At 46.5% G+C, this 52958-nt stretch carries 54 protein-coding genes, 2 tRNA genes, 1 rRNA gene and 2 riboswitches; of the genes, 51 read left to right on the top strand and 6 right to left on the bottom strand.

The features are described 5' to 3' along the window. Position 1 precedes the first annotated feature (1 nt). From rrf to ASG85_RS37175, 11 genes are all read left to right on the top strand, one after another. Positions 2-118, top strand: a 5S ribosomal RNA gene (rrf, locus tag ASG85_RS23860). A gap of 103 nt (positions 119-221) precedes the next feature. Then, on the top strand, positions 222-1424 hold the full coding sequence (locus tag ASG85_RS23855) for a putative glycoside hydrolase (protein WP_235550209.1): 1203 nt from the start codon (positions 222-224) through the stop codon (positions 1422-1424). A gap of 163 nt (positions 1425-1587) precedes the next feature. Then, positions 1588-3045 (top strand): IMP dehydrogenase, encoded by a 1458-nt coding sequence (guaB, locus tag ASG85_RS23850; protein WP_057303704.1) that lies wholly within the window; start codon positions 1588-1590, stop codon positions 3043-3045. 116 nt (positions 3046-3161) lie between these two features. Continuing rightward, complete coding sequence (locus tag ASG85_RS23845) at positions 3162-4499, top strand: D-alanyl-D-alanine carboxypeptidase family protein (RefSeq protein ID WP_060647926.1); 1338 nt, start codon at positions 3162-3164, stop codon at positions 4497-4499. Between the two features lie 121 nt (positions 4500-4620). Next, positions 4621-5502 carry a pyridoxal 5'-phosphate synthase lyase subunit PdxS gene (gene pdxS, locus ASG85_RS23840; protein ID WP_029195693.1) on the top strand — a complete coding sequence of 294 codons (882 nt, stop codon included), beginning with the start codon at positions 4621-4623 and terminating at the stop codon, positions 5500-5502. Continuing rightward, positions 5502-6080: a pyridoxal 5'-phosphate synthase glutaminase subunit PdxT gene (gene pdxT / locus ASG85_RS23835; RefSeq protein WP_060647925.1), complete on the top strand. Its 579-nt coding sequence runs from the start codon at positions 5502-5504 to the stop codon at positions 6078-6080. The genes pdxS and pdxT overlap by 1 nt, the downstream gene beginning before the upstream one ends. A 94-nt stretch (positions 6081-6174) precedes the next feature. After that, positions 6175-7455: a serine--tRNA ligase gene (gene serS, locus ASG85_RS23830; RefSeq protein WP_060647924.1), complete on the top strand. Its 1281-nt coding sequence runs from the start codon at positions 6175-6177 to the stop codon at positions 7453-7455. Positions 7456-7538: 83 nt separating this feature from the next. Continuing rightward, positions 7539-7625, top strand: a tRNA-Ser gene (locus tag ASG85_RS23825). A 128-nt stretch (positions 7626-7753) separates the two neighbouring features. After that, a complete protein-coding gene (locus ASG85_RS23820) occupies positions 7754-8101 on the top strand; it encodes a hypothetical protein (protein WP_057303708.1) in 348 nt (115 codons plus the stop codon). A gap of 20 nt (positions 8102-8121) precedes the next feature. Next, positions 8122-8283 carry a hypothetical protein gene (locus ASG85_RS38770; protein ID WP_164484184.1) on the top strand — a complete coding sequence of 54 codons (162 nt, stop codon included), beginning with the start codon at positions 8122-8124 and terminating at the stop codon, positions 8281-8283. Beyond that, on the top strand, positions 8284-8451 hold the full coding sequence (locus tag ASG85_RS37175; RefSeq protein ID WP_082562210.1) for a small acid-soluble spore protein P: 168 nt from the start codon (positions 8284-8286) through the stop codon (positions 8449-8451). Positions 8452-8714: 263 nt separating this feature from the next. Here the strand turns inward: ASG85_RS37175 and ASG85_RS23815 are convergent, their stop codons facing one another. From ASG85_RS23815 to ASG85_RS23795, 5 genes are all read right to left on the bottom strand, one after another. Then, positions 8715-9926: a hypothetical protein gene (locus ASG85_RS23815; protein ID WP_063860359.1), complete on the bottom strand. Its 1212-nt coding sequence runs from the start codon at positions 9924-9926 to the stop codon at positions 8715-8717. Positions 9927-9948: 22 nt separating this feature from the next. After that, positions 9949-10395, bottom strand: a complete 447-nt coding sequence (locus tag ASG85_RS23810) for a hypothetical protein (protein WP_060647923.1) — start codon at positions 10393-10395, stop codon at positions 9949-9951. Beyond that, the gene (locus ASG85_RS23805; protein WP_235550208.1) at positions 10392-10994 is read right to left on the bottom strand and encodes an RNA polymerase sigma factor; all 603 of its coding nucleotides are present in this window, start codon (positions 10992-10994) and stop codon (positions 10392-10394) included. Before ASG85_RS23805 ends, ASG85_RS23810 begins: the two co-directional genes overlap by 4 nt. 60 nt (positions 10995-11054) lie before the next feature. After that, positions 11055-12263: an MFS transporter gene (locus ASG85_RS23800; RefSeq protein ID WP_057303711.1), complete on the bottom strand. Its 1209-nt coding sequence runs from the start codon at positions 12261-12263 to the stop codon at positions 11055-11057. A 253-nt stretch (positions 12264-12516) separates the two neighbouring features. After that, positions 12517-12590: transfer RNA gene (locus ASG85_RS23795), tRNA-Arg, on the bottom strand. Between the two features lie 32 nt (positions 12591-12622). Between ASG85_RS23795 and ASG85_RS23790 the strand changes: the two genes are divergently transcribed. Together ASG85_RS23790 and ASG85_RS23785 are read left to right on the top strand one after the other, a co-directional pair. Then, the gene (locus ASG85_RS23790; RefSeq protein WP_060647922.1) at positions 12623-13054 is read left to right on the top strand and encodes a DUF1648 domain-containing protein; all 432 of its coding nucleotides are present in this window, start codon (positions 12623-12625) and stop codon (positions 13052-13054) included. A 33-nt stretch (positions 13055-13087) separates the two neighbouring features. Then, a complete protein-coding gene (locus ASG85_RS23785; protein WP_057303713.1) occupies positions 13088-13630 on the top strand; it encodes a DUF1697 domain-containing protein in 543 nt (180 codons plus the stop codon). A 12-nt stretch (positions 13631-13642) separates the two neighbouring features. Here ASG85_RS23785 and tadA read toward each other — a convergent pair whose 3' ends face one another. Then, entirely contained in the window at positions 13643-14080 is a 438-nt protein-coding gene (gene tadA / locus ASG85_RS23780) for a tRNA adenosine(34) deaminase TadA (RefSeq protein ID WP_414858786.1), read from the bottom strand. A 279-nt stretch (positions 14081-14359) separates the two neighbouring features. Then, positions 14360-14447, top strand: a riboswitch (cyclic di-GMP riboswitch). Positions 14448-14549: 102 nt separating this feature from the next. Here tadA and ASG85_RS23775 point away from each other — a divergent pair. The 38 genes from ASG85_RS23775 to murA all read left to right on the top strand — a co-directional run bounded on the left by ASG85_RS23775 (position 14550) and on the right by murA (position 52564). Beyond that, positions 14550-15284 (top strand): PilZ domain-containing protein, encoded by a 735-nt coding sequence (locus tag ASG85_RS23775; RefSeq protein ID WP_057303715.1) that lies wholly within the window; start codon positions 14550-14552, stop codon positions 15282-15284. Positions 15285-15362: 78 nt separating this feature from the next. Continuing rightward, on the top strand, positions 15363-16463 hold the full coding sequence (gene ychF / locus ASG85_RS23770) for a redox-regulated ATPase YchF (RefSeq protein ID WP_057303716.1): 1101 nt from the start codon (positions 15363-15365) through the stop codon (positions 16461-16463). Between the two features lie 34 nt (positions 16464-16497). Further along, positions 16498-17574 (top strand): peptide chain release factor 1, encoded by a 1077-nt coding sequence (gene prfA, locus ASG85_RS23765; protein ID WP_057303717.1) that lies wholly within the window; start codon positions 16498-16500, stop codon positions 17572-17574. Then, the gene (gene prmC / locus ASG85_RS23760) at positions 17574-18458 is read left to right on the top strand and encodes a peptide chain release factor N(5)-glutamine methyltransferase (RefSeq protein WP_057303718.1); all 885 of its coding nucleotides are present in this window, start codon (positions 17574-17576) and stop codon (positions 18456-18458) included. Before prfA ends, prmC begins: the two co-directional genes overlap by 1 nt. Before the next feature lie 1110 nt (positions 18459-19568). Next, positions 19569-20327, top strand: coding sequence for a stage II sporulation protein R (spoIIR, locus tag ASG85_RS23755; protein ID WP_060647921.1), 759 nt, complete (start codon positions 19569-19571; stop codon positions 20325-20327). 62 nt (positions 20328-20389) lie between these two features. Beyond that, complete coding sequence (locus ASG85_RS23750) at positions 20390-21463, top strand: L-threonylcarbamoyladenylate synthase (protein WP_060647920.1); 1074 nt, start codon at positions 20390-20392, stop codon at positions 21461-21463. 64 nt (positions 21464-21527) lie between these two features. Then, positions 21528-22088: a manganese efflux pump MntP family protein gene (locus tag ASG85_RS23745; RefSeq protein WP_057303721.1), complete on the top strand. Its 561-nt coding sequence runs from the start codon at positions 21528-21530 to the stop codon at positions 22086-22088. 56 nt (positions 22089-22144) lie between these two features. Beyond that, positions 22145-22738, top strand: coding sequence for a low molecular weight protein arginine phosphatase (locus ASG85_RS23740; protein WP_057303722.1), 594 nt, complete (start codon positions 22145-22147; stop codon positions 22736-22738). Between the two features lie 76 nt (positions 22739-22814). Beyond that, positions 22815-22895: riboswitch (ZMP/ZTP riboswitch) on the top strand. A 103-nt stretch (positions 22896-22998) separates the two neighbouring features. Beyond that, positions 22999-23457 carry a ribose 5-phosphate isomerase B gene (gene rpiB, locus ASG85_RS23735; RefSeq protein ID WP_057303723.1) on the top strand — a complete coding sequence of 153 codons (459 nt, stop codon included), beginning with the start codon at positions 22999-23001 and terminating at the stop codon, positions 23455-23457. A gap of 15 nt (positions 23458-23472) precedes the next feature. Next, positions 23473-24078 carry a TIGR01440 family protein gene (locus ASG85_RS23730; protein WP_060647919.1) on the top strand — a complete coding sequence of 202 codons (606 nt, stop codon included), beginning with the start codon at positions 23473-23475 and terminating at the stop codon, positions 24076-24078. A gap of 59 nt (positions 24079-24137) precedes the next feature. Continuing rightward, a complete protein-coding gene (gene glyA, locus ASG85_RS23725; protein ID WP_057303725.1) occupies positions 24138-25388 on the top strand; it encodes a serine hydroxymethyltransferase in 1251 nt (416 codons plus the stop codon). Positions 25389-25527: 139 nt separating this feature from the next. Next, positions 25528-27351 carry an ABC transporter substrate-binding protein gene (locus ASG85_RS23720; RefSeq protein WP_060647918.1) on the top strand — a complete coding sequence of 608 codons (1824 nt, stop codon included), beginning with the start codon at positions 25528-25530 and terminating at the stop codon, positions 27349-27351. A 194-nt stretch (positions 27352-27545) separates the two neighbouring features. After that, positions 27546-28175, top strand: coding sequence for a uracil phosphoribosyltransferase (upp, locus tag ASG85_RS23715; RefSeq protein ID WP_029195667.1), 630 nt, complete (start codon positions 27546-27548; stop codon positions 28173-28175). Between the two features lie 53 nt (positions 28176-28228). After that, complete coding sequence (gene wecB, locus ASG85_RS23710) at positions 28229-29365, top strand: non-hydrolyzing UDP-N-acetylglucosamine 2-epimerase (RefSeq protein WP_057303728.1); 1137 nt, start codon at positions 28229-28231, stop codon at positions 29363-29365. 223 nt (positions 29366-29588) lie between these two features. Further along, a complete protein-coding gene (locus ASG85_RS23705; RefSeq protein ID WP_057303729.1) occupies positions 29589-29810 on the top strand; it encodes an AtpZ/AtpI family protein in 222 nt (73 codons plus the stop codon). Then, positions 29807-30190, top strand: a complete 384-nt coding sequence (locus ASG85_RS23700; RefSeq protein WP_235549246.1) for an ATP synthase subunit I — start codon at positions 29807-29809, stop codon at positions 30188-30190. The genes ASG85_RS23705 and ASG85_RS23700 overlap by 4 nt, the downstream gene beginning before the upstream one ends. A 24-nt stretch (positions 30191-30214) precedes the next feature. Continuing rightward, positions 30215-30922: a F0F1 ATP synthase subunit A gene (gene atpB, locus ASG85_RS23695; protein ID WP_235549247.1), complete on the top strand. Its 708-nt coding sequence runs from the start codon at positions 30215-30217 to the stop codon at positions 30920-30922. Positions 30923-31000: 78 nt separating this feature from the next. Continuing rightward, the gene (gene atpE / locus ASG85_RS23690; RefSeq protein ID WP_028556930.1) at positions 31001-31225 is read left to right on the top strand and encodes a F0F1 ATP synthase subunit C; all 225 of its coding nucleotides are present in this window, start codon (positions 31001-31003) and stop codon (positions 31223-31225) included. Positions 31226-31303: 78 nt separating this feature from the next. Then, positions 31304-31789: a F0F1 ATP synthase subunit B gene (gene atpF, locus ASG85_RS23685; protein WP_057303731.1), complete on the top strand. Its 486-nt coding sequence runs from the start codon at positions 31304-31306 to the stop codon at positions 31787-31789. Continuing rightward, positions 31786-32319: a F0F1 ATP synthase subunit delta gene (locus ASG85_RS23680; protein ID WP_057303732.1), complete on the top strand. Its 534-nt coding sequence runs from the start codon at positions 31786-31788 to the stop codon at positions 32317-32319. The genes atpF and ASG85_RS23680 overlap by 4 nt, the downstream gene beginning before the upstream one ends. A gap of 32 nt (positions 32320-32351) precedes the next feature. Further along, positions 32352-33866: a F0F1 ATP synthase subunit alpha gene (gene atpA / locus ASG85_RS23675; RefSeq protein ID WP_057303733.1), complete on the top strand. Its 1515-nt coding sequence runs from the start codon at positions 32352-32354 to the stop codon at positions 33864-33866. A gap of 127 nt (positions 33867-33993) precedes the next feature. After that, positions 33994-34851 (top strand): ATP synthase F1 subunit gamma, encoded by an 858-nt coding sequence (atpG, locus tag ASG85_RS23670; protein ID WP_057303734.1) that lies wholly within the window; start codon positions 33994-33996, stop codon positions 34849-34851. A gap of 48 nt (positions 34852-34899) precedes the next feature. Beyond that, positions 34900-36297: a F0F1 ATP synthase subunit beta gene (atpD, locus tag ASG85_RS23665; RefSeq protein ID WP_060647917.1), complete on the top strand. Its 1398-nt coding sequence runs from the start codon at positions 34900-34902 to the stop codon at positions 36295-36297. A 40-nt stretch (positions 36298-36337) separates the two neighbouring features. Beyond that, positions 36338-36742: a F0F1 ATP synthase subunit epsilon gene (locus ASG85_RS23660; RefSeq protein WP_057303736.1), complete on the top strand. Its 405-nt coding sequence runs from the start codon at positions 36338-36340 to the stop codon at positions 36740-36742. 232 nt (positions 36743-36974) lie between these two features. Beyond that, positions 36975-37340 carry an NADH-quinone oxidoreductase subunit A gene (locus tag ASG85_RS23655; protein ID WP_056832327.1) on the top strand — a complete coding sequence of 122 codons (366 nt, stop codon included), beginning with the start codon at positions 36975-36977 and terminating at the stop codon, positions 37338-37340. Further along, the gene (locus ASG85_RS23650) at positions 37325-37843 is read left to right on the top strand and encodes a NuoB/complex I 20 kDa subunit family protein (RefSeq protein ID WP_029195655.1); all 519 of its coding nucleotides are present in this window, start codon (positions 37325-37327) and stop codon (positions 37841-37843) included. The genes ASG85_RS23655 and ASG85_RS23650 overlap by 16 nt, the downstream gene beginning before the upstream one ends. A 434-nt stretch (positions 37844-38277) precedes the next feature. Next, a complete protein-coding gene (locus tag ASG85_RS39360; RefSeq protein ID WP_235550207.1) occupies positions 38278-38886 on the top strand; it encodes an NADH-quinone oxidoreductase subunit C in 609 nt (202 codons plus the stop codon). Positions 38887-38889: 3 nt separating this feature from the next. Continuing rightward, positions 38890-39990 carry an NADH-quinone oxidoreductase subunit D gene (locus ASG85_RS23640; RefSeq protein ID WP_060647915.1) on the top strand — a complete coding sequence of 367 codons (1101 nt, stop codon included), beginning with the start codon at positions 38890-38892 and terminating at the stop codon, positions 39988-39990. Then, positions 39990-40994 carry an NADH-quinone oxidoreductase subunit NuoH gene (nuoH, locus tag ASG85_RS23635; RefSeq protein ID WP_057303737.1) on the top strand — a complete coding sequence of 335 codons (1005 nt, stop codon included), beginning with the start codon at positions 39990-39992 and terminating at the stop codon, positions 40992-40994. The genes ASG85_RS23640 and nuoH overlap by 1 nt, the downstream gene beginning before the upstream one ends. 435 nt (positions 40995-41429) lie before the next feature. Then, on the top strand, positions 41430-41882 hold the full coding sequence (gene nuoI, locus ASG85_RS23630; protein ID WP_029195651.1) for an NADH-quinone oxidoreductase subunit NuoI: 453 nt from the start codon (positions 41430-41432) through the stop codon (positions 41880-41882). After that, on the top strand, positions 41875-42405 hold the full coding sequence (locus ASG85_RS23625; protein WP_057303738.1) for an NADH-quinone oxidoreductase subunit J: 531 nt from the start codon (positions 41875-41877) through the stop codon (positions 42403-42405). Before nuoI ends, ASG85_RS23625 begins: the two co-directional genes overlap by 8 nt. A 2-nt stretch (positions 42406-42407) precedes the next feature. Beyond that, complete coding sequence (nuoK, locus tag ASG85_RS23620; protein WP_029195649.1) at positions 42408-42719, top strand: NADH-quinone oxidoreductase subunit NuoK; 312 nt, start codon at positions 42408-42410, stop codon at positions 42717-42719. A 15-nt stretch (positions 42720-42734) separates the two neighbouring features. Next, positions 42735-44666, top strand: a complete 1932-nt coding sequence (nuoL, locus tag ASG85_RS23615) for an NADH-quinone oxidoreductase subunit L (RefSeq protein ID WP_060647914.1) — start codon at positions 42735-42737, stop codon at positions 44664-44666. Beyond that, positions 44656-46278 (top strand): complex I subunit 4 family protein, encoded by a 1623-nt coding sequence (locus ASG85_RS23610; RefSeq protein ID WP_057303740.1) that lies wholly within the window; start codon positions 44656-44658, stop codon positions 46276-46278. The genes nuoL and ASG85_RS23610 overlap by 11 nt, the downstream gene beginning before the upstream one ends. 4 nt (positions 46279-46282) lie before the next feature. Next, positions 46283-47794: an NADH-quinone oxidoreductase subunit N gene (locus ASG85_RS23605; protein ID WP_060647913.1), complete on the top strand. Its 1512-nt coding sequence runs from the start codon at positions 46283-46285 to the stop codon at positions 47792-47794. A gap of 443 nt (positions 47795-48237) precedes the next feature. After that, positions 48238-50766, top strand: coding sequence for a S8 family peptidase (locus tag ASG85_RS23600; protein ID WP_060647912.1), 2529 nt, complete (start codon positions 48238-48240; stop codon positions 50764-50766). A 19-nt stretch (positions 50767-50785) separates the two neighbouring features. After that, complete coding sequence (locus tag ASG85_RS23595) at positions 50786-51046, top strand: DUF1146 family protein (protein WP_235549248.1); 261 nt, start codon at positions 50786-50788, stop codon at positions 51044-51046. Positions 51047-51244: 198 nt separating this feature from the next. Then, a complete protein-coding gene (gene murA, locus ASG85_RS23590; RefSeq protein WP_060647911.1) occupies positions 51245-52564 on the top strand; it encodes a UDP-N-acetylglucosamine 1-carboxyvinyltransferase in 1320 nt (439 codons plus the stop codon). Positions 52565-52958 lie beyond the last annotated feature (394 nt).

The following is a 52958-nucleotide window of genomic DNA, read 5'->3' as shown; positions in this document are numbered from 1 at the left end:
GTTTGGTGATGATGGCGGAGGGGACCCACGCGTTCCCATCTCGAACACGACCGTTAAGCCCTCCAGCGTCGATGGTACTTGAACCGCAGGGTTCTGGGAGAGTAGAACGTTGCCAAGCACTTATAAAGAGTCTTTTTGGAAGAAATTCCAGAAAGACTCTTTTTTTACATCAGTACAATGCGACATATTAAACCATACTAGCCCTATGAGGAGGGATTGGTATGGGTGCATCGATCCACAGGAGAAGTTTGCGTGTTTTGATTATTGGTTTCTTTGTAATACAGATGGCAAGTGGTTGCTCAGCGAAGATGGACTCGATCAAGGATGCTACTGATCCGCTAGGCGCTTTAAACAATTTAGGGAAGACATTGCCTATCTCAATTAAAGAAGCGAATCATTTGTCATCAGATGAGGTCAAAAACACGCCTCAAAAGCCCGCTAAGCAGATTGTAAAAGGGATTTATGTATCTGCCTGGTCAGCGGTAGGTAATAAATTTGAGCAGCTGATTGACCTTGTGGATCAAACCGATCTGAATGCGATGGTTATCGATGTTAAGAGCGATTCGGGACAAGTTACATATCCGTCGGCGGTTCCTTTGGTGAATGAGATAGGGGCTAATAGCCATGTTATTATTCGTGATCTGAAAGCCATGCTTTTAAGGTTAAAGGAGAAGCACATATATACGATTGCGCGAGTCGTTGTTTTTAAAGATCCTTATTTAAGCATAAAAAAAAGCAATTATGCGATGGTGACTCAAGCTGGTAACGTGTGGAAGGATAATAAAGGAACAGCTTGGGTAGACCCCTATAAGGAAAAAGTGTGGGATTATAACATTCAAATTGCTAAAGAGGCAGCTTTATTAGGTTTTGATGAAATCCAATTTGATTATGTGAGATTTCCTGAGAATGGTAAGAAAGTGGATCAGGAGGTCAAATTTGATAATCCTAATAAATGGACAAAAGCGCAGGTAATCGAGAATTTCCTCAAGAAAGCCAAAGAACAAATTGGTGGACAAGCTTATTTATCTGCGGATGTCTTTGGATTAACAACTTCGTCTGATAATGATATGGGCATTGGACAGGATTGGGCGATGATTAGTAAGCAGGTTCATTATATTTCACCTATGTTGTATCCCTCTCATTACACTAGCGGTGTATATGGGATTAAGAATCCTGATTTACAACCCTATGCGGTTATTCGTAAAGCGATTAGCGATGCTAATGGGAAGAATCAGCTATTAGTGAAATCAGATAGCCATATTGCGGAAATTAGACCGTGGTATCAGGATTTTACAGCCACTTGGGTGAAGCCCCATAAGAAATATGGGACTATAGATGTTAAGGAGCAAATTAAAGCGGCTAAGGAGCAAGGTGTGGAACAATTTTTGTTGTGGAACTCGAGCAGCACGTATTCGTATCGTTAACGGAATTGACTTATTCGGACAGAAGGTTATCGGGTAGACTTGTCCTTTTCCTTGACACGAAAAATAGGCTTTTGTTAAGATTGCAATCATAAACAAAACGAATGAGAAGATTCATTCGAACAAAGCTTTCTTTCATAGAGAGCTCTAAGGAGGAATACGTGTTGTGAGGGAAGACAAGTTTGGTAAGGAAGGCTTAACGTTTGATGATGTATTGTTGGTGCCGAGAAAGTCAGAAGTGTTCGGTAAGGAGATCGACGTTTCAACTGTACTTGCGCCTCATGTGAAATTAAATATCCCGTTCATTAGTTCAGCTATGGATACTGTTACGGAATCTGCGCTTGCAATTGCCATGGCACGAGAAGGCGGTATCGGGATTATCCATAAGAATATGACCATCGAACTACAAGCTGAGCATGTTGACCGTGTTAAGAGATCAGAGAGTGGCGTTATCACGAATCCTTTCTCACTAACACCGGAACATCATGTTTATGACGCGGAAGAGTTGATGGCGAAATACCGCATATCTGGTGTACCGATTGTGAATGAAGCGAACAAGCTGGTGGGGATTTTAACGAATCGGGACTTGCGCTTTGTACATGATTATTCCATCAAAATCAAAGAAGTAATGACTCAAGAAGATCTGGTTACAGCTCCTGTGGGAACTACGCTTCAGCAAGCGGAAGGCATTCTTCAAAAGCATAAAATTGAGAAACTGCCTTTGGTTGATGAAAATTTTGAGCTTAAAGGTTTAATTACGATTAAGGATATTGAGAAGGCCATTCAGTTCCCTAACTCCGCTAAGGATGCACAGGGTCGCTTACTCGTAGGCGCAGCTGTAGGTGTTGCTAAGGACGTTCTGGAGAGAGCTGCAGCTCTCGTTAAAGCAGGCATCGACGTGATTGTCGTAGATTCTGCGCATGGTCATCACATTAATATTGCAGAAACTGTGAAAAAGCTTAGAGCACAGTATCCAGAGCTGCCTATCATCGCAGGAAATGTAGCCACAGGTGACGGTACACGTGACCTCATAAAGGCTGGAGCATCCATGGTGAAGGTAGGAATTGGTCCTGGATCTATTTGTACAACAAGGGTAATTGCAGGGATTGGTGTTCCTCAAATTACAGCTATCTATGATTGTGCGCAAGCTGCAGCAGAGTTTGGAGTCCCTATTATCGCAGATGGCGGTATCAAATACTCTGGTGATGTTGTCAAAGCGATCGCGGCCGGCGCCAGTGCGGTTATGATCGGTAGTCTTTTTGCTGGGACGGATGAGAGTCCTGGTGAGTCTGAAATTTTCCAAGGGCGTAAATTCAAGGTGTACCGGGGTATGGGCTCTTTAGGAGCGATGAAGGAAGGCAGCAAGGACCGTTATTTCCAAGAGAACGAGAGCAAGCTTGTTCCTGAGGGTATTGAGGGTCGTGTAGCCTACAAAGGGCCAATGGCGGATACGGTGTACCAACTCGTGGGTGGTCTTCGCTCAGGTATGGGCTACTGTGGTGCCCGCAATATTCAAGAACTTATTAATGATACCCAGTTTATTCGAATTACGGGTGCAGGTTTAAAAGAAAGTCATCCGCATGATATTCAAATTACCAAAGAAGCACCTAATTACTCGTTATAATTGTCACTATATGGATGAAATTGGAGGCGCAGGAAATGAACCTACGTCTTCTTTTTTTTGTCTAATGGGGTGTGGTACAATATAACGTATTATTACATCATTAGGAGAGTGAAATTGTGAGATTTTTAAGTTTTACAAAGAAAAAGGTTGCTTTGGTGTTAGGTGTTAGTTTAATTGCTCAATCCTTACTTTTACATATACAACCAACATATGCCGCGGATACCAAAGCACCAGCAGCCTCAACAGCCCCAACGACGCCAGCGCCAGCACTCAATGAACCTAAACCAGCAGCTAAATCTGCGATTATTATGGAAGCAAGCACAGGTGCTGTGCTCTATGAACTAAATGCGGATGAAGCTTTCCCGCCAGCCAGTATGGCCAAAATGATGACCGAGTATCTGGCAATGGAGAGTATTAAAGAAGGCAAATTCAAATGGGATTCGCCAGTGACTGCAACTAAAAATGCTGCGGACGTTATTGGGTCTGGACAACTGATCGCTGAAAATGAAACACTGACTTTCAAAGATATGTTTAATGCGATGTCGATCTATTCCGCGAATGATGCTTCCGTGGCTTTTGCTGAATTACTTGGAGGTACGGAAGAGAATTTTGCGAAAATGATGAATGAAAAAGCCAAACAACTTGGTATGTCGGACAAAGCTCATTTCATTAGCGCAACTGGACTATCACGTGCCGATCTCAAAAATCCGCCGGCATCTATTGAAGGTGAGACCAAAATGACTGCGCGAGATGCCGGCATTCTGGCCTATAATATCCTTAAAGATCATAAAGAAATTCTTGAATTCACGAAAATCCCTTCTTTAAAATTAAGAGCTACGGATAAAACGCCAATGATCAATTGGAACTGGATGTTAGAAGGAAATCAGAGCAACACCAATTTGAAAAAGTATGCTTATCCAGGACTGGATGGTTTGAAAACAGGCTCTACCGATGATGCAGGGTACTGTTTTACAGGGACTGCTGAACGAAACGGAATGCGTATTATAACCGTTGTCATGGGTACCAAAACAGAACCGGAGCGTTTCAATGAAACGAGAAAGCTGCTCGACTACGGATTTAATAATTTCGAAATTAAACCTTACCTTAATGCAAAGCAAGAAATAGATTCTTTGAAAATCGTAAACATTAAGAAAGGTGTTCAAACGCAAGTGCCTCTCGTAACAAAAACGGGTCTGACGTTCGTGACTCGAAAAGGTGCGAAAGATACAGACTTTAAAATCACGGCAGAGCCGCTTGAAGAGAGCAAGCTTGTAGCGCCTATTACGAAGGGCGATACGCTCGGCAAAGTGAAGGTAAGCTACAATGGGCAAGAAAAAACGGTTGATCTAATTGCCAATGATGATGTACAAAAAGGCAGCTGGATTCGTCTCTTGTTCCGCTCCTTCAAAAACTTCTTCAGCGATATGTTTAAAGGGATTAAAGGCGGTTCCTAGACCAGAAAATGGGTTGTATATTAACCCTCCTTCATGTAAAATAATTGTTTAGAAGATTTACTATCGAATCGTGTAGGAAACTGCATGAAATTGGCATACAAGCTATAGGAGGAAATAAAGAATGGAAACAGGAACTTCCCGCGTTAAAACTGGTATGGCCGAAATGCAAAAAGGCGGCGTCATCATGGACGTTATGAACGCCGAGCAAGCTAAAATCGCAGAAGCAGCTGGCGCATCCGCAATTATGGCACTTGAGCGCGTACCCGCTGACATTCGTGCAGCTGGCGGCGTATCCCGTATGGCTGATCCTTCAATTGTTGAAGATGTGATGAGAGTAGTATCCATTCCAGTTATGGCGAAAGCAAGAATCGGACACTTCGTTGAAGCGAAAATTCTTGAATCCCTAGGCGTTGACTATATCGATGAGAGTGAAGTACTTACACCTGCAGATGAAGTATTCCACATCAACAAACGCGATTTCACGGTTCCATTCGTATGTGGTTGCCGCGATCTTGGTGAAGCTTTGCGTCGTATCGGTGAAGGTGCTTCCATGCTTCGTACCAAAGGTGAGCCAGGAACTGGTAATATCGTAGAAGCTGTTCGTCATATGCGTACAATTCAAGGTCAAATTCGCAAAATCCAAGGGATGTCCAAGGATGAATTGATGTTTGAAGCGAAAACACTTGGCGCTCCTTATGAGTTGCTTCTACAAGTTCACGAAACAGGTAAATTGCCGGTTGTTAACTTCGCAGCTGGCGGTGTTTCCACACCTGCAGACGCAGCGCTTATGATGCACCTTGGTTCTGACGGTGTATTTGTTGGATCTGGTATTTTCAAATCCGACAACCCAGAAAAATTCGCGAAAGCGATTGTTGAAGCCGTAACTCACTACACTGACTATAAATTGATTGCAGAAATCTCCAAAAACCTGGGTGCCCCTATGAAGGGAATCGAAATTTCCAAGCTGCAAGCATCCGAGCGTATGCAGGAGCGCGGCTGGTAATGACGAAGATCGGAGTTCTCGCGCTGCAAGGCGCGGTAGCAGAACATATTCGTGGGATCGAGAAGGCTGGCGCCGAAGGCGTCGTTGTCAAACGAACTGAGCAGCTAGCTGATCTTGATGGGATTATTCTACCCGGTGGAGAGAGTACGACAATTGGCAAGTTAATGCGCACCTATGGTTTCATTGATGCGCTGAAGGATTTTTCCGCCGCGGGCAAGCCGATATTCGGCACCTGCGCGGGGTTGATTGTCATCGCGAAAGAGATTACCGGACAGCCGGAAGCTCACCTTGAGCTGATGGATATCATGGTGGCTCGCAACGCGTTCGGTCGTCAGCGCGAAAGCTTTGAGACGGACTTGCCGATCAAAGGCATCGACGAGAACGTTCGCGCTGTCTTTATTCGGGCCCCACTGATCGAGAAGGTGGGACCGGGGGTAGAGGTACTGGCTACGTATGACGGCCAGATCGTTGCAGCGCAGCAAGGGCATCTCCTTGCAGCGTCATTCCACCCAGAGCTGACAGACGACTTCCGTCTGCACAGCTATTTCTTAGACATGGTAAAGCAAAGACAAGCATAATTGATGGTACAAGCACCTTGATATCACCGGATTATAGCCGGTAAAGGTGCTTGCTTCCATATTCTAACCATTTTGCGCTAACGGAGGAATCTCCTTGTTTGATGTAAAGTTACTTCGAAGTGATTTGGCAGCTGTACAAGCTGCAATGCAAAACCGCGGTAAACAAATAGAAGAGTTGAACGGCTTCACGGAATTAGATTTGAAGCGCAGAGAGCTCTTACAAGAAACCGAGCAGCTCAAAAACCATCGAAATACGGTATCCCAAGAGGTAGCTGGACGTAAAAGATCCGGCGAGAATGCGGATGAACTGATCCAAGAAATGAAAGTCGTCGGAGACCGCATTAAAGAGCTCGATGACGAGATTCGCTTACTGGATGAGTCCTTACAGCACATCTTGCTTTCCATCCCGAATATGCCCCATTCAAGCGTGCCTGTGGGCCGCACAGAAGAAGAGAATGTGGAACTGCGCCGGGTAGGCGAGATCCCACAGTTCGATTATGACGTGAAGCCGCACTGGGAAGTAGCGCAAGAGCTGGGCATATTGGATTTCGAAGCTGCGGCGAAGGTGACGGGCTCGCGTTTCGTTTTCTATAAAGGGCTTGGCGCAAGGCTGGAGCGTGCATTGATTAACTTCATGATGGACCTGCACAGCGATGAGCATGGTTATGAAGAAATGCTTCCTCCTTATATCGTTAACCGTGAGAGTTTGACGGGAACAGGGCAGCTTCCAAAGTTTGAGGAAGATGTTTTTAAACTGGAGAATTCGGATTATTTCCTTATTCCGACAGCAGAAGTACCGGTAACGAATTATCACCGGGAAGATATTCTCACGAATGAGCAGCTTCCTGTTAATTTCGTTGCTTTCAGTGCATGCTTCCGTTCAGAAGCTGGATCTGCAGGTAGAGATACACGCGGCTTAATCAGACAGCACCAATTCAACAAAATTGAGCTTGTTAAGCTAGTTAAGCCCGAAGACTCCTACGATGAGCTGGAGAAGCTTACAGGGCATGCTGAGCGCGTTCTACAGCTGCTGAAGCTGCCTTACCGTGTGTTGTCACTCTGCACAGGGGATATCGGCTTTACTTCGGCTAAGACGTACGATCTGGAAGTATGGCTGCCTAACAGCGGCGCCTACCGTGAAATCTCTAGCTGTAGTAACTTCGAAGACTTCCAAGCTCGCAGAGCGAACATTCGCTTCCGCAGAGATGCGAAGGCGAAGCCGGAATTTGTACATACGTTGAATGGATCAGGTCTTGCGCTTGGTCGTACAGTGGCTGCGATTCTCGAAAATTACCAACAAGCTGATGGTTCGATTCAGGTTCCTGAGGTTCTCATTCCTTACATGAACAATGTTAAAGTGATTACAAAAAAATAGCACTTGATTCTCCTATAAGATCTGTGCTACAATGCTTTTTGTCACTGCACAAGGTTGTCTCCTTAACTGGAGACACCTATCGTGGAGAGGTGGTCGAGTGGTTTAAGGCAGCGGTCTTGAAAACCGCCGAGGTCGCAAGGTCTCCGTGGGTTCGAATCCCACCCTCTCCGTAACCATGGTAATACCCCAACCAAGAAGTCATGCGATTCTTTACGAATCGTGTGGCTTTTTTTGTTGTTTTTTTACATGGATAAAAGACGGGTAGCCTCCGCATTTTATACATGTGGAGGTGTTACCTATGAGCAAAGCTGACAAGCTAACGATTGATCAAGCTGAATTGGTAAATGAGTGGATGACGGTACTCCCGACAACGCTGCATCAAACCGATCAGGCGCGTGTATGGGCCGATGAGGCCGATCCTCAGGCATTGTGGGTTCATATTATGGCGGCCGGGCATACGGGCTATACAATCGATTTTAAAGTCACCTACGTGGACGACAGAGAGGTTAAGGTTGAACTGACTGATGTGCAGCAGGGCACTACACACATTGATGAGACCAGCGAAATTGTGCAGAATCTGGTGGATGATTACATTCGCCATATCCATGAATGCGCACAAGCCTTGCAGAAAGTAACACACGCCTAAGGGCGGAGGGGGATATCATAATGACTAAGCAAAGAGCAGTTGATAAAAATTTGCAGAATGTAGCTAAAGATTTTGAAGCTAGTCCTGTTAATAGCCATCAGGCTCAGCAAGTTCAGCAGCAAGTCAATGATCATAGACATCAAGATGCATTAAACCATGACAAGAATAGGGGAGACCACTAAATGTCTAAACCGAAATCTTATTCTGCAGGGGATAATCTGGTAGCAAACGGTTCAGTAAAGAATAGTGATCGCAATAATAGTCCAGATCCATTATCAGGCTCCAAGAAAGTGAAGAATCAGAATCACTCTAGAGCTTCCCATGGAGAAGGCCGCGGTCATGAAAACTAAATAACGCGAAAAATAATCTTTACAAAATGTTTAAAAACCGAGGAGCCGGACATACTATATCTTGTCGGTGAGCAGAGAGGTGTGGTTCCGTTGGAGCGTTTAGCGAAAGGGAAACAACCGTTGCATAGAGGACTTTTCTACCTGTTATAATCAGGCTGGAGGGGATGTGCCAAAGACACGTACCGTGTTTTATAAGCAGATTTTCCTAAGGTTTACGAGTAACACGTTTTAAAGAAATCATCAACACCGACAAAAAAGAACCCTTAGGGGTTCTTTTTTTCGTCAATTTCTAGATAGTGTTGCGGCATTGGATTCGATTGTTGCGACGCCGAATGAGTATCATCAGTAAACGTCGAAAACGTTGAAACGTGTTGTTTACGGGTCATTAACAAACGTATGCCGCCGCCGATTAGCAATAGTGCTACTATGAGGGTTTGGCTGAAATTCGTAATTAAATACATGTAATTACTTGCGCTAGGTAGAATTTGATACATAAATTGGACAACAACATCTTTTAAGACATAGTAGCTGCCAAGTAAGATCAAAACCATGCCAATGGGCCGTTGATAAGCCGTCCAGTTCTCGATGATGGGTTTATCAATTAGGGTTCCATTTTCGTACTTCGTAATGTTCTGCAAAGCATCAAAAAAGCTAAAAAACCAGAGAATCGGGATCAAAAATAAAAACAGAGACAATCGGAGTACATCCAATATATAAATGGAGAAAAGGAAGATCGCCATGAGCTGGACGCCGCGTTTCGTCATAGAGAGGTACAAGTGAGCCGCACCTGGAAAAATGGCGATAATCGTTGCCAATGTCCGGTTTTTGCGTCCATAGTCATCCCCAAAGTGGAAGTCTTCGAAAATACTGCGATCTATAAGCTCTAACCCCGCTTGTTTATTCCCATGTTGTTTAAGTGCGTCAAACATCGTATAGAACCACAGAACTGGCAAGGCCAACAGAAAGGCAACAAAGCCTTCGTTATGCGTCATGATGGTGACGAAGAATACTAATATCGCGACTCCAAAGAAGGAGACCATTGCCGTAAGACCTCTATGCATCAACCCAAGCTGATAATGTCCGAGTCCAGGGATGAAGGAGAGCAGCATAATTTTTGTTTTTTCTTGTTGACCAGCCATTCGAGTGGAATAGGGGTTGGTGTCCCAGGAAGCCTGCTCATGCTGGCCATGCTGCTCAGACCCGTAAGAGCTAGGCAAGCGATAGGGCTGTGAGTGCAGCAGGAAGATAATCATATCCAACATATTCACAACCCATGTCAAGGCCGCCAGCAAGGCAATAAAAATCAGGAAGTCATCCGGGGCATGCAAAAAAGCGACTCCCACGAAGATAAGGAATAACGATCCAAAGAACCCACCACCGTATAGGAGCCCGCGTAATAAGCGGTTCATATATAGATGGCCTACTCCAGGTAGAAAGGACAGCAGGAAAGCGACTAGGCTGCTTTTATTAAGCATTAAGGGTGTAACCTCCTTGTGTTTATTTATTTTGTAACGTGTCTAGCCACGTCAGTGTTTTATTTAACAATTGGTCCGAGATCGGTTTATCTGTTTGCAGGGAAGAAGAGGTGTTTATAGAGTTAGTAGGTTTAAATGTACCTACAGAGTCCAACTCCTGCGAAATTCCGTGAAAGAAGCCGGTAGCCACCAGGATAAGTGTAGCCGCTGCCGCAATACCGTAATGCAGCATGGTTGAGTGGTACCAAGAGCGCTTAGTTCCTGTCGTACGGGCAATGATGGCATCTACATACCCTTGCGTATCTTTTTCCATGATCGGAAGTATAGCTTCCATTTGTTCCAAACATGTCATATACATCGTCAAGCATTCATCACACTGATACAGATGAAGCTCCATCTCACTTAAAGTATCGGGTGATAGACGCTCTTCCACATATTGCTTCCACGCTTGTTCATTATAATGGGTCACAAGAATTCCTCCTCCTTCCAATTGTTACGAAGCCACTGCTTGGCTCTATATAGCTTGGATTCTACCGTTTTGACAGTTACCCCATGAGCATTGGCAATATCCTGATACGACTGATGATGAATATAGTAGGCCGTTAATACTTCATGATAGTTGGCAGGGATTTGATGAAGCTTCTTACGCACGAGCTCAGTCGTCTCATTTAACATCACTTCATGTTCCACGCCATGCTCAGAATAAGGATGAGTGCCAGTGGATTGGATGGGTTCCTCCATCTCAGCCGTCATTTCTTCCCTACGCCTGCTGGCTGATCGTTTGAAATCGATAGCCCGGTTCACCGCGATGCGAGTCATCCAGGTTTTCAGACCCTTCATTTGATACTGAGGGAGGGAGAAATAGATTCGGGTCCAAACATCCTGTGATAAATCTTCTGCATCCTTAGCATGGCGTACAATGGCAAAGATCGTTTGGAACAAATAGTGACGATATGTTGTTACAAGCTCACGGAATGCTGCCTCATCGCCATTCAATATGCGCTTTACGAGTGCTTGTTCCTGAATATGCTTCTCCTCCTCTCCGCATGAATAGACGAAGGTCGCCACCGGTACCCCTGCACGTTTTCAAAAAGAAAAAGAACGGATCTTCAAGATCCGTTCCCCCTTTTAAAGAGCTGCAGTAGAACTGCTAGGTTTGGCTTGATGCTTAGAAGGCGTACTTTGTACGAACCTTTGAGATAGAAGTGCGCTCAAAACGCCAAGTACACCCAGCACAATAAATCCCTGGTTTAGAGAGAACCAATCGCCGATTATACCCATTAGAACGGGTCCAACGAACATGCCCAGTCCATAAATAGCTTGGAAAAACCCCATTGCCGTCGCCCGTTTATCCGCAGGCATATGCTTAATACTCATCCCCATCAGTAAGGTAAAAGAAAGACCGCGACCAAAGCCGGCAAAAGCCTGAGTAACCATCAGCACCCAAAGGTGATGCGTAAAAGGAATCGTAAATGTAAATATCCCCATAAGAATAAAGCCCCACACAACCATGCGCTTCTCCCCGTACCGGACAGCCCATCGCCGCCCGCCAAATAAGGAAGCTAGCGCTACCGGTACGTTGGCAAATAATGAAAGCATCGATAAGGAGAATTTATCAGCTCCAAGCTGAGTTGCATAAACAGGCGTAAATCCGAAAACAGTTGCGAATATGAGGACTTGCGACAAGATAGCGAGCAAGGAAACGAATAGCAGCGTACGGTCCGTCGCAACGTCACCGATACCGCGCATCGTAATTTTAGGCGCATCGAGCTCAACTTTTTCTACTAGGAAAAGCGATCCAATCATCCCCAGCAAGCCAAGCACAGCTCCCAAAATGAAAACGGCCTCCCAGCCGAAGGAATCTGCCGCCCATCCTGCACCGAGAATACCGAAAACCTGCCCAAGTGAATTGAAGAAGGAGATCGTTCCGATCGCTTTAGTTGACTCTTCATGCTTATAGTAACTCGTAAATAATACGGTAAAATCAACCCAGGTTGCCGCGGCTGCTCCTGCCAGTGCTCGGAGAATAAGGATCCATGTGAAGTCATGAGTGATCCATAGGCCTAAACCTGTTATAGCCGTGAATAGCAGGCCAAAGGTAATAAATAGCCTTCTCTTATGGAACCTGTCTGACATGATACCTACGGGAATTCGCAGCAGCATTTGGGAGATCCCGTACATGCCGACAATCCATCCGGCTAACTGGTGGTTCCCGCCAAGGAACTCTACGTAAGGCGCCATAATGGGAACGCTCGTATACATCGACATCCAGAACAGCAGTGTGACGATACAGAAGAGCGGAATGCGATAGGAGGATGAAGCTTTGATGCTTGTCATCGAAGTGGGAGCTCCTTTCGGAATAGGTTCTTGGACTGGAATGAAGACTAATAAATCTATCGTTTATTATAGAACATCGATTGCAGCAAGGCTATGACTGGATGTTTGCAAAATAAGACAAAGAGCGGAGATCGGCAATCATTGCCCAGAACAATAGAGCCAATTTATAGGCAGTGTAATTCTGAAATAATAAACGCCAGGTCAGCGGCTAATAACCGTTACCTGGCGTTTTCTTTGATTTTTTGAAAGTATACGCGCCCGAGATGATTCGAACATCCGGCCTACAGTTTAGGAAACTGTTGCTCTATCCTGCTGAGCTACGGGCGCATGGCAAGAATTATGATAGCACGAAGGCTTTCGTGGCGCAACCTTTGTGTATCTTCGCATATTTAGCCTATGTCTGGATCCTGATACCAGAAAAAATACCGATACATTTTAACGGTCAAGGGAAAGAGGACGGTTGGGGAAACAAATTCAGTCTTATTCTGCTGCCAGTGATAACCGTGACCCTATATATAGGTTTAACTGTCTTAAGCAAATATCCCCATACGTTTAATTATCCCTGCAAAATTACGAATGAAAATGCTACCTGGCAATATGGTAATGCACGCTTATTCATGAACTGTTTAAAGATGCTGATCGTTGTGTTTTTTGGGTATGTCGAATGGACCCTTATCCAAATTGCAAGGGGAAATAGTGTTGCTTTAAATATGTGGATATTTAGCCTTGTATTGCTTCTAATTCTGGGTACGGTTATTTTCTTTTTCATCCGATCCATTAAACTGAAGTAATGCATAATTTGATCAAAGGAAGAGGTTGCCGAAGTGAAGGTTTATATTGGTTTTCTGCGTGGTATTAACGTAGGAGGAAAGAACAAAATCAAAATGGCGGATTTGAAAAAGACACTTGAAGCGGCGGGACTTGCTAAGGTGCAAACGTATTTGCAGACCGGAAATGTCTTGTTCATGTCCGAGGAGGCGGTAGAACCGCTGCGCCAGCGTATAGAGCAGGAGATTAGCAAAGCCGTAGGCGTTTCACCTACCGTCATTTTGCGTACAATAGAGGAGCTGGCGCAGATTCTTGCGACTTGTCCATATGAGGTGGATGCTTTATTAGAAGGCGAAACGATACAAATTTCTGTGCTATCGGAAGATCCTCCGCAGCAAACCTCCGACCTCTTGTCCAAAGGAATAAGTGATGCGGACGAATTCCAGATCAAGGGGCGTGAAATTTATTTTCTATTTCGTCAAAGTGTTCTGGATTCGAAACTTGCGGGCAATATCCAGAAGCTTGGGGACACTGCAACAACACGAAATTGGAATACGATGAATAAACTAGCTGAGTTGGCAGCGGCTATGAAGAATTAGATGCAGGAACTTCTAAGCTTTACCGCGTAATTTACGGAAAAATTGGGTCAGCATCGTTGAACACTCTTCTTGCAAGACGCCGCTAACGACATCGACACGGTGATTGAACCGGTCCTCCTGCAGCAAATTCATGAGCGTTCCGGCGCAGCCAGCCTTCGGATCAATGGTGCCGTAGATGACCTGCGGAATCCGCGATTGCACAATCGCACCCGCACACATCGGGCAAGGCTCAAGGGTGACATAGAGCTGGCAATCCAAAAGCCGCCAGGCTTGCAGATGCTCGCTCGCTTGTTTGATGGCGATCATTTCGGCATGAGCGAGAGGATCTAGGGTTGTTTCACGCAAATTGTAGCCGCGGCCAATGATTTGACCTTGATGGACAACGACCGCTCCAATCGGTACTTCACGGATGGCTTCGGCTTTAAGAGCCTCTTGAATGGCTTCTTTCATCCAGGGGATATGTTCATCCACAGGGGGACACCTCGCTAATATATTTTTATCCACATGTGCATAACAATCGAACATTCATTCCGTTGTTAACAACCTGTGGATAGGTTTGTGGATAACTTGAAAAGCTGTGGATATTTAATCTTTCTAACATTACATACAACAAAATGATCAGCTATGCAAGGAATTTTGTTGATAATAGCAACTGTGCTAGGTATAATGATAGATATTAGTAGGTCTTTTAGACCATATAGTACGTGATAGCTAAAAATGAATAGCAAGGTTCGACAAAGGCAAACTTGTTGAAAAGCAAGGACGCAAAGCTGAGGGTCTACGGTTCCATTGGAACTATGGCAGCCTGGTTACCGAAAATCGATGCTTTTTTTGATTGAGGTAATAGGCTGCTCCTACATGAGGGGCGGTCTATTTTTATATAGGGAATAACTTGAGTAAGGAAGAGGTGCTGATTATAATGGCCAACGGGTATAACGTCATGAAATATTACGGAAGTAAGGAGGGGTATGACGCTGATGTGCTAATCGATAGCAAGGCTGTGTTGGGAAAGGACGATTTCGTAGCCACTGGCGTACTAACCTATGCTCTCGGAGACATCATTGAGGTGGAATTGCCGGAATACGATGTCTTTCAACTTGGTGATAAAGCGAAAATGACGGTTTATACCAAATCCGGCTTGTTTGTGATGAATACAACCGTTGTTGCCAAAGAATTCGGCTCCGTCATTGTCATTAATCCACCTGATAATCGGAAGAAATTCGCAGAAAAACGGGAATTTCCACGTGTGGATGTGAAACATACAGGTCTCTTATTCGGACTTCAGGATATGAATAAAAGAAATAAACATCAATTTGAAAACCCGCTTGGTATCTCAATCAAAAATATATCCATCAACGGCTTAGGATTTACCATTAATGATAATTCTATGATTGATAAGATCGTTCAAAAGCATTCCCAACTTGAAGTCGAGCTGGATTTGGGCTTTACGATGCCTTGTTCGATGGAAATTGTAAGAAAAGAAAAGGTTGAAAATGGTTTTTATTACGGGGCTAGTTATATCGACATTCCGCAGGAAAAAACCAATGCTTTAAGGGGTTTTATCCTTACGAATCAGATCGAAACTTACTTCGTACAGAAGCGGGAAGCGCAATTTAAAAAAGCGACGGAAAAAAAGTCTGCGGCGAATCGATAGCCTTCAGGCTTTTTTTTGCGTTCCAAGTGCTATATAATAAGAAGGATGATTTTCGAAAATTAAGGAGTTGTAACTACAATGGCTTTGAAAGCAGGTATCGTCGGTCTACCGAACGTAGGAAAATCGACATTGTTTAATGCAATTACACAGGCGGGGGCAGAATCTGCGAATTATCCGTTTTGTACGATCGATCCGAATGTTGGGGTAGTTGAAGTACCAGACGAGAGATTGCAGAAGCTGGTAGAGATTGTTGTGCCTAAGAGCATTGTCCCGACAGCCTTTGAATTCGTTGATATTGCGGGTTTGGTAAAAGGTGCGAGCAAAGGCGAAGGGCTTGGAAATAAATTTTTGGCACACATTCGTGAAGTGGATGCCATTGTGCATGTTGTTCGTTGTTTTGAAGATGATAATATTACCCACGTTTCCGGTAAAGTGGATCCAATCGGCGATATCGAAACGATTAATCTTGAATTAATTTTGGCCGATATTGAGTCGGTTGAGAAGAAGATCGAGCGTTCGCGCAAAAACCTCAAAGGCGGCGACAAGAAAGTTGTTGCTGAAGTGGAGTGTTTAGAGCGTATTAAAGAAGCGCTTTATGCAGATAAACCGGCACGCAGTCTGGATCTTAGCGAAGATGAGAAGCTTCTCGTGCGCGACCTTCATTTATTGACCATGAAACCCGTGCTTTATGCGGCAAACGTGAGTGAAGATGAAGTAGCAACAGCAGATGAAAATCCTTTTGTGAAAATTGTAAAAGAATTTGCTGAGAGCGAAAACAACGAAGTGGTGTCGATCAGTGCGAAGGTTGAATCCGAAATCGCCGAGCTGGAAGACGAAGAAAAAGCGATGTTCCTCGAAGAGTTGGGACTTCAAGAGTCCGGCTTGAATAGATTGATTAAAGCAGCTTATAGAAAACTTGGCTTGTACACGTATTTCACAGCTGGGGTTCAAGAAGTAAGAGCATGGACAATCCGCAAGGGAACAAAAGCTCCTCAAGCGGCTGGTGTTATTCATACCGATTTCGAACGTGGTTTTATTCGTGCTGAAGTCGTTTCTTATAATGATTTGGCAGCTGCAGGGTCGATGAATGGTGCGAAAGAAAAAGGCCAAGTGCGTCTCGAAGGTAAAGAGTACGTGGTGAATGACGGGGACGTCATGCATTTCAGATTTAATGTGTAATTAATAAAAAAAGTAAAGAAAGGAGTGATCCGATATGTTGGATCGACTTCAGTCCATTGTGGACCGCTATGATAAATTAAGCGAACTGCTGTGTGACCCGGATGTTACGAGTGATACAAAGAAACTTAGAGAGTATTCTAAAGAGCAATCTGATCTTCAAGAAGCTTATGATGCTTATAACGAATATAAAAGTGTGAGCGAACAGCTGGCCGATGCCAAAGTGATGCAGAACGAAAAGCTGGACGATGAAATGCGTGAAATGGTCAAAATGGAGATCGATGAGCTTAGCGAGCAAGCTGCCAAGTTGGAAGAACAACTTAGAATGCTCATGATGCCTAAAGACCCTAATGATGATAAGAACGTAATCGTCGAAATTCGCGGTGCGGCAGGCGGCGACGAAGCTGCTTTGTTCGCAGGCGATTTGTATCGCATGTATACGCGCTATGCGGACGCACAAGGATGGAGAACGGAGATTCTCGATGCTTCTGTGAACGATTTGGGCGGTTTTAAAGAGATTATTTTCATGATCACCGGTAAAGGCGCTTATAGCAAGTTGAAGTATGAGAGTGGGGCGCACCGCGTACAACGTATTCCTGTAACGGAATCAGGTGGGCGTATCCATACCTCAACGTCGACGGTAGTGGTTATGCCGGAAGCGGAAGATGTAGAGATTGTCATCCATGATGCGGATATTCGCGTTGATACGTTCTGTTCCAGTGGGGCGGGCGGTCAGTCGGTTAATACGACGAAATCCGCTGTGCGTGTGACGCATGTACCTACGGGTATCGTAGCGACTTGTCAGGATGGGAAATCGCAAAACTCGAATAAAGAGTCAGCACTGCGCGTTCTTCGTACACGTATTTCCGATAAAATGCGTGAGGAAGAGGAAGCGAAATATGCGGGCGAGCGTAAAAGCAAGGTTGGTACGGGTGACCGTTCCGAGCGGATTCGTACGTATAACTTCCCGCAAAGCCGAATTACCGATCATCGTATTGGTTTGACTTTGCATCGCTTAGAAACAGTGTTGAATGGTGATATGGCAGAGATCGTTTCGGCGCTCACGATTGCAGCGCAGTCCGATGCTTTGGATAACGGGGAGCAGGCAATGTGATGTCGACTGCTGCTAAGAGTTTAAGAGAAGCCTTTGTTGAGGCTTCTTCTTTTTTAGGGAAGCTCGGTGTGGCCGAGGCGGCTTCCTGTGTGGAATTGCTGCTGCAGCACCTGCTGGGCTGCAGTCGGACGGAGCTGCTGTTCCGTTTTCCGGAACAGTTTCCTGCGGAGCTGGCGGAAACGTGGCGCCAGCTAGTGGAGCGGAAGGCCGCGGGTGAGCCGGTGCAGTATATTATCGGCGAGCAGGATTTCTTCGGCCTTCCTTTTGCGGTTAGCCCGGACGTGCTGATTCCGCGGCCGGAGACGGAGCTGCTCGTGGAAGCTTTGCTCCACGAAGGCTCGCGTCTGTTCCCGCAAGGCACTCCGCTGCTTGCGGATGTGGGCACCGGGAGCGGAGCGATCCCGGTAACGGTGGCACACGCGCGCCCTACGTGGCGCGTGGCGGCCAGCGACATCTCCGCGGCTGCGCTGGAGATGGCTCGCGTGAATGCGCAGCGCCACGGCGTGGCTGCGCGGGTGGAGTGGCTCGAGGGGGACCTTCTCGAGCCCTTTATTGCGCGCCGGATCGCGCCGGATATACTGGTGTCTAACCCACCGTATATCCCTGATGGCGACCTGCCGGCGCTTCAGCCGGAGGTGCGGCTGTTTGAGCCGCACACGGCTTTGTTCGGCGGTGTCGAGGGACTCGACCTTTACCGCCGGATGATCTCGCAGCTGCCGCAGCTGCCGCGAATCCCGACTGTGGTCGGGTTCGAGGTGGGCATACGGCAGGCGGAGGCTGTGGCGGCGATGCTGCGCGCCGCCGCTGACTGGGACGAGATCCGATTCGTGCCGGATCTGCAGGGCATTGATCGCCATGTGATCGCGATCCGTTCGCGAGACTAGAGGGAGTTCGTAGCGTTGTGAAAGAACGCGATAGTTTTGTATGGCACAGAGAAATTGGTGTCTGTTAAGAGTGTTTTTCATCGCTACAGCAACTTGTATGAATTGAAGACTCACTATAGCGATGTTTTTCACTCTTACAGACAAGTTATCAGGTTGTTTCGGAGAAATTGGTGTCTGCTAAGAGTGTTTTTCATCGCTACAGCTACTTGTATGAGTTGAAGAGTCACTTTAGCGATGTTTTTCACTCTTACACACAAGCTATCAGGTTGTTTTGGAGGAATTGATGTCTACTAAGAGTGTTATTCATCGCTACAGTTACTTGTATGAGTTGAAGAGTCACTTTAGCGATGTTTTTCACTCTTACAGACAAGCTATCAGGTCAGGTTGTTTTGGAGGGATTGGTGTCTACTAAGAGTGCTTTTCATCGCTACAGCTACTTGTATGAGTTGAAGAGTCACAATAACGATGTTTTTCACTCTTACACACAAGCTATCAGGTTGTTTTGGAGGGATTGGTGTCTGCTAAGAGTGTTTTTCATAACTACAGCTACTTGTATGAGTTGAAGAGTCACAATAGCGATGTTTTTCACTCTTACAGACAAGCTATCAGGTTGTTTTGGAAGAGAGGAATTGGAGTCTGCTAAGAGTGTTTTTCATCGCTACAGCTACTTGTATGAATTGAAGAGTCACTATAGCGATGTTTTTCACTCTTACAGACAAGCTATCAGGTTGTTTTGGAGAAATTGGTGTCTGCTAAGAGTGTTTTTCATCGCTACAGCTACTTATTTGAGTAGATGAGTCACTTTAACGATGTTTTTCACTCTTACAGACAAGCTATCAGGTTGTTTTGGAGGAATTGGCGTATGTTTAAGAGTGTTTTTCATCGCTACAGCTACTTATTTGAGTAGATGAGTCACTTTAACGATGTTTTTCTCCCTTAAACCCATCTCCTCCAACCAAATGCCACCTTTTTCCGCCACCCAACTTCCATTGAACTCCCCCCAATTCCAACTCTATCAATTTTCGAAAATTTAAATAGATTACTAGGTTTAGCTCCTCCTCTTATTGCCCATACTGGCTAGTAGAAGCGAAGGGAAAGGGGCTTTTCCTCATGGTTAAGAGAACTAATCGTCAATCTTATAAATCTTTATTATTAGTAGTTTTTGCACTTATTGTTATGATAACTTGTTGGGAATCGAATCGTTCAAATGCGGCGGTTATTTCGCCTACGATACCGGAAGAATCAATTCGTTTACGTATTCTAGCAAATTCGGATTCGCCTCAGGATCAAGCGTTGAAACGCGAGATTCGTGATGCTATTATTGCTCGTATGCAGGAGTGGGTCGTTGGACCACAAACGCTGGATGACGCAAGGACCGTAGTAAAAGCCCATTTGTCCGAGTTTGATATCCTTGTTGGACAAATGATTGAAGCGCGTGGCTACAGCTATTCACATACCGTTGAGCTTGGTAAAGTCCCTTTTCCAACGAAAATGTACGGGAATGAAGTGTACCCAGCGGGAGAGTATGAAGCGCTGCGTGTGACGATTGGTACGGGGGAAGGTCAGAACTGGTGGTGTGTGTTGTTTCCGCCATTATGTTTCGTGGATTCCTTATCCGGAGAAGCAGTAGCATCAGCTGCTGTAGTAGCGAAAACGGAGGGTGATGGGAAGGTGCAATCCTCTCCAACACCTGCAACGAAAGTCAGTAAAGCTGCTTCAACAGTTAAACCCGACAAGTCTAACTCTGTCGTTAAAGACAGTAAAGCTACACAAGAGGAAGAAAAAACGGAATCCGTTGATGCAAAGCAGCCACAAGTTAAGTTTTTTATCTGGGAAATGGTGAAGAAGATTGTATCGTGGTTCAGCTAAGAAAATTCACCCCGTGTGTGTTTGTTTGAGGATCAGAATTTTATTTGAAGTTAGGATGATAGATGATCGTGACAAAATACTGGAAAGTGGATCAGGGGAAAGGGACCGAGATAAGTGGCTATTTGGCTGAAGCAGCCCTGCTTCTCCAAAGTGGTCAAACAGTAGCCTTTCCTACAGAGACAGTATATGGTCTTGGGGCAGATGCTACGAATACGGCAGCGGTTGAAGGGATTTTCACAGCAAAAGGTCGGCCTTCGGATAACCCCCTCATTGTCCATATTGCCGATGTCGAACAGCTTTCAAGTTTAATTCTTTCTGATCGTGTAACGTCGGATCATCGCCAGCTTATGGAGGTTTTCTGGCCGGGTCCTCTTACCATTGTGCTGCCTGTGAAAACAGGTGGCATTTCGCCGTTAGTTACCGCTGGTCTAAAGACTGTGGGTGTGCGAATTCCGGATCATCCCGTGGCTTTGCAGCTTCTTCGTGAAGCGGGACTTCCCATAGCCGCGCCGAGTGCCAATAGCTCAGGCAGACCTAGTCCAACACTCGCCTCACATGTCAGAGATGATTTGGATGGTCGGATTGGCGGGATCGTAGATGGTGGTGCAACGGGAGTTGGTGTCGAGTCAACTGTGATCGAGCTTGTAAATGATGAGCTGTACATTTTGCGTCCCGGTGGTGTTACGGCAGAGCAGCTGCAATCGGCACTGCCTACTATTCGGATTCATGAGCCAGAGCGGGAAGAGGTGCAAGATTCCGAAACACCGCGTGCTCCTGGGATGAAGTACACACATTACGCACCAAAAGGATTTATGCATATCGTTCAAGGTGGAGATACAGAAGCTGTTGCTGAATGGATCCAAAACGATCTTGATGCAGCTAAGGCGCGTGGTGAGTCAACGGGTATTCTTACTTTTGAGGAGAGAGCCTCTCGTTACCATGCTGATTTGGTTATTGCCTGCGGATCGTTATCGCAACCGGAAACAATCGCTCAGGATCTTTATGCTGCGTTAAGGCAATTTGATCAAGAAGGTATTCAATATATTGCTGCAGAGGGTTGTCCAGAAACGGGGATTGGCCTTGCGGTTATGAATCGACTTCGTAAAGCAGCCGGTCATCGGCTTGTACGTGTTTAGCTAGCATGATTCCCTGTTTGTCCGCATATCTTGAGAGAGAAACGTGGACAAGGGGGATAGTGCTATGCTCGCATCTGGGGTGGAGTTTGGGCAGCTGGTAACAATTATTATTATGGCGATTGCTTTAGGCCTGGATGCTTTTTCCTTAGGGATTGGCATAGGGATGAAGGGTATTCGTTTGATTGATATTATGAAAATTAGCTTCGTGATTGGTATATTTCACGTTCTCATGCCTTTGATGGGTATGTTTATGGGGCAATATGTTTCATTGCTGCTCGGGAATGTCGCTACAGCGGCTGGGGGATGTTTACTCATTCTTTTGGGATCGCATATGGTGTATAGTTCGATTCGTGGAGAAGAAGCAACTTCATTTGATCATAGGTCAGCTTGGGGATTAACGATCTTCTCACTTAGTGTCAGTATTGATTCATTCTCTGTTGGTGTATCCCTAGGTATGTTTGCTACAGACATCGTGTTGACGGTGCTGATATTTGGTTTGTTTGGAGGCTTGCTATCTATTGCAGGTTTATTGATTGGCAGGCGGGTAAGCGGCTGGGTAGGCGAGTATGGTGAGGCGTTTGGCGGGCTAATTTTGCTCACCTTTGGGATCAAGTTTTTACTGTGATACAATAGGGTATAGAAAGTTTTCATCTTAGCTTATGCTTACGATTAGGAGGGATCATGTTGCGAATTCTATTTGTTTGTACAGGAAATACGTGCCGCAGTCCATTAGCAGAAGGTTTGCTGCGTATCAGAGTGCACCAAGAAGGGCTTGCGGCGGAGGTTCGTTCAGCAGGGGTATCCGCGGTAACGGGCGGTCCAATTTCCCGAAATAGTGCATCGCTTTTACAGGAAGCGGGATTCAAGGAGCCCATTAGTTCTTTGGCGATCCAAGAGTCTGAAGTGAATTGGGCTGATCTCATTTTGACGATGACGATGGGGCATAAGCGTACGGTTATCCAGCGGTTTCCGGATGCGATTGAGAAGACTTTTACGCTCAAAGAGTACGTAGAGGATGACGCTCATATTTTACAGGCGATTGAGGAAAGGGAGCAGCTCGTTACGGAGCTTCAGCTCAAACAGGCTCTTTCACAAGCAGTTTCTGTAGAAGAAAGAAACCGCATTTTTAAGCTTGAACATGCGATTCCTGACTTTGATATTTCTGACCCGTTCGGAGGTTCCATAGAGATTTACCGACAAACGGCTGAGGAAATCAGCGGGAGTTTAGATAAATTGGTTCAGAAAATACGTGCACGAAATGAAGGCTCCAAATAACCCAGGTTCTAGATATACGAATTGCGGATACATCTTTACACATGGGGTAGAATGCGATAAAATAGAGGTATCAATCAAGACTCAATGTAACTGGCGACGAGTGGGAGCAACCACAATGGAGCATTGAGCTATACGGCCGGTCGCCTGGGCAAAAGAGCAACGCGCGTTTTCTAGCGTGTCCGCTCTTTTTTTCGTTTTCTGGTGAGCTTTGGGATATAATAGGATGGTCGAATTCGAACAAGCAAAGGAGCGTTCTATTCATGAAAATTGCCTTAGGTGCGGATCATGCAGGCTATCGTTTGAAAGATGTTATCATTCCTTTTATTGAGTCATTAGGTCACCAAGTCGTCGATTATGGCTGCAGCTGTGCAGATTCGGTCGATTATCCCGACTATGCGCTTAAAGTTTGTGAGCAAGTGGTATCAGGCGAAGCTGATAAAGGTATTCTGATTTGCGGAACGGGTATCGGGATGTCGATTGCCGCGAATAAAGTTCCGGGCATCCGTTGTGCACTCGTACATGATCTTTTCTCAGCGAAAGCGACGCGTGAACACAATGATACGAACGTACTAGCCTTAGGTGAACGTGTTATTGGACCGGGTGTAGCTGAGGAAATCGTGAAAATCTGGCTCGAAACCGAGTTTTCTCAAGGTGTTCGTCACCAGAATCGCATTAACAAAGTGCAAAGTATCGAAGACCGTTTCACACTGCATCCATAGGAACGGGGGATCATGATGACAGATTCCATTCTTTCTAATGTTGCCGAGGCTTTGGAAACAAATCTTCGGGAATTGGTCAAAGTCGGCAATCTCAGATCGGGTCAAATTCTGATTATCGGGACAAGCACGAGTGAAATTCTCGGGCATAGGATCGGTACATCAGGAACGCTGGATGCCGCCAAGCCGATCTTTGAAACGGCGCAGAGCATAAGCCGCGAGTTCGGGCTGCACTTAGCCTTTCAATGCTGCGAGCATTTGAACCGTGCAATCGTTATTGAGGAAGAGCTGCTATTGCATTCGCCTCAGCTTGAGCCTGTCTCTGTCATTCCGGTGCCAAAGGCCGGAGGTTCGATGGCCTCCTATGCGTACCGCCATTTCGCGAAGCCGGTCGTTGTCGAGACGATTCAGGCACATGCCGGCATCGATATTGGCAGCACGCTTATTGGGATGCATTTGCGCCGAGTAGCTGTGCCGGCAAGGCCGCCGGTCCGAAACATTGGCCATGCCTATGTGACGATGGCTTTTACCCGGCCTAAGTTGATTGGCGGTACAAGAGCTGTTTACCTACCTGATGAAGCGGAACAACTCTATCAAACAGCCGCACCCGATGCGGATTGTTAGCCATTACCTCTATGAATAAAGACTTAACAAATAAGACTACCCTGTAGGAGGAATTTAAAATGACAAACTTTTTGAGCAAACAAGATCCAAAAATTGTAGAAGCGATGAACCTTGAGCTTGCCCGTCAACGTGACAAAATCGAGCTTATTGCATCCGAAAACATCGTTAGCCAAGCTGTTCTTGAAGCTATGGGTACAGTACTAACGAACAAATATGCTGAAGGTTACCCTGGCAAAAGATACTATGGCGGCTGCGAGTACGTAGACATCGTAGAAGATATCGCTCGCGATCGTGCAAAAGAGCTTTTCGGTGCTGAGCACGCGAACGTTCAACCGCATTCCGGCGCACAAGCCAACATGGCTGTTTACCTGGCAGCTCTAAACCCTGGAGATACGGTACTGGGTATGAACCTGGCACATGGTGGTCACTTAACGCACGGTAGTCCAGTGAATGCTTCTGGTATTCTCTACAACTTCGTTGCTTATGGCGTAAGCGAAAAAGATTTCCGCATTGATTACGACGATGTTCGTAAAGCTGCGTTCAAACACAAGCCTCGCATGCTCGTAGCTGGCGCAAGTGCTTACCCGCGCACGATTGATTTCGAAGCTTTGGCTTCCATCGCAAATGATGTAGGCGCGCTGTTCTTCGTCGATATGGCGCATATCGCGGGTCTTGTTGCTGCTGGTTTGCATCCGAACCCAGTGCCGCACGCACATTTCGTAACGACAACAACGCACAAAACGCTTCGCGGTCCTCGCGGCGGTATGATTCTTACGCGCAAAGCTTGGGCAGCAGCGATCGATAAAGCCGTTTTCCCTGGTACTCAAGGTGGTCCTTTGATGCACACTATCGCAGCTAAAGCTGTTTCCTTCGGTGAAGCTCTGCAACCAGATTTCAAAACATACGGACAAAACGTGATCAACAATGCGCAAGCATTGGCGACTGCTTTAACAGCTGAAGGGATTAACCTTGTTTCCGGCGGTACGGATAACCACTTGATGCTGATCGATTTGCGTAACTTGAACATTTCGGGTAAAGACGCTGAACACGTTCTAGACGAAATTGGCATTACTGCAAACAAAAACGCGATTCCTTTTGACCCAACAAGCCCGTTCATCACTAGCGGTATCCGTCTAGGTACACCGGCTGTAACATCCCGCGGTATGAATGAAGAAGCGATGAAAACAATCGCGAAAGTAATTGGACTTACCCTCAAAAACCCGAAAGATGAAGCTGTTCTTGAGAAAGCACGCGGCTTAGTGAAGGACCTGACAGCGCAATATCCGCTTTACCCAGGTTTAACTTACTAATTCTGATTTAAAAATAGGTTCAGGCCGGCTCTCTGGAGTCGGCTTTTTTTTCATCCTTTTATCCGTCCAGGGACTGTTGACGAAAGTATGGGGGCAGACCTATACTTCTTGGTAATTCGTGTAAAAGGAGGTTGCATCCATGCAGCTTGTTTTACAGTACGTGCAGTTGAAAACAACCATGATGCGGGTTCACAATTTTCAACAAACCGATATGGATGTGCCCGTGTCCGTTGAAGAAATAGCCGGTTACCTGTATTGTACGGAACGAAATGTGAAGATATTGATTCGCAAGATGGTTGAGATGGCATGGATTTCCTGGACACCAGGTCGCGGGCGCGGCAATCGTTCTACGATTCGGTTTCTGGCTTCGGTCGAAGATCTTTTGTTTGCGGAAGCGAAATTGCATGTTGAACAGGGGAATTTGAACAGCGCAATGAGTTTGTTTCAAATTGAAGGATTGGATTCCGGAGTCATGGATCGATTCTTAGCTTGGTTAGGAAGTTACTTTGGGTATAGAGGGACCCTTGAGCCTGGCGATACTGAAACCCTTCGATTGCCGATGCAGATGAGAGTTTTGACCCTAGACCCTGTAGATGTGCTCTTCTCAGGCGATCTCCATTTGGTAAAACAGGCTTTCGATACGCTGATCTATTTTGATCCTGCATGCGGCAGCTTGGAGCCAGGTTTGGCGCATGACTGGGAATGCAATGAAGATGCAACAATCTGGACTTTTTATTTGCGTAAGCGAGTGCGATTCCATCATGGTCGAGAGATGACTTCGGCAGATGCGGTCTTTTCGCTTAATCGGGTGCGTACGCTCGGCACGGAAGACTCTCCAAACCGGTGGCTGCTGGAATCCGTCAGAGATATCCGCGCAGTGGATCGGCTGACCGTTAGAGTCGAGTTGAAAGCGCCGAATTATATGTTTCCTCATTATGTAAGTTCCTTTCAAGCCGCGATCGTACCGGCTGATGTGTACAGCGCTCAGAAAGTAAGCGATCCAGGCATGCTGCCCGTCGGGACGGGTCCGTTCCGGATTACGAGGTATGATGAGGGGGGCGTCACATTCGAAGCGTTCGAGGATTATTACCGGGAGTCCGCCCACCTGGATCGTATCGAACTGCTTTGCGTTCCGGAAATGGTGAGTGAGCGAAGGTGGCAGCAGCTAAACTTCCAAATGGGTAAGCTCAGCCATTCTAAACAGCCGGCACCCGCGCATTGGTGCAAAAAAGAAATCATGATGCTGGGTTCTAGCATGCTGGTCTTTAATTTACGAAAGGGTGGGCCTCAGCAGGATATCCATTTTCGTCAAGCACTTCAGCTAGTACTTAATCGTAGCGGTATGATTAAGGAACTGGGGCTATATAATGCGATACCTGCCGCCGATTTCTTGCCGACCGATTCACCAATCGAATTGCCGGAAGATAACCAGCCTGAACGAGCTAGAGAATTACTGAATCAATGCGGATATGAAGGCCAGCCGATAACGATGATTTTCACTCCAAAAAACCGTGCCCTAGCTGAATGGGTTCATGCTCGATGCCTCGACATCGGAATACAGGTAGCTCTACAGGAATATTCTTTTGAGGAAATGTCCAAGGTGGATAAGATGCAATGTGCAGATATTATTGTCGGCGGGGTTGTCGCAGATGACGATGAGGCCCGTTGTCTGATTGAGATGTATAAGATAGGCAACTTAGCGCTGCGCGTATACGCGACCGATGAGCAGCGCAGAACGTTCGATGAAACCATTGCCTCAATCGAAGCAGAGCCAGACAGTCAGGTACGTTTACAACGAATCCGCTCGATGCAAGGATTATTATCGCAAAACCAATCGGTCTTATTTCTTCTTCATACGACTCAACAATTAGTGTATAGCCCGCATCTTCAAGGTATTTCGTTCAATACGCTCGGTTGGTTCGATTTCAAGAGCATCTGGTTCTGCCCCGAAATCGTAGATTGAGCTGATCCTGTTATACCAAAACCGCTCGGATGAAAAATCCTAGTGGTTTTTTCGTGTAAAATGGATATTCACGGAAGCTTTGGTTTTACAGAGGATAAGTTGGATAACATATGATATAATGGACGAGGTTTGTCGTACCATAACGATATTTTTTGGTGAAATACATATAAAACGCAGCTTTTTAGGAGGAAATTATGGGGAAGTTATTTATTTGTGATCATCCGCTAATTCAACATAAGCTAACTTATATTCGGGATGAGAATACGAAAACGAAAGATTTTCGAGATCTCGTAGACGAGGTTGCTACTTTAATGGCTTATGAGATTACGAGAGATATTCCGCTTGAGCATGTTCAGGTGAAAACGCCTGTGACTACAGCAGATTGTCGAATTATTTCTGGCAGAATGCTGGGACTCATTCCGATCCTGCGTGCAGGTCTGGGTATGGTAGATGGGATTCTTAAGCTGATTCCGGCTGCAAAAGTTGGACATGTTGGCCTGTACCGTGATCCTGACACGCTTCAGCCTGTCGAGTATTATGTGAAGCTGCCGACAGATGTTCTGGAGCGGGAGTTGATTGTTATTGACCCGATGCTGGCTACAGGCGGATCCGCGAATATGGCGATTGAAGTGCTGAAACGCAGAGGCTGTACCCAAATGAAGCTGATGTGCTTAATTGCAGCGCCAGAAGGGATCAAAGCAGTTCAACAAGAGCATCCTGATGTTGATATTTACGTAGCAGCCGTTGATGACTACCTGAACGATCATGGCTATATCGTACCGGGACTTGGTGATGCGGGAGATCGTCTGTTCGGCACTAAATAATTTGCTTACGAAGTCAGCTTTCTTACAGAAAGCTCTAAGGAGAGAAGAAACCGATGAAACGTTTAAAAGTCATTACGATCTTCGGAACAAGACCCGAAGCGATTAAGATGGCTCCGCTTATTTTGGAGCTGGAGAAACATCCTGAACATATTGAGTCCCTTGTCTGTGTGACAGCTCAGCATCGACAAATGCTCGACCAAGTGCTGGATATTTTCAAAATTAAACCGGATTTCGACTTGAATGTCATGAAAGACCGTCAAACGCTGAATGAAATTACGATGCGTGTACTGCAAGGCTTGGAGCCTGTCTTTCAAGAAGCTAAGCCTGACCTGATTCTGGTACACGGCGATACGTTGACAACATTCCTTGCAAGCTATGCGGCATTCATGCAGCAAATTCAAGTGGGACATGTCGAGGCAGGTCTTCGTACGTGGAACAAAATGTCTCCTTACCCGGAGGAAATGAACCGTCAATTAACGGGCGTGCTAGCGGATTTACACTTTGCGCCAACACAGCAATCGGCTGACAATCTGCGCAAAGAAAATAAATCTGAATCCCAGATTTATGTGACGGGGAATACGGTTACGGATGTGTTTAAGTACACGGTACAAGAGAAATTTGAACACCCTGTATTGGAATGGGCAGCGGGTCGTAAGCTGATCTTGATGACGGCGCATCGCCGTGAATCGCAAGGCGAGCCTCATCGTCAAATCTTCCGTGCAGTGAAACGTATTGCCGATGAGTTCGAAGATATTGCGATCGTTTATCCCGTGCATCTAAGTCCTGCAGTCAAGGAACCTGCACATGAGATCCTGGGCAATCATCCACGCATCAAGCTGGTAGACCCCTTTGACGTATTCGAGTTCCACAACTTCTATCCGCATGCCCATATGATCCTGACAGACTCTGGTGGTCTTCAAGAAGAAGCGCCTTCTTTTGGAGTGCCGGTTCTAGTTCTGCGCGATACGACAGAACGTCCTGAGGGTATCCAAGCAGGTACGCTTGAACTCGTTGGAACGGATGAGGAAGTGGTCTATGAGCGGGCTCGCGCACTTCTAACAGATCCAGATTTATACAACAAAATGAGTCAAGCTGCCAACCCTTATGGGGATGGAAAATCGTCCGAACGCATCGTCCAAGCGATACTTTATCACTTTGGCAAGACCTCGGAGCGTCCGGAAGCATTCTAACCGTGACAAAATCATGACAAACGCTACAGCGTACAGTTCGACTGTTTGGTTTGGAAACTCGCAAACCCTAGAGCCGCAAGGCTCTGACGGGTTTTGTAGGAAGTCACAAATGAAGTTCCGTCAATTGACAAACCTTGCACTGCTTCGATACAATGAATGAGGATTCGTAGCACTATGTCTACGAGACGGGTTTTCCCATGCGGAAAGCTCTCAGGAGGATGCGATGAAACGGCAAAATCCCAATGATAATCCGTGGCGGGCAGTAGCGTTAACTAGTGCAATTGGCATTGACCTCGTGGTTTGTTTAGGAGCCGGTTATTTCTTCGGCGACTGGTTGAGTCACACACTAGGGGGACAGTTCTGGTTGTTAGGCGGGTTCCTGCTTGGGCTTGTAACCGGAATCATTAGCATTTACTTCATGATTAAGCATTACGGAGGGCTATGATGGATGACTTTTCAGCCACTCTGAAAACGGTTCAAAATGTGTTTCTTTTCTTTTTATCCTTTTGTTTGGCTGCATGGGCGCTTTTTGTCGATTACCGGGTTTATTTTGCCGGTCTTATGCTTGGATCTGTTGCGAGCATGATCAATGCAAGGTTTTTGGCCTGGAAAATCAACAAGTTGGCAGCAGCTGCGATAGAGCAGAAAGGGCGCAAGGTGACCCTAGGTTTTCTGACAAGAGCAGCAATCGCTGGCTTCGTAGGACTGGTTGCCGTTCGGTATCCCGAACAAGTCGCATTAACGACGACGATCGTTGGATACTTTTTTGCTCAATTGGCAACACTCGTACTGGGTATTCTTTCTATTAGGAAGTCAAAGAAGTAATTCCATTCGATGAAAGGGGTGAAAATGGAAAACATGGAACATCACGTACCAGAGTTTGAGTGGTTAGGTATTCATTTCGACGCATCTGCACTTATGATGATCGGAATTACCACACTTATCGTGCTTATCCTTGCGATCGCAGGGGCCAGCCGAGCATCCGTAACGAATCCTTCGAAATTGCAAAACTTCATGGAATGGACGATTGAGTTTGTAGAAGGCATTATCGGAAGCACGATTGGATCCAAACACGGTAAAGGTTTTATCGCACTAGGTCTTACGCTCATTATGTATATCTTTATCGGCAACATGCTTGGTCTCCCTTTCTCGATTGTGACAGAAGATCACGTGTCATGGTGGAAATCGCCAACAGCTGATATCGCAGTAACAGGAGCACTAACGGTTATCGTTATCGTACTAAGTCACTACTTAGGAATAACGCGTAACACGAAGCATTACTTCGCACATTACTTTGAGTACAAAGGGGCAATGTTGATCCTTCATTTAATTGAAGTCGTATCAAAGCCGCTTACGCTCGCTTTCCGTCTTTACGGTAACATTTACGCAGGTGAAATTATGATATCTGTCATCATTGGAGCAGGTTGGTTTGGAATTGCGCCTCTCTTTGTATGGCAGGGCTTCAGTGTGTTCGTAGGTGCTATTCAAGCCTTCGTATTCACGATGCTAACAATGGTTTACATCTCACAAACGTTGATTCACGAAGAAGAGCATTAAGAGTAAGACTTACCTCGGGAAGTCTCGAGTCACTTATAAAACAACAAAAACCTAAGAGTTTAAGGGAGGATTTTATCAATGGGAGCAATAGCATTAGTAGCAGCAGGTATCGTATTCGGTTTGGGAGCACTAGGTGCAGGTATTGGTAACGGTTTGATCGTAGGTCGCGCTTTGGAAGGTATTTCTCGTCAACCAGAACTTCGTGGTACGCTTCAAACAACCATGTTTATCGGGGTAGGTCTAGTTGAGGCAATGCCGGTCGTTGCATTGGTTCTTGCGTTCATCTTTATGGGAAAAGCTTAAGAAACCGCTTGGCGTTGATGGCCGTAGTCGCCACCACGCCTTCGTTTTGCCCATGTTATCAGAAGGGAGTGACGTTACTTGCATATTGAATGGTCCACATTTTGGATACAACTTATCGCGTTCTTAATTTTATATTTGTTGCTTTCTAAATTTGCGTTCGGTCCTCTGTTCGGCATGATGGAGAAACGCAGACAATTGGTGAAAGACCAAATTCAAACAGCTGAAACTAGCCGCAAGCAGGCAGAGCAACTGTTGGAGGAACAAAAGCAAGCGCTACAACAAACTCGTAAGGAAGCTTACGACATCATTGAGCAAGCGAAGCACACAGGCTCCAAGCAAGCTGATGATATTATTCACGCAGCTAGTGCAGAAGCAAGTCGTCTGAAAGACGAAGCGCTGAAAGATATCGAAAATGAGAAGAACAAAGCGGTTGCCGCTCTTCGCAGCCAAGTAGGCGCGATGTCCGTTCTGATCGCATCCAAAATTATTGAGAAACAAATCGACGAAAAGTCACAAGAAGAACTTGTTGAGCATTACCTCAAAGAGGTAGGAGGCAACGTATGAGTGACATCGTCGTAGCGAAGCGTTATGCCAAGGCTTTATTCGAAGTAGCGAAGGAAAAGAATATTATTTCCCAAGTTGAAGATGAGCTTAAATCTGTAGCTAGTGCGATTAGGGATAATGCAGACTTGCAGAAGTTCCTGAACCATCCGAACATCGGGAATTCCGCTAAAACGGACCTGCTGAAGCAGATTTTCGAAGGCAAAGTTTCCGAACCGGTGTGGAACACGCTGCTTGTCTTGATTGATAAAGGTAGACAGTCGATTCTTTCCGCTTTGGCGAGTGACTATACCAAGGTTGCGAATGAGGCGCTCGGATTAGCGAGTGCGACGGTTTACTCCGCATACGTACTTTCGGATGCGCAGCAAGCTGAGATTGCTTCACATTTCAGTAAAGTAACAGGTAAAACGATCCGTGTTTCGTCTGTGGTTGAGCCTAAACTGCTCGGCGGCATTCAAGTGCGTATCGGTGATCGTTTATATGATGGAAGCTTGGCAGGCAAACTTGATCGTTTGGCCAAAGCGTTAGTTTAATATAAGCACTGTAAGAATAGGGGTGAAGTTCGTTGAGTATCAAACCTGAAGAAATCAGCTCATTGATTAAACAACAGATTGAAAACTATAATTCCGATATCCAAGTAGTTGATGTAGGTACAGTCATTCAAGTAGGTGACGGTATTGCTCGTGCTCACGGCTTGGAAAACGTTATGGCAGGCGAGCTGCTTGAGTTCCCAAGCGGTGTACTAGGCTATGCTTTTAACCTTGAGGAAAGCAACGTAGGTATCGTTATTCTTGGACCTTACAAAGATATTCGTGAAGGTGATCAAGTTAAACGTACGGGACGTATCATGGAAGTTCCAGTTGGTGAAGAGCTTCTAGGTCGTGTAGTTAACTCCTTGGGTCAACCTGTCGATGGCAGAGGTCCAATTAATACAACAGCGTTCCGCCCTGTAGAGAACATGGCTCCAGGCGTAATGGCTCGTAAATCCGTACATGAACCAATGCAAACAGGTATTAAAGCGATTGACGCGATGGTACCAGTTGGCCGTGGCCAACGTGAGTTGATCATTGGCGATCGTCAAACGGGTAAAACGGCGATTGCGATCGACGCAATCATCAACCAAAAAGGCAATGGCGTGAAATGTATCTACGTTGCAATTGGTCAAAAACAATCCACAGTTGTAGGTGTTGTTGAAACCCTTCGTGCTGCTGGCGCGCTTGACTATACAATCGTTGTAACAGCTTCCGCTTCCGAGCCTTCACCGATGCTATGGTTAGCACCATACTCCGGTTGTGCTATGGCTGAGTACTTCATGTATAAAGGCGAGCACGTTCTTATCGTATACGATGACTTGTCCAAACAAGCTGCCGCATACCGTGAGTTGTCCCTCTTGCTTCGTCGTCCACCAGGTCGTGAAGCTTATCCAGGTGACGTATTCTACTTGCACTCCCGTTTGCTGGAGCGTGCTGCGAAATTGAATGATGAGCTTGGCGGTGGTTCCATTACAGCACTTCCATTCATCGAGACACAAGCAGGCGACATCTCCGCTTACATTCCGACGAACGTAATTTCCATCACAGATGGTCAAATCTTCTTGGAATCCGACTTGTTCTACTCCGGTCAGCGCCCAGCGGTTAACGTTGGTAACTCTGTATCCCGTGTAGGGGGCTCCGCTCAAACGAAAGCGATGAAAAAAGTTGCCGGTACACTTCGTGTTGACTTGGCACAATATCGTGAGCTTGCGGCGTTCGCAGCATTCGGATCCGATTTAGATAGAGCTACGAAAGCACGTTTGGATCGTGGGGTTCGTACCCTTGAAATCTTGAAACAAGGCGTTCATCAGCCGATGTCTTTGGAAAAGCAAGTTGCTTCCCTTTACACGGTTGTAAAAGGTCATGTAGATGATATTCCAGTACAAGATGTAACGCGTTTTGAAGCTCAATTCTTGGCTTTCTTGGAATCTAACCGTCCTGAAGTTCTGCATAGCATTCGTGATACGAAAGATATTACTGCGGATAACGATAAAGCATTGGTTGATGCAATCAATACATTTAAAAAGAGCTTTGCAGTTTCTGAATAAATCATGATGGCAGAGCTTCCTGTTGAAGTGAAGCTCTCCCTACCATGTGTATCCTGGGCAGGCGGACGCCTGAATTCAGGTCTTCGAATGAAGGCTTTTCTAAGCCTCAAAAGAGAGGTGAGCAGGTATGGCAAAAGGAATGCGCGAGATTAAGCGCCAAATCAAATCCACACAAAGCACGAAGCAAATCACTAGAGCAATGGAAATGGTTGCAGCAGCGAACTTACGTAGAGCGCAGCAATCAGCGGAAGCGGCACGTCCGTACTCCGAGAAATTGAAGGAAGTGGTTGCAAGCATTGCAGCTGGTACCAAAGGCGTAAAGCACCCGATGCTGCAATCACGTGAAGTGAAGAAAACGGCCTATTTGGTCATTACTTCCGACCGTGGTCTCGCTGGTGGTTACAACGCAAACGTGTTGCGTAAAGCAATGACTGAAATTCGTGAAAATCATAAATCAACAGCTGAGTACTCCGTCTTCGTAATTGGACGTAAAGGAAGCAATTTCTTCTCGAAACGAAATATTCCGATTGTTGAAGAAGTAACCGGAGTTCCGGATACGCCGAAATTCTCGGATATTAAGCCTGTTGCTACAGCAGCGGTCGCTAATTTCGTTAACGGTACGTATGACCAACTGTTCCTGATTTACAACAAGTTCCAAAATGCGATTACCCAAATTCCAACCATGATTCGTCTGCTTCCGATGGAAGATGTATCCGGCGTGGCTGCAGCTAGCTATGAGTATGAGCCGTCACCGGAAGGCGTTCTGGAAGTACTGCTCCCTAAATATGCTGAGACGCTTATTTACAGTGCTGTTCTGGAAGGTAAAGCAAGTGAGTTTGGCGCGAGAATGACAGCAATGAACTCCGCAACGAAGAATGCAACGAAGATGATCAGTAACTACACATTGGCTTACAATCGTGCACGCCAAGCTTCGATTACGCAAGAGATTTCGGAAATCGTCGCTGGAGCTAACGCGAACGCATAATGATAAAAGGTCTCGATGGAGACACAAGCTTTACTTAGGAGGGAAACCATGAGCAAAGGGCGCGTTGTGAATATTACAGGGCCCGTCGTCGACATTGAGTTCGAACGCGGACAACTCCCTGAAATTCTGAATGCAATCAAAATTGAAAGAACCGAAGGTGGACAATCCTCCACTATGACGGTTGAAGCGGCTGTTCACCTTGGTGACAACCTCGTACGTTGCGTAGCAATGTCCTCTACTGACGGACTTGTACGTGGTGCCGTAGCAACAGATTCTGGCGCAGCGATTACTGTACCAGTTGGTGCAGCAACACTGGGTCGTGTATTTAACGTATTGGGCGATCCGATCGATGGTAACGAAACAGTTGACCGTACATTAACTAGCCCAATCCACAAAGAAGCTCCTGCATTCGACAACTTGTCGACAAAATCAGAGATTCTTGAAACAGGTATTAAAGTTATTGACCTTATGGCTCCTTACGCAAAAGGTGGTAAAATCGGTCTCTTCGGCGGAGCGGGTGTAGGTAAAACCGTTACGATGCAAGAGTTGATTCATAACATTGCGCAAGAGCACGGCGGTATCTCCGTATTTGCGGGCGTTGGTGAGCGTACTCGTGAAGGTAATGACCTTTATCACGAGATGAAAGACTCCGGCGTTATTGCAAAAACAGCGATGGTATTCGGTCAAATGAATGAGCCTCCAGGCGCGCGTCTTCGCGTAGCATTGTCCGGCTTGACAATGGCTGAGTATTTCCGTGACGAAGAAGGTAAAGACGTTCTTCTGTTCATCGACAACATCTTCCGTTTCACACAAGCAGGTTCTGAGGTTTCCGCTTTGCTAGGCCGTATGCCTTCCGCGGTAGGTTACCAACCAACGCTTGCAACAGAAATGGGTCAATTGCAAGAGCGTATTACTTCCACGAAAAAAGGTTCTGTTACTTCCATTCAAGCGATTTACGTTCCTGCCGATGACTATACGGATCCGGCTCCTGCAACGGCTTTCGCTCACTTGGACGCAACAACGAACTTGGAGCGTAGTATCGCGGCTGCGGGTATCTTCCCAGCGGTAGATCCACTTGCATCATCTTCCCGTGTTTTGACACCAGAAATCGTTGGTGAAGAGCACTATAAAGTAGCACAAGGCGTTAAACAAATTCTTCAACGTTACAAAGAGCTTCTGGATATCATCGCAATCTTGGGTATGGATGAGTTGTCTGATGAGGACAAATTGGTCGTTACTCGTGCGCGTCGTCTTCGTCTGTTCTTGTCTCAGCCGCTTCACGTTGCTGAGCCGTTCAACGGATTCCCAGGCTTGTATGTACCAATGAAGGATACCGTGCGCAGCTTCAAAGAAGTACTTGAAGGTAAGCACGACAATCTTCCTGAAGTTGCCTTCCACAACGTGGGCACAATCGAGGATGCAATCGCGAAAGCTAAAACGCTGTAAGGTGCATGCTCTCTAAGTAAGTTTAGGAAGGAGAATCCAAGTGAGTACATTCCTACTGGAAATTGTTACACCGGAGCGCAAAGTGTACGCTGAACAAGTGAACATGGTTAGCGTGAAGGGTGTTGAAGGGGAGCTTGGAATTCTGCCGAATCACATTCCATTGGTCACTCCATTGCGAATTTCTCCAATTACTGTGAAGAAACAGGGCTCTAAAGACGAAATCATTGCAGTAAACGGCGGTTTCATGGAAGTGCGCAAGGATAAGGTGGTTATACTGGCGGAAAGCGCCGAGCTACCAGAACATATTGATATCGATCGTGCGAAAGCAGCGAAAGAACGTGCGGAGAAACGTCTTGCTGAAACGAAGCAAGATAACGTTGACTTTAAACGTGCGGAAGCCGCTCTTCAAAGAGCATTAAATCGTATCAATGTGTCCGGGAAATAATAGATGTTTGATGAAAAGCGGGGGAACTTTGGTTCCTCCGTTTTTTTTTCGAATAGGAAGATTAATAAAAGATAATTATGGAAAATCTACTCACTAGGAATGAAAAGTGGGGTTTGGAATTAGTCATCGACGCCCAAAAGGCTTTTTGTTATAATATTGAAGGTGAATATTACCAAAACTAGTAGCACGCATAAGAAAAGCAAATACGAATGGAGGCGGTTACATTCACATGATGTATACAAATAACTATGTAATCGTAGCGATTTTTCTAGGGTTAGGTATTATTCTCCCTATAGTAGCGCTAACGGCAGGCAAATGGTTAAGACCGAGTAAACCCGTCGATGAGAAGTATACGACGTATGAGAGTGGTAATGAGCCTGTAGGTGAGGGGCAAATCCGGTTTAACATTCGTTATTATTTATTTGCTTTGATGTTTGTTATCTTTGATGTGGAAACCGTGTTCCTGTATCCGTGGGCTGTAGCTTTTAATCAGCTTGGACTTTTTGCCTTAGTGGAAATGTGTATTTTTGTAGCCTTGCTTGCCATTGGATTAATATACGCTTGGAAGAAGAAGGTGCTGCAATGGACTTCAGTCTAGAATCAATATCTCCCGAAGAACGAGAAGAATTAAACCGTAATGTCTTTATGACGACACTGGAGCAAGTGAAAGCTTGGGCTCGTAGTAATTCGCTTTGGCCATTAACCTTTGGTCTGGCCTGCTGTGCCATCGAAATGATGGGTACTGGCGGATCTCACTATGATTTAGACCGTTTCGGAGTCATCTTCCGTACGTCTCCTAGACAATCTGATGTCATGATTGTGGCGGGGACTGTAACGAAGAAAATGGCTCCTTTGCTGCGCCGTCTTTACGAACAAATGCCTGAACCGAAGTGGGTCATTGCGATGGGGTCCTGCGCTACAGCGGGTGGACCTTATGTGAAGTCGTACTCCGTTGTTAAGGGAGTTGACCAAATTGTTCCGGTTGATGTTTATATTCCAGGTTGTCCGCCGAACCCAGCTGCACTCATTTATGGAATAAACAAGCTTCAGGAGAAGATTCGCTATGAAGCGAAGACTGGGAAGCAGGTGACCAATCGATGAGTGATGAGAAGAAGCCGGAGGAGAAGGTAGACCCGACTCCAACTGCTGCTGATAGTAAGAAAGTGAATGAGTCACCGTTAGAGGAAGCGATCGCTGAAGTTGGCGACCTTACGCCGGAGGCGCGCGCGAGTAAGACGCCGCTTAGCACTGACGTGCAGGCTGCGGTGGATCGCGCGGCAGAGAAGCAGGCTGCTGACCCGGCTGCGCAGACGACGAGCGAGCCGAGCGACGCGCCTGCGGCTGAGCTTGCGGAGCAAGATGCTGGCAGCGGCGACGCGGGCGCAGCGAAGGGCAATGACGCAGCCGTGAGCGCCAACGCGCCAGCAGCGAGTGACGCGGCAGCGGAGCGCGCCGCGGCAAGAGCCGCCCGCCTCGCTGCGCGGGCGGCCGCTGAGCCGACGGGCGAGCCTTCGTCGGCAGCAGCCCTAACCCCAGTGTCTGCGGACGCTGGGGACGATGAGAAGGCGGCCAAAGCCCAGGCCGCCGCAGAAGCACGCGCTGCGCGAGCTAGCGCGCGCGGGGCGAAGACCGAGTCGGCGGAGCCAGAGGCGCCGAAGGAGCCTTCACCGAACCAGCCGCTGCTTGATCGGCTGGTCGCGATCTTGAAAGCCGACGTAGGCGAAGACGCCGTCGTCGATGCATTCATCAACGAAAGGGACGCGCATCGTCCTTACGTGGTCATTCACAGCTCACGTTGGCTGCAGGCCGCGCTGACGCTCAGGGATCATGAAGAGCTGCGCTGTAACTACTTGCGCAATCTCTCGGGCGTGGACCAAGAGACGCACCTAGAGGTGGCGTATCATCTGCTATCCCTCACACACAAGCATGAGTATTGTGTGAAAGTGAAGACAGATCGAGAGCAGCCAAGCATTCCTTCTGTGGCTCCAGTATGGGCTACAGCGGATTGGAATGAGCGAGAAGTGTATGACCTACTGGGTATCGATTTCCCAGGTCACCCTAACTTAGTAAGAATCATGATGCCTGACGATTGGGTCGGCCATCCACTGCGCAAAGATTACGAACCGCTTGACCCGGAGGTGTAGCTCGTGTTACGGACAGAAGAACTCCTGTTAAACGTTGGTCCTCAGCATCCTAGTACGCACGGGGTTTTCCGCGTGATCGTGAAGCTGGATGGAGAGGTTATTAAAGAAGCAATACCCGTGATGGGCTATCTACATAGAGGAACAGAGAAACTCGCTGAGAACCTTAGCTATACACAAATTATTCCATACACGGATCGTATGGATTACGTATCGGCGATGACGACCAACTACGTGCTTGTAAATGCCGTAGAGAAAATGATGCAGCTTGAAGTGCCAGAACGAGCGGAATTCCTTCGTTTAATCGTGATGGAGCTTCAACGTATCGCCTCTCACATGGTGTGGTGGGGAACCTATTTGCTGGACATTGGCGCAATGAGCCCGTTCTTATATGCGTTCCGTGATCGGGAAATTATTATCGATCTGTTCAACGAATTATGCGGAGCACGTCTAACCTACAACTACATGCGTGTAGGCGGAGTGAAGTGGGACGCTCCAGAGGGTTGGATCGATAAAGTTAAGAAATTTATTCCTTATATGTACGGTAAATTGGAAGAGTATCACACTTTAGTAACGGGGAATGAAATCTTTCTATCCCGTATCAAGGGTGTAGGCAAGTATGATGCAGATACAGCCATTGCGTATGGCCTTAGCGGCGCTAACTTAAGATGTACGGGTGTAGACTGGGATATCCGCAAAACGCAGCCGTACAGCCTGTACAGCCGCTTTCAGTTCGACGTGCCTGTTCGCAGCGGCGGTGACTGCTATGATCGTTACTTGCTTCGTATGGAGGAGGTTAAGCAATCGCTCCGAATCCTAGAGCAAGCTGTTGAGCAGTTTCCCGAGCAAGGCGAAACCATGGGCAAGGTACCCAGAGTCATTCGTCCTCCAGAAGGGGAAGTGTATTCGGCTATCGAGTCTCCGCGCGGGGAAATTGGTTGCTACATTATTTCCCGAGGCAAACAAGAGCCTTTCCGTCTGAAATTCCGCAGACCTTCCTTCGTGAATCTGCAAATTTTGCCTAAGCTGCTGGTCGGTGAATCGATGACCAACTTGATTACGATTCTAGGCGGCATCGATATTGTCGTTGGGGAGGTAGATGCCTAATGGTGAATTTATTAGAGGAGAGTCTAACGTGGACGAACTTCTTCGTTTTCTTTTTCTGGGGCGTCGTCATGCTGATGCTCGTTCTGGGCTTCGTAACCTATGCGATTTACTTCGAGCGTAAGGTCATCGGCTGGATGCAGATGCGGATCGGGCCTAACCGAACGGGACCTTTTGGGCTACTGCAAAGTGTTGCGGACGTCTTCAAGCTTCTAATCAAAGAGGATACGATTCCTAAAAAAGCAGAACGCGAGCTTTTCATTCTGGCGCCTATCATTACGTTCATCCCTTCGTTCACGATTATTGCGACGATTCCATTTTCGGATCGGATGTTTAATGCGAATTTGAATGTCGGACTGCTCTTTTATGTAGCCTTAACGGGGATTTCTACGATTGGTATCATCCTCGGCGGTTGGGCATCTAATAACAAATATGCGCTGCTAGGCGGTATGCGTTCTGCTGCTCAAATGATTAGCTATGAGGTGCCACTCGTCATCTCCGTTATTGGTGTCATCATGATGACGGGCAGTTTAAATCTACATACGATCGTTGATCATCAAACAGGCGGTTTCTGGCATTGGAATTTCATTCCTCAGATTCTTGGCTTTATCATTTTCGTTATAGCCGGGGTCTCGGAGCTCAATCGAACGCCGTTTGACTTGCCGGAAGCAGAGTCTGAGCTTGTTGCTGGTTATCATGTGGAATACAGTGGTTTCCGCTTCGCTTTTTTCATGCTATCAGAGTATGTTTACGTGTTCGTCATTGCTTCCCTTACGAGCTTGATTTTCCTGGGTGGATGGCACTCGCCGTTCCCATTCCTTGATTTCATTCCGGGTATTATCTGGTTCCTGCTGAAATTCTCTTCGGTTGTGTTCTTCCTATTCTGGCTGCGCGCAACGCTGCCTCGGGTACGGGTAGATCAACTTATGGGATTCGGCTGGAAAGTGCTGCTTCCACTGGCACTGGTTAATATGCTGATTACGGCAATCGTCATGACCATCATGTAGGAAAAAGTGGAAGCATTGCTATAGGTTGAAAACATGCAGAATAGGCTTCTGTTATGATCAAGCGGAACCTGAGTACCTTATTTCCGGCAAAATGCTTGTTTTCGATCCCAAAAGGGAACTACGATACGCTATTCAGACCGAAACAAGTGAAAAAGCATCCATTTCAAGCGAATAGCGGAACGACGTTCCATTGAAGCGCATTTTATCGAAGAAAAGGGACAAATAGCGCATCGACGTTCCTCTCACGACAAGGATTTCTGGATACTGCCCAGATCACACCGATAAAAGCCATTTTTTGCTCGCAGGTATGCTTTCGAAGTGAGTTTTGCTAAAGCAAAACTCAGTTAATGCTTACGATGCAAGTTTCCTACGGAAACTCTAGCCCATGCTTTCGAAGTCAGTTTTGCTAAAGCAAAACTCTAAGGAGGGAAACGAATGAAGGGCATAATGAAAGGTTTAGGCGTAACGTTTAAAAGTATGACACAGAAAAAAATAACGTACGCATACCCTGACGTCCCGATTAAAATGCCTGACCGCTTTCGCGGTATTCAATATTTTGATCCAGAGAAATGCATTGTGTGTAATCAATGTGCACGCGTTTGTCCGACGGAGTGTATCACGCTAACAGGTAAAGCGAATCCTGACCCAGAGAAAAAGGGCAAAGTTATCGATACGTACGATATTAACTTCGAGATTTGTATTCTGTGCGATCTCTGCACCGAGGTGTGTCCGACAGAAGCAATCGTCATGACGAACAATTTTGAGCTGAGTACCTACAGTCGTGATGATCTGTTCAAAAATATGCAGTGGTTAAGCGAGAACACGCAAAATATCCGTCAAGAGAACAACTCAGCCTTGCCAAAAGGGGGGGCCAAAAAAGATGTTTAGCGGAATTGGTGATTTCTTATCCAACGGTTCAAGCTGGGCTTTCTTCGTCTTCGCTCTTCTTGCAATTGGCGGAGCTATCTTCATGATTTCTTTTACCAAAGTCGTTCACATGGTCATTGCCGTTGCCCTTACGTTTATTAGTTTGGCGGGGCTGTATGTCATTCTGGAGGCTGAGTTTGTAGCTTTCGTGCAAGTGTTGATCTACGCAGGTGCAATCTCGATTCTGATGATTTTCGGCATTATGATGACGAGGCACAGACAAGGGGAAGAAGAGGAGCCTAAGCGTCCTTGGCATGAAGGCCTAGCGATTATTGGTGCTTTGGGATTGTTCGGAGTGTTATTTTATGCCATTCAAAAAACGACCTTCGTCGCTTCGGGTACCCTGGATGCTGGCAAGGATAACACACTAGAAATCGGAAAACTGCTCTATAACGAGCACGTTATTCCTTTCGAAATCATGTCGGTGCTGCTGACGGTAGCCTTCATCGGTGCCATTGTGGTCGCGAAGAGAGAGGAGGATTAGCTGTGGGCAATATTATTACTCCCTATCTCACGCTGGCGGCAATCCTGTTCTGCATCGGTTTATACGGTGCTTTAACGAAGAAGAACGGGGTTATCGTCCTGCTTTCGATTGAGCTTATGCTGAATGCGGTGAACTTGAATTTGATTGCCTTTTCGAAGCTTGGTGACCATCCGGCTCTTACCGGGCAGATTTTCTCGTTATTCAACATCACTATAGCAGCTGCTGAGGCGGCTGTCGGGATCGCGATTCTAATTACCATTTACAGAAATAAAGGGACAGTAGAAGTTACGGATTTGGATTCTATGAAGCGCTAGGAGGCTAACAAGGATATGGTATCGGACTATTCACAGTACGCCTGGCTCATTCCGTTGTTTCCGCTGCTTGCTTTTCTAGCGCTTACGGCTATGGGACGTCAATTAAAAGATCTAGGTATTTACATCAGTATTTTCGCGATGCTGGCATCATTTATCGTTGCTTTGCTGATTTTCGTTGAGCGAATTGGCGGTAAAGTGGAGGATTACACGTGGAATAAGCTGCATTGGCTGCAAGTGGGCGATTTCACGCTGAATATGGGCTTTGAGGTTAACAATCTGAACGCCTTAATGCTCGTAATTGTCACACTGGTGTCTTTGCTGGTGAACATTTATTCCAAAGGTTATATGAAAGGCGACGAGCGAATCCATGTGTTTTTTGGCTATATCGCTTTGTTCTCCTTCTCCATGCTTGGTCTTGTTATCTCGGAAAATATGTTGGAGCTATACATCTTCTGGGAGCTAGTAGGGGTATGTTCCTTCCTGCTCGTCGGATTCTGGTACTTCAAACCAGAGGCGAAGGCTGCTGCGAAAAAAGCATTTATCGTTACCCGTATCGGGGACGTAGGCCTGTTTATTGCCATTCTGCTGCTGTACTGGTATATGCCAGGGCATGCGCTTGATTTCACATCTATTCATAATGCTTTTACAACGGGCAAAATCGACCCCACGATTATCACATGGATTGCTATTCTGATCTTCATCGGGGCGATGGGTAAGTCTGGTCAATTCCCGCTGCACACGTGGCTGCCGGATGCCATGGAAGGTCCAACGCCGATAAGTGCATTAATCCACGCAGCAACGATGGTTGCCGCAGGGGTGTATCTCGTTGCTCGAACCTTTGATATTTTCCACGCATCTCCGGATGCTTTGCTTGTTGTAGCATATGTGGGTGGTTTCACAGCAATTTTTGCGGCCACGATTGGTATTGCTCAGAACGATATCAAACGCATTCTCGCCTACTCGACCGTGAGTCAACTCGGCTATATGATGATGGCGCTCGGGATTGGTGTTTCCTACACGTCAGGCATGTTCCATTTGTTCACTCACGCCTTCTTCAAAGCACTGCTCTTCTTGGGCGCAGGCAGTGTGATTCACGCTGTACATACGCAAGACATTAACGAAATGGGCGGTTTATCCCGCAAAATGAAAATCACGACTTGGACATTCGCGATAGGTACGCTGGCACTGTCAGGTATTTTCCCTTTCGCAGGGTTCTGGTCGAAGGATATGATCCTGACAGAAGCATACGAACATAACCAGCTCTTGTTCTGGGTCGGTGTCATTGCTGCCTTTTTCACAGCGTTCTATATGTCGCGTCTGTTCTTCCTCGTATTTATGGGATCGCCTAGAGGCAAAGCAAAGTCTACTGAAAAAGATCACGATGATCATGGTCATGCAGCGCATACCGCTCATGAACCCCATGAGTCTCCGGCAACAATGACCACGCCATTAATTATTCTTGCTGTGCTTGCTGTTGTTGCGGGCTTTGTGAATACGCCGTTTAACGAATGGCTCAGTCAGTGGTTGACAGGGCATGATCATGATGAAAAAGCCAATTGGACCGTTATTATTTTGTCCACACTGGCTGGAGTGCTTGGAATTGGGCTTGGTTACTTGATCTACCTCAAACGTACGATTCCGCGCGATGTCGTTTCTGGTAAAATGCCGTGGCTGTACACGCTGCTGAATCGCAAATATTTCATTGATGAAATTTATGATGGTGTCATTGTAAAACCGCTTCGCGGTTTAGGCTGGATACTTGAACTATTTGATGTGTATGTCGTTGACGGTATTGTGCGTTTGGTCGCCTTTACTGTGGTCGGACTAGGGCGTTTAGGCTCACGTCTCCAAAATGGTCAACTACAAACCTATGGTGTCATCATGATTTTGGGGATGCTGATTCTGGTACTCGCCATCGCAGGAAGGAGGTTCATCCATGCTGGCTAGTATACCCATCCTAAGTATGATCGCCTTCTCACCTCTGCTTGGCGTTCTGGTCTTGCTCTTCATCCGTGGTGATCAAGGCCGTCTGATTAAAACAATTGGTATTGTCACGACACTGATCCCGCTAATTTTGGCTGCGTGGTTGTATAGTGATTACAATTATCAGGGTGATCCGATTCAGTATAAAGAACAGCTGGACTGGATCAAAGTGCCGCTTAACCATGAGGGAATTCAGCAAATTACTTCGTATTTCTTCGAGTTTAAGTACTCCTTGGCGGTTGACGGCATTTCCTTGCCGCTCGTGTTTCTAACCGCATTGGTTTCGTCAATGGCTGCTTTAGCTTCGGTGTATATTAAGAAACGCTGGAAAACGTACTTCATTCTGTTCTTGCTGCTGGAAACGGGTATGTTCGGAGTTTTCTTATCACAGGATCTGTTCTTGTTCTTCTTGTTCTTCGAAATTACACTCGTACCTATGTTCTTCTTGATTGGTATTTGGGGGTATATGAATAGGGAGCAAGCGGCCAATCGCTTCTTGCTTTACAATGGACTTGGATCAGCGATCATGCTGATCGCGTTCTTAATTCTCGTCAGCACGGCTGGATTCAATCAGGTGCCTTCGCAGACAGAAGCTGTCATTTACTACAGCGGTGACATTCATACGATTGCACATAATTTGCTGCAAGATCCCGCCGCTTATGTCAATCAAGAAGGAACGCCGTTCTTCCTAAGTCCGACTATGAAGTGGACCGTGTTCATTATGCTGCTGGTCGCTTTCGGCATTAAGCTGCCGATCTTCCCGTTCCATACATGGATGCTCAAAGTACATACAGAGGCTCCGCCTGCTGTTGTTATGATTCACTCCGGGATTTTGCTGAAAATGGGGGCCTACGGCCTCATCCGATTCGGCATTCTGTTCTTCCCGGGGGAAGCCAAGCAGTGGGCATGGATGCTGGCGCTTCTCGGCGTCATCAATATCGTGTACGGCGCGATTCTCGCCATGGTCCAAAAGGACTTCAAACTCGTGCTGGCCTACTCGAGTATTAGCCACATGGGCATCGTCCTGCTCGGTCTCGCCGCGTTCAACGTATCGGGCCTGCAGGGCGCCGTGTTCCAACTGATCTCACACGGCCTCATCTCGGCCCTGATGTTCTTGCTCGTAGGCAGCATCTACGAGCGGACCCAAACGACGCAGCTCGACCAATTAGGCGGTCTAGCTAGCTCAGTTCCGTTCATCAGCGGCATTCTGCTGGTCGCTGGTATGGCATCGCTCGGATTGCCGGGCCTATCCGGCTTCATCAGTGAATTCCTCGCGTTTCTCGGACTCTTCGAAACGCACCGAGTGTACGCGATTGTCGGTACACTGGGAATTATTTTCACCGCGGTTTACGTGCTGCGCGGGGTTCTGAACATCACGTTCGGCCCTAAACAGCCGAACCTACAGCTGCAAGGCATGCGCGACGCTAGATTAATCGAGGCAGTGCCGATGATTACATTGGTGGCGTTCATTCTCTTGCTCGGTGTATACCCAAGCGTGCTGAGTCAGCCGCTACAGCAAACGATAGGCAGCTTGGATCAATTGATCCACAGCGTAGCCGGGAAGATAGGAGGTTAGACCAGTGGAACAGATAAGACTCCATGTCGCTGATTTAGTGCATCTGCTCCCTGAGCTTTCGCTGGTTGCCACCGCGATCATCCTATCTCTCTTGGATTTGGTCCTCCCTAACAGGCTTAGTCGCTCGATAATTGGATGGCTGACGTTGGTTGGCATCGCTATTTCTGCGATATTCGTTGTTCTACAGTTGAATCCAGATGAGGCTATTGGGCTGCTCAATAATAGCTACAGAGTAGATGATTTCTCGAATCTGCTCAAATTGTTCACTTTAGTAGGTACGGGCTTCATTGTCTTGATGAGTTTAGGCTTCATCAAAGAAGAGGCCATTCCACATGTCGGAGAGTATTACTACTTCTATCTGCCCGCCGCTCTCGGTGCCATGATTATGTCATCCTCGGGTGACCTTATCACGCTGTACGTTGGGTTGGAGCTGCTGAGTATTACTTCATACTTGCTCGTAGCCATGAAGAAGAAAGATAACAGATCTAACGAGGGTGCCTTCAAGTATTTGGTCATGGGCGGTATTTCATCTGCGATCATCTTGTATGGCATGTCCTTCTTATACGGAATGGTCGGTTCCAGCAATTTGTCACAAATTGGTGCTGCTCTTCCATCGCTCGTAACGGCTTACGAACCGCTGCTTTATGTAGCATTCTTCATGCTGTTGGCAGGCTTCGGCTTCAAAATCGCCGCTGCCCCGTTCCACAGCTGGGCGCCGGATGTATACCAAGGCGCACCGACGCCAGTGACGGCATTTTTGGCTGTCGTGTCCAAGGGCGCTGGCTTCGCTATCCTATTCCGAGTATTCTACGTGTTGTTCGGATTTAGCAGCTTTGAAAACAGCAGCTTTCAAACGGATGTGTTTCTTGCCATATCGGTAATGGCTGCAATTGCAATGGTAACCGGTAATTTCATTGCTCTGAAGCAAACGAATATGAAAAGGCTTTTGGCTTACTCAGGAATTGCCAATGCAGGTTACCTACTCGTTCCGATCGGAACTTACTTTTCCAGTACTCACTACGCGAACTTCTCTGAATTTATATTCTATCTGATCGCGTACTTGTTTATGAACATCGGAGCGTTCGCTGTGCTGATGATTATTGAGCAGGCAGAAGGCCATACCGAAGCGAAGGGTTTCGCTGGTCTCTATTACAGGGCCCCAATAACAGCCGTAGCCATGGTTCTCATCGTGCTTTCATTGGCCGGTATTCCTTTATCTGGCGGGTTTTTCGGGAAGCTCTACATCATCCTGGGAACGATGCAGACCCAGCACTATTGGTTAGGGGCACTAATGATCGCTACCAGTGTTGTATCCTTTTACTACTATTTCGGCATCGTACGCCAAATGTTTATGCGCAGCGATTACGAGCCTGCCGAGATTAAGGTGTCGATTCCGTTAGGGATAACGGTTTGGTCATGTGCCCTCATCAGCGTGGCGTTGGGCGTTGTTCCACAACTTGTGCTGAAAGGCATCGAAGCCATTTTCACCTTAACGAAGGATTTTCTGATTATGTAAATTTATAAATAAGCCTTTCCCTGCTTAAGAAGTGGGGGAAGGCTTTTTTGTTTGTATAGGAAATTTAAGCGCGTTTTCTGACCTTTCTTCACAGTACGGACGCGCGGGACGGTCATCTGAGAAGTCGATTTCTGACCTCTCAGACACTATTGACGAGCATCAGCTCACCGAACTCTCGCTGAAAGCGCGGTTTTCGCGCTTATTGTTCGTTATGGTTTTATCGCTTTTACATCAAATTATTCCAAGGACTTCACGACTTGTCATTTCGATGTACAATGTATAGGAGAATGTTTGACCGCCATCCCATACATAATTGCAAAAATATTTTTGCTCAAGTTCTGAACTTTTTGCGACGAAAAACCGTTATAGGTATCGAGAAGACGGGTAATGTGGTATAGATAGAGAAGGAAAAAGATCATACAAGAAAAAGGACCTGTGATTACATGAAATGTACTCGACACCTTTGGCTCATCGTACTGATGATGCTTGTTGTGGAACTTACAGTGATGATGACTAAAGTAGAAGCAGCCTATCCGGTGTCGACGGATCCTATGAGGGTGAAACAAACCTATCTGGATATGATCCACATTGATCAAGCATGGGCTGCAGCAGGAGATTCCCGGACCCCCATTGTAGTAGCGGTTGTCGATACGGGCGTTGATCTTGTACATCCTGATTTAGTAGGTAATTTGGTAGATGGTGTGAACCTGCTTCAACCATCGAAAAAGCCTCAAGATGATAATGGACATGGAACGAATGTGGCAGGTATCATTGCGGCCACGTTCAATAACGATAAAGGGATTGCAGGCATAGCTCCTAATGCCAAGATTATGCCAATTAAAGCGTTGGAGGCCGACGGTACAGGTGGTGAAGCGAAGCTTGGCGAAGGCATTAAGTACGCAGTGGATCACGGCGCGAAGATCGTAGTGCTTTCCCTAGGGCTGAACAAATATTCCGATTATTTGGATGGCATTGTGAAGTATGCAGAGGATCGTAATGTACTGCTCGTTGCCGCTGTTGGCAATGAAAGCACAAGTGTGAAATACCCTGCGGCATATCCTACTGTTCTAGCTGTAGGGGGCGTTAACTCTGAAAAGCTTGCTGACCCTCGTTCGAACTTTGGGCCGGAGCTGGATCTTGTGGCGCCCTGGGATGTATACACAACAGCACTAGGTGGCGGCTATCAGTACCAAGATGGAAGCTCCATGTCTGCACCGCAGGTTGCTGCAGCTGCGGCTTTGGTATGGGGAAAATACCCGAGTATGAACGTGTATCAAGTTCGTGCGCAGCTCGAGCAGACGGCTGAAGACTTGGCGTCAGGGGGATGGGATTCCAAAACGGGCTATGGCTTGTTAAGAGCGGATATGGCACTGACGAAGCCCTACAGTGAGGATTACTTTGAACCTAACGAAAATATGAATCAGGCTGCTATATTGCCGGTTCATACGGCTGTTAAAGCTGTACTTAGCTCGGCCCAAGATCAAGATTGGTACGAAATTGATGCGGCTTATGATGGGTTTATTAAATTATGGCTGAATAGCCCAGATAGCTCGGGTGTCCGGGTGCGTTTTGATTCCGGAGAAACGTTTATCGCGAGTAGTACCACGGACGGAAGTCAGCCTTTCATGGTCCCTGTGACCAAAGGGCGTACGTATGTGCAGCTGCAGACGGTGGATCGTTCCCGCAAGACGGCGTTAAATTACTCGATGCGAACGGATTTTGCTATTTATAAGGATCCATTTGAGGATAATGATAAGCAGTATAAAGCATTCGTTTTACCTGATCGAAGTCAATCTATCCGAGGTACTTTTCATCAAAAAGGAGATCTGGATTGGTTTGCAATATCCCTAAAAGACTCAGGTACAATGCGAATTAGGCTATCCGTAGATACAGGACGCATTGATCCGATGATCCTTTTTCAGAAGGAAGGGGAGAAGTCAATTACGATCGACCAAGCCGGGGATGGAGGCATTGAGGTCAGCTCCCAAATGGATTTGCTCCCAGGTCAGTATTACATTCGTGTCAGCAATATGAAGGATTACTCAGAACCGATTACGGGTGAGTATACGTTAGAAATTGAATACACGCCAAAGCTGATCGATCCGAATGAGCCGAATGATAAATCGTATCAAGCTACTTTTGCTGCGATGAATTCCGTGTATGAGGGTGTATTTAACAAAAATGAGGATGTTGATTGGTTCGAATTCCGTATGAGCAAGGATGGTCTAGCCCAAGTGCGTTTAACGAACATACCGACATCACGCATTTTATATGCAACGTTATATGATAGTTCTTTGAAGGAACAAGGCTTTTATCGAAATGATTATGGTAATGATCAGTTTTTTATTGAGAAAACCCTGCCTGCAGGCACCTATTATATCAAGCTCCAAGCCAACCAATGGTTTATGAGTCAAATGTACCGATTAAAAGTAGGCAGTTACGCGCTAGTGAGCGGTTTTGTCGATATTGATGGACACTGGGCACAAAATGCCATTAGCCAGCTTACGGAGCAAGGTGTGATTAGCGGTTACGGAAACTACCGTTTTGCTCCAAATCAGCCCATTACACGTGCGGAGGCAGCAACGGTATTGACGCGAGCTTTGAAGCTGTCTAAGCGTCAGGAACTGCGTTTCAGCGATATGGATGCTTCGCATTGGGCTTACGATTACGTAGCTAAAGCGGTTCAAGCGAATATTGTGGACGGTTACCCGGATGGAACATTCGGGCCTGACCGTACACTTACACGTATGGAGATGACACAGATGCTTGCCCGCAGCATGAATATGACGGGGAAACGCCGGGGCAACTCCCCTTTTAGCGATGTGAATGATACGTATTGGGGTGTCGGGATCCTGAAACAAATGTCGGCGGATGGTTGGATTAGCGGCTATTCGGACGGCACCTTCCGGCCTGATGAGCAAGCAACACGAGCTGAATTCGTAACACTGCTGGCTAAAGTAATCAATCGGTAAAACCGAAGAGGAGTGACTTATGGCAGATACAGACAAATGGAGTGAAGCGGCGAAATATGCTTCGATGATGAATATGGTGGATATTGCTGTCTACATCATGTGTATTGGCTTATCGTGGTGGGCGCTGCAAGCGTTCCGCTTCGATGTCCTGCTTAAAAGGCCTAAAGCTGCTCAAGCGATTATGCTGCAAATTTTGCTTTCTATTGCTCTCGGACACTTGGTCGCAAGTTTTTTTATTCAGTATTTAGGCCTTTCTATGGGCTTCGGTAAGATGTTTTAATCACATTTTTCGAATAATGCACAAGTTTGTTGTCAACAATGGATAATAGAACGGAATGAAAAACGAAACCTTATCCGAACTCTATGTAGGGTTGTTGGAATGCCAAAAGAACACAGTTGTAACTGTATGGGTTGAAATGATAAACTTAGGAAATGTGCAAAACCTTGTAATTTAAAATAAGTGCGCGGAGGGACCATGATGAGCAAAATTATCGTCCGCGGTGGCCGAAAGTTAGCTGGCAATGTGAAAATCAACGGAGCAAAGAATGCGGTTCTACCGATTATTGCAGCTTCCATTCTGGGTTCGGAAGGTGAAAGCGTCATCCATGATGCGCCTCCCCTTGACGATGTACTAGTCATTAATAAAGTATTGCAAAGCTTAGGTATTGAAGTGGAATATGACCGTCAGGTTATTCGTGTTCGTGCTCATAACATTAACACATGTGAAGCATCTTATGATCTAGTCCGTAAAATGAGAGCCTCTTTCCTCGTGATGGGTCCTTTGTTAGCAAGGCTTGGTCAAGCGAGAATTTCGCTTCCAGGTGGCTGTGCGATTGGCACAAGGCCAATTGATCAACATCTCAAAGGCTTTGAAGCGATGGGTGCCGATATTGAACTGGGTCAAGGGTATATCGAAGCTAAAGTGAAGGGGCGCCTGAAGGGTGCCAAAATTTATCTCGATGTAGCCAGTGTAGGCGCAACCGAGAACATCATGATGGCTGCAACGCTCGCTGAGGGCACAACCATCATTGAGAATGCTGCTAAAGAGCCGGAAATTGTCGATTTGGCGAATTACCTGAATGCCATGGGCGCGACAATTCGCGGGGCAGGAACAGGTGTTATTCGCATAGAAGGCGTAGAGAAACTTCGTGGGGTTGTACATACGGTTATTCCGGATCGCGTAGAAGCGGGTACATATATGATTGCCGCAGCTATTACTGGTAGTGAACTGTATATGGAGGGCGCTATTGGTGACCATCTCCGACCTGTTATTTCTAAAATGCAAGAAATGGGCGTTATCATCGAAGAAGATGAGAACGGTATTCGTGTCTGCGCTTCGGGGCCGCTTCGTGCGGTTGATGTGAAGACGCTGCCGTATCCGGGCTTCCCAACCGATATGCAGTCGCAAATGATGGCGCTGCTGATGGTGGCGGACGGCACGAGCCTCGTGACCGAGACCGTGTTCGAGAATCGGTTCATGCATGTCGAGGAGTTCTCGAACATGAACGCTCATATCAAAGTCGATGGCCGTACAGCTATCGTGAGCGGCAATGCCAAGCTGCAGGGTGCGAAGGTATGCGCAACAGACCTGCGGGCAGGGGCGGCTCTTATTCTAGCGGCGCTAGCTGCAGAAGGCGAAACCGAGATCACAGGAGTTCACCATATTGATCGCGGTTATGTCGATATTACTGACGTACTGCGTGAGTTAGGTGCCGATATTCATAGATCGGTGCCGAAAGAAGTAGAGCAAGAGGTTGCAGAGTTGGGTTTTTTCAACATCCAGCCGACGCTTGCTTAGGATTGTGTTTTGAAGAACCATTGGGGGATTACTCCGATGGTTCTTTTTGCTTTTAGAGCAGGTGTTTTTTTTGCCTACTTAGCGGATGCCCAGCAACACGCTATGCTGTGTATGCCTGCAACTGGTAGGCAAAACTCCAAATTACGATTCAAGAGTCTTAAAGCAGCTTCATGAAGGTAGATGGGATGTAGTGGTTACCAATGATGCACTTTCTACAACAATTCACATGCCAAAAGGTTATTTTGCAAGTTAAAGTTGCAGTTTGGAGTCAATTTCATAATTCAAACCCCTTGCTACATAAGGACTTATAGCGCATTCAAAAACAGTCACCTACCCAAGGCATCCATTAGGTGCCAAGATATCATGTTATTCTCCGTTTAAGCATTACAAAAAT

Source organism: Paenibacillus sp. Soil724D2 (genome assembly GCF_001427935.1).
GTDB lineage: Bacteria > Bacillota > Bacilli > Paenibacillales > NBRC-103111 > Paenibacillus_E.
This window is presented reverse-complemented; position numbering and strand designations above follow the sequence as displayed.

Bases quoted from the DNA above. Each gene is read 5' to 3' on its own strand.
- ASG85_RS23720 (WP_060647918.1), top strand. From the start codon at position 25,528: ATGCAGCTTGTTTTACAGTACGTGCAGTTGAAAACAACCATGATGCGG.
- wecB (WP_057303728.1), top strand. From the start codon at position 28,229: ATGAAACGTTTAAAAGTCATTACGATCTTCGGAACAAGACCCGAAGCG.
- ASG85_RS23745 (WP_057303721.1), top strand. From the start codon at position 21,528: ATGCTCGCATCTGGGGTGGAGTTTGGGCAGCTGGTAACAATTATTATT.
- prfA (WP_057303717.1), top strand. From the start codon at position 16,498: ATGTTGGATCGACTTCAGTCCATTGTGGACCGCTATGATAAATTAAGC.
- rpiB (WP_057303723.1), top strand. From the start codon at position 22,999: ATGAAAATTGCCTTAGGTGCGGATCATGCAGGCTATCGTTTGAAAGAT.
- prmC (WP_057303718.1), top strand. From the start codon at position 17,574: ATGTCGACTGCTGCTAAGAGTTTAAGAGAAGCCTTTGTTGAGGCTTCT.
- ASG85_RS23750 (WP_060647920.1), top strand. From the start codon at position 20,390: ATGATCGTGACAAAATACTGGAAAGTGGATCAGGGGAAAGGGACCGAG.
- nuoH (WP_057303737.1), top strand. From the start codon at position 39,990: ATGGTGAATTTATTAGAGGAGAGTCTAACGTGGACGAACTTCTTCGTT.
- atpB (WP_235549247.1), top strand. From the start codon at position 30,215: ATGGAAAACATGGAACATCACGTACCAGAGTTTGAGTGGTTAGGTATT.
- upp (WP_029195667.1), top strand. From the start codon at position 27,546: ATGGGGAAGTTATTTATTTGTGATCATCCGCTAATTCAACATAAGCTA.
- ASG85_RS23740 (WP_057303722.1), top strand. From the start codon at position 22,145: ATGTTGCGAATTCTATTTGTTTGTACAGGAAATACGTGCCGCAGTCCA.
- ASG85_RS23625 (WP_057303738.1), top strand. From the start codon at position 41,875: ATGTTTAGCGGAATTGGTGATTTCTTATCCAACGGTTCAAGCTGGGCT.
- nuoI (WP_029195651.1), top strand. From the start codon at position 41,430: ATGAAGGGCATAATGAAAGGTTTAGGCGTAACGTTTAAAAGTATGACA.
- ASG85_RS23680 (WP_057303732.1), top strand. From the start codon at position 31,786: ATGAGTGACATCGTCGTAGCGAAGCGTTATGCCAAGGCTTTATTCGAA.
- ASG85_RS23775 (WP_057303715.1), top strand. From the start codon at position 14,550: ATGGCCAACGGGTATAACGTCATGAAATATTACGGAAGTAAGGAGGGG.
- ASG85_RS23650 (WP_029195655.1), top strand. From the start codon at position 37,325: ATGGACTTCAGTCTAGAATCAATATCTCCCGAAGAACGAGAAGAATTA.
- tadA (WP_414858786.1), bottom strand. From the start codon at position 14,080: ATGAAAGAAGCCATTCAAGAGGCTCTTAAAGCCGAAGCCATCCGTGAA.
- ASG85_RS23730 (WP_060647919.1), top strand. From the start codon at position 23,473: ATGACAGATTCCATTCTTTCTAATGTTGCCGAGGCTTTGGAAACAAAT.
- atpE (WP_028556930.1), top strand. From the start codon at position 31,001: ATGGGAGCAATAGCATTAGTAGCAGCAGGTATCGTATTCGGTTTGGGA.
- spoIIR (WP_060647921.1), top strand. From the start codon at position 19,569: ATGGTTAAGAGAACTAATCGTCAATCTTATAAATCTTTATTATTAGTA.
- murA (WP_060647911.1), top strand. From the start codon at position 51,245: ATGAGCAAAATTATCGTCCGCGGTGGCCGAAAGTTAGCTGGCAATGTG.
- ASG85_RS23700 (WP_235549246.1), top strand. From the start codon at position 29,807: ATGATGGATGACTTTTCAGCCACTCTGAAAACGGTTCAAAATGTGTTT.
- ASG85_RS23820 (WP_057303708.1), top strand. From the start codon at position 7,754: ATGAGCAAAGCTGACAAGCTAACGATTGATCAAGCTGAATTGGTAAAT.
- ASG85_RS23800 (WP_057303711.1), bottom strand. From the start codon at position 12,263: ATGACAAGCATCAAAGCTTCATCCTCCTATCGCATTCCGCTCTTCTGT.
- glyA (WP_057303725.1), top strand. From the start codon at position 24,138: ATGACAAACTTTTTGAGCAAACAAGATCCAAAAATTGTAGAAGCGATG.
- nuoL (WP_060647914.1), top strand. From the start codon at position 42,735: ATGGTATCGGACTATTCACAGTACGCCTGGCTCATTCCGTTGTTTCCG.
- ychF (WP_057303716.1), top strand. From the start codon at position 15,363: ATGGCTTTGAAAGCAGGTATCGTCGGTCTACCGAACGTAGGAAAATCG.
- ASG85_RS23855 (WP_235550209.1), top strand. From the start codon at position 222: ATGGGTGCATCGATCCACAGGAGAAGTTTGCGTGTTTTGATTATTGGT.
- atpD (WP_060647917.1), top strand. From the start codon at position 34,900: ATGAGCAAAGGGCGCGTTGTGAATATTACAGGGCCCGTCGTCGACATT.
- ASG85_RS23705 (WP_057303729.1), top strand. From the start codon at position 29,589: ATGAAACGGCAAAATCCCAATGATAATCCGTGGCGGGCAGTAGCGTTA.
- atpG (WP_057303734.1), top strand. From the start codon at position 33,994: ATGGCAAAAGGAATGCGCGAGATTAAGCGCCAAATCAAATCCACACAA.
- ASG85_RS23610 (WP_057303740.1), top strand. From the start codon at position 44,656: ATGCTGGCTAGTATACCCATCCTAAGTATGATCGCCTTCTCACCTCTG.
- ASG85_RS23595 (WP_235549248.1), top strand. From the start codon at position 50,786: ATGGCAGATACAGACAAATGGAGTGAAGCGGCGAAATATGCTTCGATG.
- ASG85_RS23655 (WP_056832327.1), top strand. From the start codon at position 36,975: ATGTATACAAATAACTATGTAATCGTAGCGATTTTTCTAGGGTTAGGT.
- ASG85_RS38770 (WP_164484184.1), top strand. From the start codon at position 8,122: ATGACTAAGCAAAGAGCAGTTGATAAAAATTTGCAGAATGTAGCTAAA.
- ASG85_RS23815 (WP_063860359.1), bottom strand. From the start codon at position 9,926: ATGCTTAATAAAAGCAGCCTAGTCGCTTTCCTGCTGTCCTTTCTACCT.
- ASG85_RS37175 (WP_082562210.1), top strand. From the start codon at position 8,284: ATGTCTAAACCGAAATCTTATTCTGCAGGGGATAATCTGGTAGCAAAC.
- pdxS (WP_029195693.1), top strand. From the start codon at position 4,621: ATGGAAACAGGAACTTCCCGCGTTAAAACTGGTATGGCCGAAATGCAA.
- pdxT (WP_060647925.1), top strand. From the start codon at position 5,502: ATGACGAAGATCGGAGTTCTCGCGCTGCAAGGCGCGGTAGCAGAACAT.
- ASG85_RS23600 (WP_060647912.1), top strand. From the start codon at position 48,238: ATGAAATGTACTCGACACCTTTGGCTCATCGTACTGATGATGCTTGTT.